The sequence below is a fragment of the Alishewanella sp. SMS8 genome (assembly GCF_030737935.1).
GTDB lineage: Bacteria > Pseudomonadota > Gammaproteobacteria > Enterobacterales > Alteromonadaceae > Alishewanella > Alishewanella maricola.
The window spans coordinates 1,477,355-1,535,025 of sequence record NZ_JAPJEA010000001.1 but is presented as its reverse complement, the minus strand read 5'-3'; the positions used below and the strand labels follow the sequence as shown (position 1 = coordinate 1,535,025).

Below are 57,671 nucleotides of genomic sequence, written 5' to 3'. Positions count from 1 at the left end.
CAATCTTATTGGTCACAAATGCGCTTTACGGGCCGAAGCCGGCCGCCGCTGGAGGTTGAGAACACCAAAGTCTTGACCGATTATCTGCTGAACAATAGTAATGCGATTGGTTATCTGGTAGTTGATGATAATACCCAATTACCAGACGGTTTAGTCGTCCTGCTGAAAATCGACTTTGAAAAATAACCGCTGACATTTTTACTGAAAGTGAACCCCTTCGTCAGTGCTCGCCATTAACGGTGGGGATGTTACGACGTGCCGGTTTTGGGGTATGTTTCTAGTAAGGTTTTAAGAGGTACAGGCCGGCAAAAGTAGTACCCTTGAAAATAATCACAGCCAATTTTTTTAAGGTAATCAAACTGAGCGAGCTGTTCAACACCCTCTGCGCAAACCGACATCGTTAAATTGTTCGCTAAACTAATAATGGTTTCGACAATATTTTTATCGGCCTTGCCATTTTCCATATTATTAATAAAAGACCGATCTATTTTTAGTAGGTCAATATCAAGTTTTGTTAGATAACTCAGAGACGAATAACCCGTACCAAAATCATCTAGCGACACTTTGCAGCCCGCGAGGTGCAAATTAATCACGAATTCGTTCACGGCGTCAAAATTATCTAAGTAAGCCGATTCGGTAATTTCAAATTCTAAGTTAGGGGCATGATTCGCATGCCTGACTAATAAAGCCAATGTTTGCTGTTTAAAGGTGTCACTTTTAAGATCCATAGCAGACAGGTTCACAGCAACAGAAACTTGGCTATGAAAATGGGCTTTTAATATGAACAGATCAGAAATAACGTTATCCAGCACAAAGCTGGTCATCGCGGTGATTTTTCCGGTTTTCTCGGCAATTTCTATAAACTCGACTGGCGATATCGTCCCCAATGTGGGATGTTCCCAACGTAGTAACGCTTCAAAGCCAGTGATCTCAGCCTGTTGGTTTAGTTTAGGTTGATAGGCTAAGTACAATTCTTTGGTTTGAATGGCTCGTAAAATGCTATTAGCGATCTCATGTCGGCGTTGAACCCTGGCATGCATAGCATGTTCAAATAAGGCAAAACCCCCTGTGCGTTGCAGTTTTGCTTGGTACATTGCGATGTCGGCATTGCGTAACAGTAATTCGGTATCAAAATTCGCTTGCTTAGCATAAGCAATACCAATACTCGCTGCGGTGCTCACTTCCCATTTATTGATATAAAAAATTTTCTTCAGGTTATCTGCAATACGTTGTGCCGTGATCATGGCCACTTCACTGGGAGGATAATAATCTTGTTCGTTGTTAATCAGCAGCACGATGAACTCGTCACCGCCTAGACGAGCCAGCAAATCGCCTTCGCGGATCAGGTGCGATACGCGCTCACCGACCTGAAATAGCAACTGATCCCCCACATCATGGCCAAGGGTGTCGTTGACATGCTTAAAATTATCTAAGTCAAAATACAAAATAGCCAGATCGGCGTTACGGCGCTGTTCCCGTGCCAGTGCAGAACGCAGTATGGCATGCAGCATCTGTCGATTCGGTAAGCCTGTTAATGAATCGTAATTGGCTATTTTTTCTAAGTTTTGTTTGTTTTCTTCTAAATCATTTAATTGTTTTTGAATTTTAAATTCATAATTATTTATCGTGTCTAAGTATTCATTAATTTGCTCGGCTAATAAGCCAATCTCGTCTTTATTTTCAATGGTTAAACGTTCCAGTTTATTGCCTGAATGTTTGATTTTCCGGACAAATGAGGTCACTAAATTCAGTTTTTGCAACACACGTTGTTGCATCGAAAAAGCTAAAAAGCCCACTAGCGAAGCGATAAACACTAATAATGGAATAACTTTTTTTAGGAAGGTATTTGCCGATTGCTTTAACGAAGACTCCGGATCTTGCACAATCAGTAAGCTGCCCACTGCATAGCTTTCATCGCCAATCATTTTGTTGGATACCAGCAGTTTATTTACCAGTTCAGTGCCAAAGCCCTTTTTAAGTTGTGTGTCTTGTAAGGTCGTGTCTGACCATTCGGTTTGCTTGGCGGGATTTACATAAAAAAACACTTGCTGGTCATTTTTATCAAATACTTGCGCAAATACGGTGGAGTCATGCCGATCTAGCTGTAATAAGGTGGTGGCGATACTAGGAATATCAACTTCGCTTACTAAAAACGGTAAGAGCGACTCTGATAAGTTTTCAGACAGTGCATCGAGGTTTTGCATCGATTTTTGCACATATAAATTGCGATATTCATTTAAACTCAGGGTGTTCACAGAGACGGCGGTTAAAAATACTGCCAACAGGGTAATACCGATAATGCGAACTGAGAATTGACTTACTCGCATAGCTGCATCTCGGCTAACAAAAGCATAAACCACAAAGTTTGCAGGGTGAGTTTACTAACCTGAAATTGAAGAATCTGTGCTGCTTTATCCATAAACGCTTGTTGGCAACTAGCCCTTAATTGCAGTTTATCCACATGCTAATTAACATAACACTAAATAATTTTTTCAGCGAAAAATTTGTTCGAATAAAACGCAACAAAGTGAATTGCGCATCAGCAAGGCTGAAGTAAAAGCCGAGGGGGAGGGAAAACACCGCTCCCACCATGTGGAAGCGGTAGGTATTTAGCGATTAATCAGGAAATCAGCGCTGTCGCGGCGTACTTTTTTCAAGTCAACTAACCAATCAGCACCGGCTTCACGGTAGCCCAATGGCAGTAATATCACCGATTTTAAACCCAGTTCACCTAATCCCAGAATGCGATCAACGTGCTCAGGTTCGAAACCTTCCATTGGCGTAGAATCCACCTCTTGTTCCGCTGCCGCGATCAGGGCGGAGCCTAAACCAATGTAAGCTTGACGTGCGGCATGCTCAAAGTTTTGCTCGGCCGGACGTTGTGGATAATAAGCCAAGAGTTTTTGCCGATAGGCTTCCCAACCTTCGTTTTTAAAACCGCGCTGTTCGTTAACCAAGTCAAACATCATATTAATGCGCTCAGGGGTGTAGTTATCCCAAGCAGCAAACACCAATAAATGCGAGCAATCAGTAACTTGTGACTGATCCCACGCTACTTTACGAATTTGTGCTTTTAAGGCGTCATCCGTTACCACTAATACCTGATAGGGCTGCAGGCCACTTGAGCTGGCGGATAAACGAATTGACTCCAGAATAATATCGAGCTTTTCAGTGGGCACTATCGCATCGGGTTTCATTTTTTTGGTGGCATATCGCCAGTTAAGTAATTCAAGCGTGTTGGACATGATCATCATTCCTATTTCTGTGTATAAGCAGTAGTGGTTTAGGAGTTAGGTACGGCAAGCCTGACTTTCAAGGTTTAGCGCAAACTGTTTTTTTACGAACGTCAGCTTGTTGTAGCGGTTTTATGGGCGTGTGCGCTGCGGTGCGTGAGGGCATTTACTGCTATCTACCGTCAGAAAAATGCAGTTGGGCGAATGCAGGCGCGTCTTTACCAAATCTTGACGGTTGTCGCGTTGAGTGCGGGCTGTCGGCACATTATAGTGTCAGCAATTTAAGATCCAGGGTGAAGGAAATACAAAATGGCTTGGCAGAAAAAAACAATGTTCATCGTTGCCTCGGTGTTGGTGGCAGCAGCAAGCGCTTATTGGTTTTGGCCAAAAACTGCAGAGGCTGGGCAACGACCCACTAGTCCTTGGGCAATGCCGGTGCCGGTGCGCGTTGTTGAAGCTGCATTAGCTGACTTACGTGTGCAAGTAAAAGCCATTGGTACTGTTACGCCGCTCAATACGGTGATTGTACAAAGTCGCGTAAGTGGGCCATTAACTCAACTGCATTTTAATGAAGGCGATAAAGTGACCGCCGGTCAGCTATTAGCGGAAATTGATACGGCCGATTATCAAATTCAATTTGCCCAAGCTCAAGGGCAGTTAGAGCAAAACACCGCGCAATTGAAAAATGCGAAGATGGATTTAGATCTGTATAGCAAATTACGCGAACAAAGCTCTATTTCTGCGCAGCAATATAATACGCAACAGGCATTGGTCGCACAGTTAGAAGGCAGCCGCAAGAGTATTCAAGCGCAGTTAGATGCGGCGAAGTTACAGTTATCCTATACCAAAATTCATGCTCCTATTACCGGGCGTTTAGGCTTACGCCGGGTTGATGTGGGTAACCTGGTGCAAGCGAATAGTGCCGAAGGGCTGGTTACTATTACCCAAAGCTCGCCAATTACGGTGGTATTCGCCATTCCTGAAAGCCAGCTGCAACAAGTTCGTAATGCCTTTCGCAGTGGGCAGGTGTTAACCGTAGAAGCTTGGGATCGCGCAGAGCAGCAGCTGCTGAGTCAAGGCGTGCTAACCACTTTAGATAACCAAATTGATGCGACAACGGGCACGCTACGCTTAAAAGCCGAGTTTAAAAATGAACAAGAAGAGCTGTTTCCAAATCAGTTTGTTAATGTGCGTTTAAATGTTTCGGTGCAACAAGGGGCTATCACTATTCCGCAAGATGCGGTGCAATATGGCTCGGCCGGAACCTATATTTACACCATTGAGCAAAATCGTGCACAAATTCGTCAAGTTACCCTAGGGGCGGTCGATAATGGCAAAGTGGCCATCACCGCAGGTTTACAGCCGGGTACGCCGGTGGTGCTGGAAGGCTTGGATCGTTTACGGCCAGGTCGTGCGGTTGAAGTGATAGAAAATGATGGCTCGGTTAAAGAAGCAAAACCCGTAACTGAGCAACCAAGAAGACGTCCGCAGAGGGCGCAATAATGAACCTTTCCAGCCCGTTTATTCTTAGACCGGTTGCTACCTCGCTGTTAATGCTAGCCATTTTAATTGCTGGCGTGCTCAGTTGGCGGCAGCTGCCGGTAGCAGCATTGCCTCAGGTTGATTATCCGATCATCCAAGTATTTAGTTTTAACCCGGGCGCTAGCCCAGACATTATGACACGAACCATTACCGCGCCGCTTGAGCGGCGCTTGGGGCAAATTCCTGGTTTAAAACAAATGTCGTCTAGCAGCTCGGCTGGCGCGTCGGTTATTACCCTGCAGTTTGCTTTAGTGGTGGATATGGGCGTTGCCGAGCAAGAAGTCCAGGCGGCGATTAATACTGCTTCCTCGTTATTGCCATCGGATATGCCGACACCGCCGATTTACCGCAAAGTGAATCCAGCTGATGCACCGATCTTAACCTTAGCCATTACCTCGGCAACCTTTCGTTTACCGCAAGTTTATGATTTAGTTGATACACGTATGGCACAAAAGTTAGCGCAATTACCGGGGGTCGGTATGGTTAGCCTCGCCGGCGGACAGCGCCCTGCCATCCGGGTTAAAGCCAATCCGGCGGCATTAGCCAATATGAACTTGAGCTTAGAAAATTTGCGCCAAGCCATTGCTGCCGCCAATACCAATCAACCCAAAGGCAGCTTTGACGGCCCGTTTCGTTCAACCTTATTAGATGCGAATGATCAAATACAAGACACGGCTGAATACGAGAATCTGATCATTGCCTGGCGCGATAATTCGCCGGTGCGTTTGCGTGATGTAGCCAGTATTGAGCAAGGCGCTGAAGATCGCTTTTTAGCCGCGTGGGCCAATGAGCAACCGGCGGTGTTACTGAATATTCAGCGTCAACCGGGGGCTAACGTCATTGAAGTCGCCGATCGTGTGCGGCAACTATTGCCGCAATTAACCGCGACCTTACCTGCCGCAGTTGATGTGATGGTGTTAACCGATCGGACACAAAGTATTCGAGCGTCGGTACGCGATGTGCAAAAAGAACTGGTTTTTGCTGTGTTTTTGGTGATTTTAGTGACCTTTGTGTTTCTGCGTACCATACCGGCAACCATCATTCCTAGCTTAGCTGTGCCGCTGTCGTTAATTGGTACTTTCGCGGTCATGTTGTGGTTAGATTTTTCAGTGAACAACCTGACGTTAATGGCACTGACCATTGCCACCGGCTTTGTGGTCGATGATGCCATCGTGATGCTGGAGAACATTGCGCGCCACCGTGAAGAAGGCGCTTCGCCGCTGGAAGCGGCACTAAAAGGCGCGAAAGAAATTGGTTTTACCCTGATTTCATTGACCTTCTCTCTAATAGCGGTGCTGATCCCTCTATTGTTTATGGCCGATGTAGTGGGGCGCTTATTCTTTGAATTTGCCGTGACCTTAGCGGTGGCCATTATGATTTCGCTAGTGGTGTCGCTCACTTTAACGCCGATGCTCTGTGCGCGTTTGCTAACCAAAATGCCAGCGCATGATAACCCGAATGATTTAATGCAGCGGGTGATCCAGCGTTATGGTCGTGGTTTGCAATGGGTGTTGCGCCATCAACGGCTGGCGCTGGCAAGTTTAGCCGCTACCGTGGCGTTAACCGTGGGCTTGTATATGGCGGTGCCCAAAGGGTTCTTCCCGGTGCAAGATAGTGGTGTCATTCAAGTGATCACCGAAGCGCCACAGGATGTTTCTTTTCAAGCGATGGCACTGCGCCAGCAAGCTTTAGCCGAAAATATGCTGCAACACCCAGATGTCGCTAGCTTATCGTCGTTTATTGGTGTCGATGGCAGTAATAGCAGTATTAACAGCGGTCGTATTTTACTGAACTTAACGTCGCACAATGAGCGCTCGCAATCTGCCGTAGAAATTATACGTGAGCTGGAGCAGCAAGTGTTAGATGTCCCCGGGATTAAAGGCTGGTTTCAGCCGGTGCAGGAACTGAGTATTGAAGATCGGGTTAGCCGCACGCAATATCAGTTTACGCTTAGTACACCTGATTACGAGACCCTTAGCCAGTGGCTTCCCGAGCTGGTTGAGGCTTTACAGCAACAACCTGAGCTCTCTGAGGTGGCGCACGATCTGCAGCAGCAAGGCTTACAAGCCTATATTGATATTGACCGCAATGCCGCTGCGCAATTGGGGTTAACGGTGTCACAAATTAGCTCAGTGTTGCAAAGTGCTTATAGTCAGCGGCAAATCGCCACCTTGTTTACGCAAAGTAATCAATATCGGGTGGTGTTAGAAGTTGACCCTGCACAGGTGCAAGGGGTGGACGCGCTTGATAAGTTGTATTTAACCAATAGCCGAGGCGACTCAGTACCCCTAGCGGCAGTAGCGAAGGTGAGTCAGCGACCTACCCGTTTGCTGATTAACCAGCAAGGGCAGTTCCCGGCCGTGACCTTATCTTTTAACTTAGCCCAAGGGTATTCACTCGGTCAGGCGGTAGCCGCGATCGAGCAAGTGCAGCAACAACTGCAACTGCCCGCTGAAGTTGAGCTGAGTTTCCAAGGTGCAGCAGAGGCCTTCCGTTCTTCTTTGGATAACACGCTATGGTTAATTCTTGCGGCTATTATCACCATGTATATCGTGCTGGGGATCTTGTATGAAAGCTTAATCCATCCCGTGACCATCTTATCAACCTTACCTTCTGCCACCGTCGGTGCCTTATTGGCGTTACTGTTAACAGGGCAGCCGCTCGATTTGATTGCCGTTATCGGTATCGTGTTGTTGATAGGTTTGGTTAAAAAGAACGGCATTATGATGGTCGATTTTGCGTTAGACGCGCAGCGTAATCGCGGCATGACTCCAGCCGAAGCCATTTATCAGGCTGCTTTACTGCGTTTTAGGCCGATCTTAATGACCACCTTGGCAGCCTTGTTTGGCGCCATCCCGCTGATGCTTGCCAGTGGTTCAGGTGCTGAGCTGCGCCAGCCGTTAGGTTTAGTGATGGTGGGGGGGTTATTGGTTAGTCAGGTATTAACCCTCTTTACCACGCCGGTAGTGTATTTATGGTTTGACCGTATGTTTGGTCAACGCCAAATTAAACCAAGTGCTGAGGTGGCACCGCTATGAATCTGGCGCAGCCTTTTATTCAGCGGCCGGTGGCCAGTGCGTTAATCGCGACGGCGATTTTGTTAATGGGCTTGTTGAGCTGGCGCTTGCTGCCAGTGTCTCCACTACCGGCTATCGATTTTCCGATGATCGTGGTCACGGCCAACTTACCTGGTGCCAGCCCCGACAGCATGGCGGCTACGGTTGCGACGCCGTTAGAGCGCGCATTAGGCAGCATTTCAGGTATTCGCCGCATCAGTTCGTCAAGTAGTCAGGGCGCTACGCAAATTCGTTTAGAATTTGAGTTAGATCGTAATGTGGATGCCGCAGCCCGTGAAGTACAGGCGGCCATTAACGCCTCGCGTGGCCAGTTACCCGCTGGGATGCCTGGCAATCCGGTTTATCGCAAGTTTAACCCATCGCAAGCGCCGATTATGGCGTTAGCTTTGAGCTCTAGTCATTTGGCGGGCAGCACGCTGTATGACAATGCTTCAACGGTGTTGGCGCAAAAGTTGGCGCAAATTACAGGGGTGGGTGAAGTCGAGGTCACGGGCTCGTCGCTACCGGCGGTGCGGGTGCAACTGAACCCCGGTATGCTGGCGCATTATGGAGTGGCGTTAGATGAAGTGCGCAGCGCCATTAATACGGTTAATGCCTCAGTACCCTTAGGTGTATTAGAAACGGATAGCCATCGCTGGCAATTGGCCACCAGTGAAACCTTGCGCCGTGCGGCGGATTATCAAGATTTAATTGTTAAATATACCGATGGCGCGCCGATCCGTTTATCTGACGTAGCCATTGTTAGTGACTCGACGGAAAACCGCTACAGTTCGGGCTTTCATAACGATAAAGACGCGGTGATTTTAATGGTCAGTCGGCGCAACGGTGCCAATATAGTCGAAACCGTTGATGCGATTTACAACGAACTGCCTTTACTGCAAGCCTTAACGCCAGCCGGTGCCGATTTAGCGGTGGTGATGGATCGCAGCCCGGTGATCCGTGCCACGCTTTTAGAAGCGCAATGGAGTTTAACACTGGCCGTTATTTTGGTGGTGTTGGTTGTTTGGGCTTTTTTAGGCAATTTTCGCAGCGCGTTAATTCCCAGTGTGGCGATCCCGGTGTCATTAATTGGCGCTTTTACCGCGATGTATTTGTTTGGGTTTTCATTGAATAACTTATCGGTGATGGCGCTAATCGTCGCTGCCGGTTTAGTGGTCGATGATGCCATTGTGGTCGTCGAGAATATTCGTCGCCATCTTGAACGCGGTTTAACGCCGCTACAAGCAGCACGGCAAGGCGTAGCTGAAGTGGGCTTTACCTTGTTAGCGATGAATTTGGCACTGATTGTGATTTTCCTGTCTATTTTGTTTATGGGGGGCTTAGTTGAGCGGTTATTCCGAGAGTTCTCTATTACGTTAGTGGCGGCGATGGTGATTTCATTGCTTATTTCGCTGACTTTAACGCCCAGTATGTCAGCATTATTGTTGCGTAAACCCACTAAGCAACAGGCCACCTCCGGTTTCTTTTGGCGTTTGCAGCAAGGATATCGGCACAGTATTGATGTGTGCTTACGGCATTATCGCTGGTTATTGCTGTTATTAGTGTTGTTATTTGCCGCCAGCGCTTGGTTATATGACAAGGTGCCATCGGGTTTATTACCAGAGCAAGATACTGGCCAATTGAATGGGTTTGTGCGCGGCGATGATGGCGCGTCGTATCAAATGATGCAGCCAAAAATCGAAGCTTTTCGCCAGTATGTCTTGCAAGATCCTGCCGTGGCTGACTTAATCGGCTCGGCGGGGGGGGATCGCGGTGTCAGTAATTCGCAAATGCGCGTACGGTTAAAGCCGCTTGCAGAGCGCCAAGTGTCTGCTCGCGCTGTGGTGGATCGGCTTCGAGCCAATGCGCCAAAAGTGCCTGGCGGCATTCTGTTTATGAATGTCGATCAAGATATTCGTTTATCCTCACCCTTTAGTCGCAGTGACTATGAAGTGCAGTTGTTATCAGATGATTTAGATTTGCTGCGAAAATGGGGCAAGGTTGTCGGCGAAAAACTGCAAGAAGTCCCTGGGTTAGTCGATGTTGATACCCCCGGCGGTGAAGATGCACAGCAAATTGAGTTAACCATTGATCGCGAAGCGGCGCAGCGGCTCGGCGTGGATATGCGCACGGTGGCCACGGTGCTGAATAACTCCTTTTCGCAACGACAAGTCGCGACCTTGTATGATCAACAAAACCAGTACCGCATCGTGATGGAGCTGTTACCCGGTTATACCGCTCAGCCCGAAGTGTTGCAGCAGTTACAGGTAATTACCAACGATGGTCGCCGTGTACCTTTAGCGGCTATCGCCAGCTATCAGTATGGTTTAGTTAATGACCGAGTGCAGCATGAAGGACAATTCGCTTCGGTAAATATTGGTTATGGTCTAGAAGAAGGCACCACTATGGAGCAAGCCTCTATAGCGATTGAGCAAGCTATGGCAGAAGTGATGTTGCCCGGGGCTATCGTGGTGGTCAGTGGTGAAAACCAGCGCAATGCTATTTTTAAAAGTAGCGATCAAACCTGGTTGGTGATTGCGGTGGTTGTGGCGGTGTATCTGTTGTTAGGCATTTTGTATGAGAGTTTGCTACAACCGATCACGATTTTGTCTACCTTGCCTTGTGCTGGCTTAGGTGCCCTGCTAGCGCTGTATTTAACTAATAGCGATTTTAGTTTAATTGCCCTGTTAGGGCTGTTTTTGCTGATCGGTATTGTAATGAAAAACGCCATTTTGCTTGTCGACTTTGCATTGGCCGCCGAGCGCAATCAAGGTTTGGCACCAATCGAGGCGATTGCGTTAGCGGCGCAGCAGCGGTTACGGCCAATCTTAATGACCAATTTCGCCGCTTTATTAGGTGCGGTGCCGTTATTATTAGGGGTTGGTGAGGGGTCTGAGTTGCGACAACCACTGGGCATCACCATCGTGGGCGGCTTATTAGTCAGTCAATTATTGACCTTGTACACCACGCCTGCGGTGTACTTGTTGTTGAGCAAGTTTCGCCGTGCACCGCGTGCTGAAAGCGTGACGCCATCTGCAGAGGTGTCGCTGAAATAACTTAGCAAGTTTCAACGTTAAAAAGACAACATAACTAGGGCTTGTTGACGTTTGCTGTTTAGATTTTGTTCGTTTGGCGATGTTTTGATCGCGAAACGAGGAGTGTAATTTAGTTATTCTAAATAAACGACGAGAGACAAAGAGCAAAGCATCGCCAGACGAACCCTTCGGGCAGCGTGTGGCTGGCATTTCTACTGCGTTATCGCTTGTTTATGTAGAATAACTACACGGCACAAGCTCTGCCTTGTATAAATACCAGCCACTCAGCTGCAAAAACAACCAGCAAACGTCAACAAGCCCTAGATCGCACTGTAGCATAAAGCGCGGCCATGACATGACGAGTGTTAGTTGGTTACCCGATAGCACTCGTCCAATTGGCTAAAACCAAAGCCGGTATTTTTCTTCACCCGCAGTTGGGTGGGAATACGCTCTTTCATCGCTTCTATATGGCTTATCACGCCAATCATTTTACCGGTAGCATTGAGGTTATCCAGCGCATCTAAGGCGATATCCAGCGTTTGTGCATCTAAGGTACCAAAGCCTTCGTCTAAAAATAACGAGTCGATGCTGGTTTTATGGCTGACCAGATCCGATAGCGCTAAGGCCAAGGCTAGGCTGACTAAAAAGCTTTCACCGCCCGACAGCGTTTTCGTATCGCGTTCGCTATCGCCTTGCCAGGTATCTTGCACGGTTAACGACAAGCCGGCTTGTTCTTTTCGTTTCAGTAAATAACGACCATGCAGTTGTCGCAGCTGATTATTCGCCAAATACACCAGATTATCCAGCGTCAGGCCTTGTGCAAAACGGCGGAATTTATCGCCACTGGCCGAACCAATCAGCGTATGCAGCTGGGTGATTTCATCATAGCGTTGTTGCTGCGTGTTAATGTCAACTAATAAACTTTGCTGCCGCTCTCGTAATTGTTGCTGCTGATTCAACTGCTCTTTTAGCTGGCCTAAGCGTGACAACAGTTCGGTTTGCTGTTGGCTAAGTTGTTGTCGAGTTGCAGCCACCTCGGTCGCACTGACTTTTTGCCACGCCGAGGCTTGCTCATGTTCGAGCAGTGCTTGTAATTGCTCGTTAGCTTTTTGCAATAAGGTATTAGCGCTTTGCCACGTTTCTTCAAGTTGCTGCTTTTTACTTTGTAAGTGGCTGCGCTCTGCTTCGGGTAATAAGGCGGCAAGAAAAGCGGCTTCATGAGCAAAAGGGCTAAGCTGCAGGCTATTTTGCCAAGCGGTACTTTGCTCTTTAAGCTGTTGTTGCAGCTGTTGCTGGCGCTGCTGTAAGTTGTTTAGCACACTGCTGAGTTCGGTATGGCGCTGTTCCACTTGGCGATATTGCTGTTGCTGTTGTTGCCATAACTGCTGAGCGTGCTGCAGTTGTTGCTGTAGCGTGTGCCGTGCTTGGCTGACGACTTGCTCGCCAAATAAGCTGTGGCGTTGCGCTTTTAGCGCTTGCAACTGCGTGGTTTGGCGCTGGGCAACGTGTTCAGTTTGTTGTAGTTCCGTGCTCAGTGTACTGATTTGCTGCTGAAGAGCCTGTTGTGCCGCTGTGCTGCTGGCTAAGTCTTGTTGTCTTTGCTGCTGTTGTTGTAGTGTCTGTTGATACCGCTTTGCATCTTGCTGTTTTTGCTCTAGCCAAGCAGGTAACTGCTGCAGCGTGCCCTGATAGCCTTGAACGCTAAGCTGATTTTGTAGCTGCTGTTTCTGCTGCTGTTGGTCGTGTTGTTGCGCCGTTTGCTGTTGTGTTAATTGGCCTTGACGCTGTTGCAGATTAAGGTGTTGTTGTTGCAGTAAATTGAGCTGGTGTGCTTTTTGGGCTTGCACTTGCTGCTGTTCGATCAGGCTTTGCTGTGCCTGAATGACCGCTTTTTCAGACTGGCGTAAAGCCGTTAATTGCGCATTGGTACGCGCTATTTGTTGCTGTAAGGTTTGGCTTAACTGTGGCAAGGCTTGCGAATCGTTTATATCTAACGTGACGTCCAGTGCCACGCAGTGCTGCTGCCATTGCTGCTGCGTTGCGCTAATGAGTTCGGCCAATTTACTGAGGCGAGGTGCTTGTGCAGCCAGCTCCGCCGTGCACTTATCTAAGGCTTCGCGGCTTTGTTGGCCCGCCGCTAAAGTATGCTCTGCTTGTTGCTGCGCCTGTTGCAACCGCGCTTGCGTATCGGGCAGATCTAATGGGATCGCTGCGGCAGGGTGTTCGCTGGCACCGCACAGTGGGCAGGCTTCGCCGGCAACAAGCTGTTGGCGATAGTGCGCTAACTGTTCTTCTTGACTAATCAGTTGCTGCAAATCGTCGACTTGTACTTTATGCCGTTGATATTCATCTAAGAGCTTGGCGCGCGCGGTAGTCAGCTGCTGTTGTTGAGTGTGTAATTGTTGCTGCGTTGCTTGTAACTGTTGCTGCTCTTGTTTGGCCTGCCAATACTGTTGCTGGCAATTTTCAGCTTGATGCAACTGCGGCCAGCGCAAAGTAAGCTGTTGCAGTTGTTGCTGTAAGGTGGCTTCATCAGCTTGCTGTAACAGGTGTTGCCATTCGTTTTGCCGTTGCAAGTGCTGCTGTTGCTGGGCTTGTAGGGCCTTATCATGTTGCTGCAAGGTGTGTTGTTGTGCTTGTAAGCTGCTTTGCAGTGCCGTGCTTTCTCGCTCAATTTGCTGCTTCTCAGTGGCTAATTGATTCAGCTGCACTTGGCTTTTTTCAAGCTGGCCAAGCGCCTGTTGCCAACTGCTAAGATAACGATTGATCTCGGCATCGGTCTGATGCTCTGTCAGGTAACGTGCGGTAGTGGTGAGTTGTTGTTGCAGCAGTTGCAGCTTTTGCTGCAGCTGGCGGTCATCCGCTTGCATTTGTTGTAATTTTTGCTGCAGACTATCTAAACGCTGTTGCTGGGCGCTTTGTTGTTGCGCTAGGCCGTCGATTTGATGATCTAACGGCACCACCTGCTCATTGAGCAAGGTTTCTTGCTGCTGATTTTGCTGTTTAGTGTGCTCTAAAGCCTGCTCGGCGTGTTCAAGCTGACTGCGCTGCTTAGCTAAATCTGCGATGGTAAGCTGTTGCTGCTGCTCTGTTTTAACCAGTTCACTAATTAATGCCTGTAAATCATCACGACTCTTTTGTAATAAGCTAAAGGGGGTGCGTAAGCGCTCAGCCGGTTCATTTTGGCTAAGCTTAGCCAGATCCGCTGCTGCATCGTGCAGTGCTTGTTGCGCCTGTTGGGCGCGGTTGGCTTCGAGTTGCTGCTGCTGTGTAGCCTGCTGCTGTTGCTCCCACCATTGTTGATGTTGCTGCCAAGCGCTCAGTTGCTCACTCAGTAAGACTTGCTGGGTGCTGACCTGTTGCTGTTCTTGCTCAATGGCCGTTAGCTCATCAGCGCTTAACAGCTGAAATCCCGCTAATTTGGCCTGTAATTCTCGTAAATCTTGTTTGGCTTGGGTGTAGTCATCATGCACACGCTTCGAGATCAAACCGTAGATTTCTGTGCCGGTAAGCTCTTCTAACAACTCGGCGCGCTCACTTTCATTGGCATTTAGAAAAGCGGCAAAATCGCCTTGTGATAACAGCATGGATTTGGTGAAACGCGCAAAATCTAAACCTGTGATGCGTTCAATTTCTTCGTTTTTAGGTCGCACCTGATTGGCTAACACTTTGCCGCTTTGCACTTCAGCCAGCTCGACATCGGCTGGCTGTAAATTGCCGTCGGCTTGGCCACGAGCACGGCGCATACTCCAAAAGGCGCGATAAGCAATGCCTTTTACTTCAAACTCCACTTCAGCAATCGATTCGGCACTGCCGCGCGTCATAATTTCATTGGAAGTTTGGCTAATCTGGCCTAAACGGGGTGTTTGATGGTAAAGGGCTAAACAAATCGCATCTAATAAGGTTGTTTTTCCGGCGCCGGTTGGCCCGGTGATCGCAAATAGCCCATTTTCGGCAAAAGGCGATTGGGTAAAATCGAGCTTCCATTCACCTTTTAATGAGTTGAGGTTTTTCAGCCGTAAAGTCAGAATTTTCATCGGCTCTGCTCCTGCTGCACGGCGGACAGTACCGCTAAAAAGCGTTGCTGCAGTTGCTGTTGTCGCTCAGTATCTTCAATAGATTCAATTGCTAAACGTTTAGCGAATACTTGCTCAGGTGTCAGCTCGGCCAAGGTTTCTTTTTGCTGCTGTATTAACGCTTGGCTAGGCGCAGCGCGTTGCCGGCGTACCAACAATACCTCGACAGGCAAGCCTTCGCACAGTTGTTGTACGCGCTGCTGTAAATCAGACAAATAATCTTGGGTGGCAACTTCCAAACAGAGCCAAACGGGCTTACTGTGCTGTTGTTGTGCAATGGCGGCCAGTTGCACGGCCAGAGTGTCAAGATCACCCTTGATCACCTGCATGGGTTGAAACAGCGGTACATCAATACAGCGAATCTGTTGGCGCTCGCGGCCGTTAAACTCCACCAGCACCACTTGTTTGGTTGTGCCCAGCTCGTCAAAGCTCAAGGGTAATGGCGAGCCGCTATAGCGAATATGTTCGGTTTTCGCCACGCGCTGCGGCCTGTGAATATGCCCCAGCGCAATGTAATCGGCCGGTGGGAAACCCTCTGCGGCAAAACCCTCTAAGGTGCCGATATAAATCTCGCGTACACTCTCGCTTTTACTGACGCCAAGCGCCGTTAAATGGCCCGTGGCAACAATGGGAATGTTTAGTTGCTGCTCTTGCCGTTGTTGTTCGGCGAGTTGAAATAGGTGTTGGTAATGCTCGGCAATGGCATTGGCGAGTGCTTGGCGCTTTTGCTGGCCGGTGTCGCCGGCTTGGCTTTGCAGCACATCTTTAGCTCGAATAAACGGCACCGCACACAGCAAAGCGCCCGGTTGACCTTGTTTATCGTTAAGTAGAATCACTTGTTGTTCAACAGACAATTCGGTACTGGCTACCACATAGGTATTTAAACAGGCGAGTAATTGTCGTGATTCATTAAGTACCGCAACGGAGTCATGATTCCCGCCTAACACCACCAGCGTACATTGACGTTGTTGCAGTTGCACAACAAACTCGTTGTAAAGCTCTCGCGCATAGCTGGCCGGAGTGGCAGTATCAAATACATCACCGGCGATAATCACCGCGTCAATCTGTTCGCGACTGATTAGGGCCAGTAGCCACTGGATAAAAGCGTGGTGCTCATCTTTACGGGTTTTAGTAAAAAAACTTTGGCCTAAATGCCAATCGGAGGTGTGCAGGATTTTCAACCAGGCGTCCTTTGCAAGTTAAACGTGTCGTCGAGTTGCTAGCATGTGTTTAAGCGTGCGGCGACTGATTCAGTAGCAGCTGTCGAAATTGCTCAGCGGGTACGGCTTGACTAAAATAATAGCCTTGATAGTAATCACAGGCCATCTCTTTTAGCAAGGCCAACTGCTCGGCTGTTTCAACGCCTTCAGCCAATACATCAAAATGTAGCGTATGCGCTAACTCAATGATCGCTTTACTGATTTGTCGGTCATCGTCATTGTCGGTGATATTATCAATAAAGCTGCGATCGACTTTAAGAATATCCAGCGGCAAGCGTTGTAAATAGGCTAAGGACGAATAGCCTGTGCCAAAGTCGTCAATGGCAAGGCGAATACCGGCAGCACGTAATTGTTGCATCGTGCGAATGGCGGCATCTTTGTTGTGCATTAACGCGGTTTCTGTGACTTCTAACTCAAGTAAATGGGCGGGGAAGCCAGTAGCGAGCAGGGTAGAGATCACTTGTTGCTCGAAGTCATCTTTACTAAATTGGTGCGCCGAGACATTCACCGCTAACTTCACTTGAGGTAAGCCTTCCTCTAACCATTGTTTGCCTAAGAGGCAGGCTTGCTCTAACACAAAATGGCCAATGGTATGAATTAACCCGCAGTTTTCCGCCATGGGAATAAAAAGCTCTGGTGAAATAAAGCCTTGCTCGGCATCTTGCCAGCGGATCAGTAATTCTGCGCCGATGATTTGACCGCTTTGAATAGCTACTTGCGGCTGAAAGTAACATTGTAATTGTTGCTGACTAATCGCCAGGCGCAACTTAGTTTCTAGCTGCAAGCGTTGCCGTGCTGTCGAAGTCAGTTGGCTGCTGAAAAAGCTGTATGTGCTGCGACCTTCCGCTTTGGCTTTGTACAGTGCCGCGTCAGCACCTTGCAATAATGATTCAGCGTTATTGTGATGCTCAGGGTACAAACTAATGCCAATAGACGCGGTTATAGTGACGTCAATTCGTTCAGTTAAATTTGCCGGTTGTTGTAAGGCTTGCAGCAGTTCTAAAGCAAAGCGGGCGGCATCTTCTGTGTGGGGTAAGTGCTCGATCAGAATCGCAAACTCGTCGCCCCCTAGACGCGCCAAGCTATCGGTGTCTCGACAGAAAATTTTAAGTTTTTCACTGACGTTTTTTAACAGTAAATTGCCGACACTGTGGCCATACGAATCGTTGATGGTTTTAAAATTGTCTAAGTCGATTATCAATACGGCTAATTGCAGCTTTTCGCGCCGGGCAACCTTAATGGCTTGTTCTAAACGACCCGTAAAAAATTGGCGATTGGGTAAGTGCGTAAGGGGATCGTACTCTGCTAAAAAAGCTAATTGCGCTTCTTGTTGCTTGCGTTCAGTCAAATCGATATCTATGCAGTAAATGCGCGGTTTATTATCCGGGTCGAAGATCACCGCGTGTGACGAGTATACGCTGACCAGACTGCCATCTTTGCGTTGTAGCTGTAACTCCTCTGCTGGCAGGGGGTGGCCAGAATGTGTCATTGCTTGAATAGCGGCTTTTACATCGTTATGCATTGGCTGGGGAATAATTAAATCCAGTAAGTTATGGCCAAGCGCTTCTTGCTTGCTATAGCCATACACTAACTCGCTGCCTTTATTCCAGTAAAGCGTTACGCCATGTTCGTCATATCCCTGTACCGAGATATTGGGCATGCTGTCGAGTAAGGTGCGAAAGCGTTGTTCGCTTTCTTGCAGTTGATGTTGTGCGTGTTTTATCGCAGAAATATCCTGCACGACCGAGATAAAATAAGCCGATAGATGCTGTTGTGGCGGTAATAAAGCGACAGATAAACGTACCCATAAAGTGTGGTTATTTTTAGTGATGTAGCGTTTTTCAATGGAAAATTGCTTGATGTCATTGGCTAAAATCTTTTCTCGCAAACCTTGGTCAAGTAATAAGTCATCAGGGTGCGTGATGTGTTGAAACGTCATGCTTCTTAATTCGTCAGCGCTGTATTCCAGCATACGGCACAGTTCTTTATTAACCTTAATGAATTGCCCATTAACGTCGACATAGGCAATACCGGTTGCAGCATAGTCAAACGCCATATGACTCAGGCGTTGTGATTCGGTCAGCGCCATTTCAAATTGCAGTCGCTGCTTTAACAATACCCAGGCGAGGATGGCGGTAAGCAGCACATAGACAAACCCTTTATAAGTTTGATAACGGGTGAGTAAAACCGGATCGCTAACGATGGACGCTAAAAATACATCGCTAAACTCGATCCAAAGCAAGCCCAATAGCAAATAAATCGCTGCCCCCAAGATAGGGTAGTAAGGCAGTTTGCTCAGTTTGGATGCCCTTGGATTCATGTTAATTCCATATTTTCAGCGATAAACAGCGTCTGTGTTATGACTAAGATAAGTGCTAAGCATAGTTGAACTTGTTGGTATTCGAAACGAGCAGGGGGGCAAATAGCGGTTTTTGTTGCGAATTAAGGTAAATAAAGCACACAGCGGCACGAAGCCGCTGTGTAATAGGTGTACTTAGAACGCGTAAACCAAGGTTAAAGAGGTTTGCGTGTCGGTACTCTTTTTATCGGCAGTGACATCAGAGTCATTTTGTACTAAAAAGGCGGCTTTCATCTGCATAGCACCATTCACTCTGGCACTGAGTGCGGTTTCAGCGATAGTCCGCGTATTTTCGTTACTGATTTCAACGCTGAGTGTTTGTGAAAAAGAGGCAGATTCACTGATGGTCCATTTAAATTCCGCAGCACCACGGGCCAGCAAGCCATTTTCTGTTTCGTCAGTAGATCGGCGGGCGTTGTAATAACCCGGACCGATTTCTACATCCAGCGTCTGGTTTTCCAGATCCATTAAACGGGTACCGTAACCGGCGGCGATGGTGGTGTATTTAGTGTAAGCACCAAATTTATCATCGGTATACGAACCTAAAACAAACAAATTATCGTGTTCATCACCGATTTTGTAAGCCCCTTTCGCAGATAACAGATAGCGTTGCGCTGACCGTTCTTTCTCTCTGTTACCATCAGCATCGACTTTTTCATCTTCTTTAAAGAACGCGCTGAAAATATACTGATTGCTCCATTCTTCCAGCTCTTGTCTGGCATCAATTTTACCGGTAATAGACGTACCTGCTGTATTACCTGTAGTGGTAATGGCGCCAAGCTCTGCTGAGGTTTGCCACACCTTTTGCTCTTTCTCTGGAGCTTGAGCTTGCGCGGAACCCGCAAATAAGACACTTAACGTTGCGGCTACAGTGAATAATTTCATGTTTACTCCTTTGTTTCTTGTTTAAGATGAACGTCCATTTGCGGGAAGGGAATACCAATACCGTGTTCATCAAAGGTCAATTTTACTTTTTCAAGCGTATCCCAATACACACCCCAGTAATCAGCACTATTCACCCAAGGGCGCACAATAATGTTAACTGAAGAGTCGGCTAATTCAGACACACGGATGTTGGGCGCAGGCTCAGCTAAAACACGCTCATCATTTTTGATGATGTCTTGTAGTAGGTTTTTCGCTTTTAATAAATCAGCGTCATAGCTGATACCGATCACTAAGTCGACACGGCGCGTGGCCTCAGCAGAAAAGTTCGTGATATGACTACCGGTGATTTTGGCATTAGGTACGATAACGCGTTTGTTATCTGGCGTTTTCATGGTGGTTTGGAAGATTTCAATTTTATCTACAGTACCGGAAATACCACCGGCATCAATAAAGTCACCCGATTTAAATGGGCGGAAAAGAATTATCAACACGCCAGAGGCAAAGTTAGCCAGAGAACCTTGTAATGCTAAACCAATCGCTAAACCGGCAGCACCTAAAATAGCGATAAACGAAGTCGTTTGCACGCCAACTTGCGACAGTGCCATCAAGGTTGTGGCAATAATTAAAACGGCATACACAATGCTGCTTAAGAAGGAAACAACGGCCTTATCAATACTGCGTGATAACAAGCCTTTTTCAATTAATCGTTTAATACCGCGAGCAATAATACGGCCTACATAAAAGATGAAGATAGCAGCAACAAGCTGTATGAAATATCCGAGTAAAACCTCATGGTTTTGTTGGAATAACTCGTTGATTTGTTCCATGTAACACTCCTTTGAATTTTTTAGCAGGGTGTGTGATGAGGTTTCTAAACTATGCGTGTTGCTGACGGTAAATCCGGAAACCTCAGCAAACGTTAGTGATCATACCATAAAGCCTTGTACCCTTAGATGACAAATTACAAAAAAGAGCTTGGAGCCATGCGAGGTTTTTGGTTAAAATAGCCACTTCGGCGGTGATTGTAGCTCAGTTGGTAGAGCCCCGGATTGTGATTCCGGTTGTCGTGGGTTCGAGCCCCATCAGTCACCCCACTTATTTTCCTGCCTTTGTGATTACCTTACTTTCTCAGTGTTGCCCAGCTATACTGCAGTTTAATTAGCACGCCAATGGTTCCTTGTGGTATGGATTTATCTCAATTACAACAGCAACTCAGCCAACCTAACTTAGCACCAGTTGAAAGCTGGGATCCGCCATTTTGTGGTGATTTGCCGTTGTTAATTACTGCCGATGGCCAGTGGTTATATCAAGATAGTCCTATTCAAAGACCGGCCTTAGTGCGTTTATTCGCGTCGGTTTTACTCAAGCAGGATAACGACTATTTTCTACAAACGCCTGCTGAAAAAGTCCGCATCCAGGTGGCAGACGTGCCTTTTTTAGTAACGCAAAGTCATTGGCAACAAGCTGTCTCAGGCCCAGAGTTATGGCTAACCACTAACATTGAAGATGCTGTGCCACTCAGTGCGGCTTATCCTTTACAGATCCAATATTATGCTGGGCAGCAATTACCTTACTTGCAGTTGTGGCGAGGGTTATCCGCCAGATTACATCGCAATTTATATTATCAATTATTGCAAGAAGCCAAGATGGTCACTCAGGGCAAGCACACCCGTTGGCTGATTAACAGTGGCGGTGTTGATTTTGTGTTAGCTGAACTGGCGAATAGCGACGAGTTGAGCGGTTAATCGCATATTCTGGCTAGATACCGCAAGCGCATTGCTTGGTTTGGCCCGGCAGCCCATAGTTTCAATAACAGGGCAACAATCTAATAATATTAAGAGGATAATAACCATGATAAGACTCTCTCTACTGGCACTGACGACACTTTGTGCTATGCCATCGGCCTTACAGGCGGCAACAACCTATATTCACGCTGGTAAATTGATTACTGCCGAAGATAAACAGCCTTTAACAACACAAACCATCATTGTCGTAGACGATAAAATTAGCGCCATCGTTGCCGGTTACCAACAGCCCGGTGCGGAAGCGACTGTGGTGGATTTACGCAATCACACGGTTATGCCGGGTTTGATGGATATGCATACACATTTTTCAACGCAATTAAGTGCAACCTCTTACAGCGATTGGAGCCGGTTGAATGAAGCCGATTTTGCGCTTCGCGGCGCGGCGTTTGCTGAAAAAACCTTAATGGCCGGGTTTACAACAGTACGTGAGTTGGGCGATAGCCATCAGGTAAGTATTGCGCTGCGCAAAGCAATTGCTCAAGGTTACGTTAAAGGGCCGCGTATTTTTGCTGCAGGTAAATCATTAGCCACCACCGGTGGACACGCTGATCCTACCAACGGTTTAGCCAATGCGTTATTGGGCAACCCAGGCCCTACTGATGGGGTGCTAAATGGCCCGGTTCAAGCCCAGCAAGCGGTTCGTCAGCGTTATAAAGAAGGCTCAGATCTGATTAAAATCACCGCAACCGGTGGGGTATTAAGTGTGGCAAAAAGTGGCATGAACCCTCAATTTACCGTTGAAGAGTTAGCTGCTGTGGTGCAAACCGCGAAAGATTACGGCATGAAAGTCGCTGTGCATGCTCATGGTAAAGAAGGGATGGAGCGAGCGATTATTGCTGGGGTGGATTCGATTGAGCATGGTACTTACATGGATAAAGACACCATTGCCCTGATGAAAAAACACGGTACCTATTATGTGCCGACGATCAGTGCCGGTAAATGGGTGCAAAATAAAGCGCAAATCGACGGTTTCTTCCCTGAAATTGTTCGGCCTAAAGCCGCCACCATCGGGCCACTCATTCAGCAAACTTTTGCTCGGGCCTATAAAGCTGGGGTGAATATTGCCTTTGGTACTGATGCGGGTGTCGGCGCGCATGGCGATAATTGGCTAGAGTTTGTTTATATGACCGAAGCTGGTATGCCGGCGTTAACGGCGATTCATAGTGCAACGATTGAAGGCGCAAAATTACTTGGCGTTGAGCAAGAGCTTGGCTCGATTAAAGCTGGTAAGATTGCCGATATCATTGCTGTTGCAGGCGATCCGCTGCAGGATATGAAGCTGATGCAAAACGTCAGTTTTGTGATGAAAGCAGGGCAAGTATATAAGCAGTAATCAGTAAATTGCAGCAGGCTTAGGCCTGCTGAAATCTTGCTAATAATTTGCTAACGTCAGCTTCAATCTCGCTTTTAAGGTCGATTTCTGCTTGTTGGCGAATTTTATCTTGTTGCTTCGTAAGCTTTTTATCTTGCTCTTTCCGAGCTTGATGTGTCGGCATATCACGAACCACTAAATACATCTTATGCAAAGCCGGATAGTGCACAACGGGATCCGGCTTATCTTCCTCGGGCCAATGATCGAGTAGCACCCAAAGGCGTAATGCGCCCTCGGAAAACTCGCATTGTTGCTCCAGCATTGCTCGGCTAATCAACACGATACTTTCATGCAGGTAGCGTTTTTTCTCTTGCTGTTTCTGCTCGAGTTGCTGTTGCTCGAGTTGTTGGCGCTGGGTTTGTAACTTGACCTGCCACAATAGCTTACCGGCATAAAAAGCCAGTACGGCAATAATGCCCACACCTAACACCAACATACTTGCCCATAATAACGTCACGCTTAATCCTCATCGCCTAGCAAAGTTTTACGCCAGTCGGTACGCTCAAAACGCGCTAATGGATCTTCTTCTTCGTCTGCACTATCGCTGCGCGTTGCTTCGTCATCAGCGTCATCTAAGCCTAATAACTGTAACAGCTCGCTTAAGCGTGCCGTTTTGCTATTAAAGTATTTTGCATCTTTGCCGGTTAATACTTCGTCTTGCTCAACGCGCTCTAATAGGGCTTGTAGGCGCTCATCGGCTTCGATACTGGCCAACTCTTGCTCTGGTGTCAGTGTTTCAGCTTTAACCGCTTTTAACTGTGCTTTGGGTATGGCACTGACCACGTTGGGCATCTGCTCAACCAAAGTAGGCTCAGCGATTAACGCGATAGGTTTTTTGCTACCAATTCGCGGATCTTTTTTGGCTTTGTTCGCTTCAGCTTGCGCATCTTTACTTTGTTGCATGCTGTTACGAGTACCCGATTTCAGGCCTGAGCCTTTCTTCTTAGTCTCTTCTTTGGTTTCTCGGGTTTTGCGGATCTCACTGGCAGGTAAATGGCGTTGGCCATTGTTGCCAGCATTGCGGGATTTTTTTTGACGCGTCATAGTATTTTGCTACCTGTAAAAAGACCGATCATTTTACCCAGCTTTGCTGAAGATCACCACATCATTCGCTGGAAATGCCACCTTAAGCTGATATTGTGCTGCTAACCAACGAAATGTGGCCTGACTGAAGAAACTAATATGTGTTGGATCTCGTCGATAATACCAATTGCTGAACGCCTCTGCTGTTGGATAACATTTGGTCATAATCGCAAGCACCCCTGCCGGCTTTAACAGTTGTAGCCATAATTGCCACTCGTTAAGCGGATCGACAAAGTGCTCAATCGCTTCGGTGCAGCTGATAAAATCGTATTGCTGCTCTAACGGGGCGGGGTCATTGGCAAAGAAGGGATCCCAAACCTGCATCTGATGACCGGCTTCCTGTAACATATTGGCTAGCAACGGGCCTGGACCGCATCCAAAGTCTAAGCCACTTTTCGTGGTATTGCCCAAAGTTTGCAGTAAGGGCGCTGCCAATTTATTCAGAAATAGCCGATAACCCGCATCGTTCAGATCATTGTTGTGTAGCAAATAGTGTTGTTTTTCTTGCTCGGCAGAGAGTAGGTGGTGTCGGTCTAAAAACACCAAAGCGCATCGCTGACATTGCCAGTAAGGGGGATGCAGTTGGGCGTTATAGCGAAGGGTATCTGCATGGCCGCATAATGGGCAGATTGATTGTTGCATATTACATCCAAAACAAAGGGCGATAAGATAACCTTATCGCCCTGTTTATTCGTGCCTAGAGATGGACACATCTTCTGAATAATGCAATTCATCCTGATGCGCAGTCAACACCGTGTTGCAAATTATCCCTATATTATTGTTTGCTGTCCGTGCAAAAGTTTTTTTATTTATGATCTTCCTAATGCTTTCGTAATCTTCCTTGCGCGTGGTTCACGCGTAACACCATCTGAGCAACTTCAAACACAGCGCACATAATGTGCATGCGGCTTCCTTAACCTAAATTCCCTGTTGTTTTACCGCTAACGGCGATAAAGTTAATTTACTCCGATCTAATCAGATAACAAGCGCTTGAGTATAAAAAACCTGAAGAAAATTAGACTTTAGTCTATATCGTATTATTTTTCAGTGATTTAAGTTAAGTATAGAAAGTTGAAATAGTTCAATTAAAATTCAACTATAGGTGATGTCTTACATGCTTTGTAAGATATTTCTCACAAAGCGGCATAAAAAAACCGGCTTCTTCGCCGGTTTTTTCTAATAACTAAGTATTAGTGTAAGCCGCCTAAGTATTGCGACAGAATTTTAATATCATCGTCAGTCAGCTTTTTGGCCACGTCACGCATCATGCCGTTCATGTCATTGGCACGAGTACCAGCACGAAATTCTTCTAGAGTGGCTTTAACATAGTCTGCGTTCTGGAAGCCGATTCTTGGGAAACCCGCTAAGCTAGTACCTGCGCCACGTGGACCATGACAGGCGATACAAGCTGGAATACCGCGATCGGCATCACCGCCACGATACAGCTTTTGACCTACTTCGATTACTTCTTCTGGTGTTGTGCCAGATGTAATGCGCTGAGAAGAGAAGTAAGCGGCTAAATCTTGCATATCTTGATCAGACAATGCAGCAACCATACCGTACATGATGGCATTAGCACGACCTTCTTTCCCACCAGTGGTCATACCTAGCTTATAGTCGGTTAATTGTTTATATAAATATTCAGCGTGTTGACCTGCTAATTTAGGATAAATAGTTACAACGCTGTTACCGTCAGGACCATGACAAGCAGCACAAGTGGCAGATTTTGCTTTGCCTGCTTCGGCGTCACCGTCAAAAGCATGAGCTGTACCGACTAAACCGAATAACAGCGCCAGAGGAAGTATGATTTTTTTCATGTTTGATCCGTCTCAGTCCGCATTCAAAAGCCAGCTTGCTGGCAGCAATGAATAACATTAAGGTGAATTTTTAGCTATTTTACACGAAACTGCCCAAAGTAAAATCCCATACTATGGTCAAAAGCACGGCAAATGCTTCTTACTGCTCCTTTGATCCGCTACAATAGCCATAAATTAACCGCCGGAGCAGGCTGTGTCGTCTATTAAATTAAATTATCAACAAACAAGTTTTCTTACCAGCGCCCCGGATATTAAGGCATTACCCGCAGATAACGGCATCGAAGTCGCTTTTGCCGGACGTTCAAATGCCGGTAAATCCAGCGCATTAAATACTTTAACTCGCCAAAATGCTTTGGCCAGAACCAGTAAAACGCCAGGTCGTACTCAGCTGATTAATACCTTTACGTTGGCCGAGAATAAAAGATTAATCGACTTACCCGGTTATGGTTTTGCGAAAGTGCCTTTAGCTGTAAAAGAAAAATGGCAGAAGTCACTGTCTGAGTATCTAGAAAAACGGCAAAGTCTAAAAGGCTTAGTGGTATTAATGGATATTCGTCATCCGTTAAAAGATTTGGATCAGCAGCTTATTCATTGGGCGGTGCAAAGCCAATTGCCGGTGCTGATATTACTGACTAAGGCCGATAAACTGGGGCCTGGTGCTCGGAATAAAATTGTGCTGGAAGTACGTGATGCGGCCATGGCCTTTATGGGTGATGTTAAGGTGCAGGCTTTTAGCTCGTTAAATAAGTTTGGTTTACCCGAGTTAGAACAAACGTTAGATCAGTGGTTTAACGACGATAACGCGGCATAAAAAAACCGACCCAAGAGGGTCGGTTATAGCAAGCAGGGGAGAAGCTATATAATTTAATCAACAGGATGTCTTACTGTTAAGACGTGTTGATCATAACACCCAACTTATGCGGTTTAAAGTATTTACTCTAAAAATTTAACGCCTGACTCGCCTGATAGCAAAGATAAGCGTGATCTTACCGCTACACGCCAAGCGAATAAGCCTCGCGCAATCATCATTCTGACTTTTGCAGCAAAAAAAACGCCCCGCTGCAAGCAGCGGGGCGGCTAATAAAGCCTACTTTCTGAACTTCAATAGTAAAAACATACCGAAGCGAAAGATAGAATATCTTACCTCTGTACCCTACAGCGCAAATTTTAGCTAATTTTTGCACTATTGCAAGCAAAAACTGTAATTAAACTACAAAACTGAAAATGTAAGCGCTTGCTTTCGGGTTTGTGTAATTAAATTACCTTTATTAACAACGAAATTTAATGTGCTTCATCCCAGTTTTTACCATAACCGGCTTCTGCTAAAAGTGGCACATCTAATGATGCGGCACTGGCTAGCAAGGTTTTTAACTCGGCAGCAACGCGCTCAACCTCTTGCTCTGCCACTTCAAATACCAATTCATCGTGCACCTGCATAATCATTTGCACAGCGTTGTTATCTTGCTGTTCCAACCATGCCGCCACCTTGATCATGGCTAATTTGATAATGTCGGCTGCGGTGCCTTGCATTGGGGCATTAATGGCCGCACGTTCGGCGCCTTTTTGCCTGCCCATATTGCGGGCATTAATGTCAGGCAAATATAAGCGGCGACCAAACAGTGTTTCAACATAGCCTTGGTCATGCGCTTGCTTTCTCGTGCGCTCCATATAATCCAGTACACCTGGGAAACGCTCAAAATAGCGGTCAACATAATGCTGTGCTTCATGGCGAGCAATACCCAGTTGTTTGGCTAAACCAAACGCAGACATGCCATAAATTAGCCCAAAGTTGACCGCCTTCGCGCGGCGGCGCTGCTCGCTAGTCACTTCATCTAAGCTAATGGCAAACACTTCAGCAGCGGTGGCTCTATGTACATCAAGACCATTAGCAAAGGCATCCAGTAAGGCTTTATCTTGCGATAGATGCGCCATAATACGTAATTCGATTTGTGAGTAATCGATGGCCAGGATGCATTTACCGGCAGGCGCAATAAAGGCTTGGCGGATGCGTCGGCCTTCTTCGGTACGGATCGGAATATTCTGTAAATTCGGTTCTGTTGAGCTCAAGCGACCGGTGGCGGCTACCGCCTGATGATAGGAAGTGTGAACGCGCCCCGTAGCGGGATTCACCATCTTCGGCAGTTTATCGGTATAAGTAGAGCGTAACTTACTTAAACCACGATGCTCAGTGATCAGTTTTGGAAAGTCATATTCTAAAGCGAGCTCAGCGAGCACTTCTTCGGCGGTCGACGGGGTGCCACTCGGTGTCTTTTTCAATATCGGTAACTTCATCTGCTCGAACAGGATCTCTTGCAGTTGTTTTGGCGAGGCCAGATTAAATTCTTTGCCTGCTGCATCGTAAGCCAAGTGTTCTAGCTCTTTAATACGGGCAGTTAACTGTTCACTTTGCTTGGCCAACAAGTTGCTATCAATCAGCACGCCGTGGCGCTCTATTGTCGACAAAATGTTCACTAAAGGCAGCTCGATCTCAGTAAACACCTTGACCAGCTCACGACTTTGTTGCAATTGTGGCCATAGCGTTTGATGCAGTTGCAGCGTCACATCGGCATCTTCAGCGGCATATTCTGCGGCTTGGGCAAGTTCAATTTGATTAAACGTCAGCTGCTTAGCCCCTTTACCGGCTAAATCAGTAAAGCTAATAGTGTTATGACCTAAATACTTCAGCGCAAGCGAATCCATATCGTGACGGCCCGCTACCGAGTTCAGCACATAAGATTCCAACATGGTATCAAAGCGGATACCCCGTAAGGTTAATTGATAACGCGCTAACACGCTTTGATCGTATTTTAAGTTTTGGCCAACCTTGGCTTTGTTGTCATCTTCCAGCCAAGGTTGCAGTTGTGTCAAAGCCCACTGGCGATCGAGTTGCGCTGGCGCGCCTAAATAATCATGCGCTAGAGGCAGATACCATGCTTTTCCTGCTGCTGTGGCAAAAGATAAACCAACCAATTCCGCCTGCATATAATCTAAGCTGGTGGTTTCCGTATCAAAAGCGGTTAATTCTGCTTGGTTTATTTCTTGAAGCAATGCAGTAAATTGTTGTTCGTTCAGCACCGTTTGGTACTGACTGCGATCAATCACTTGCCTGACGGGCTCATCGGCGGTGTGTTCTGTCGCTGTGTGAGTAGTAGTGGCATTTTCGAGTTGCTGCGACGTGCCCGCGGTGTTCGTGTCACTGTCACTGAGGATCTCGGCTAACCAGCGTTTAAATTCGCATTGTCGATACAGCTCGCTTAGCTGTTGCTTGTCTGTGGGACGGATCTGTAAATCGGTGAGTTGATAGGGTAATTCGACATCACATTTAATCGTGGCCAGTTGGTAAGACAACGCCAGTTGTGCTTTATGTTCTGCCAACTTGGCAGCCATATTTTTGGCACCACGAAAGGTCAGTGTGGCGACTTGATCAAGCTGTTGATAAATGTGTTCAATTGAGCCCAGCCCTTGCAATAAGGCCGCGGCTGTTTTTTCACCGACACCAGGCAAGCCAGGAATGTTATCCACTTTGTCGCCCATCAGCGCGAGATAATCGATAATCAACTCCGGCCCGACGCCAAATTTCTCTTTAACCGAGATCGGGTCGAGCAATGTATTATTCATCGTGTTAATTAAGGTGACATGTTCGTCTACCAGCTGCGCCATATCTTTGTCACCGGTTGAAATCAACGTATGACGCCCCGCAGCGCTAGCTTGACGGGCAATAGTACCGATAACATCATCAGCTTCAACGCCGCTAATACAAAGTAAAGGCAGACCCATAGCTTCGATGATCAGATGTAACGGGGCAATTTGGCTGCGTAGGTCATCAGGCATCGGCGGGCGATGTGCTTTGTACTCTTGATACATTTCATTACGAAACGTTGGGCCTTTCGCATCAAACACCACGGCCATTTCGCTGGGCTGATATTGTTTTAACAAGCTTTTAAGCATGTTCACCACACCATAAATAGCACCAGTGGCTTCACCTTTTGAATTGGTTAAGTGCGGTGGTGAATGATAAGCCCGAAATAAATAGGAGGATCCGTCAACCAAAATTAACGGGTTTTTGGGGATATAGACCATGATAATAATTCCTGCAACGCTGATGCGTAGTAGCATGCCACAGCCATCCCCCTACCACCAGCTGAACCGGTTGACTTTGCTGCGTTAAAAAGAGAGTAAGCTGTGGATAACTTTGTGCAAAACCCATAGAAAGATGTCATCCTGCTTGAGACAGAATGTTAATGGTGGTGATTTAAGTGGTTGTTTTTATTTAACTAAACGGGGAAACTGCAAGTGCCGTTATTCTTATTTTTTTGCATTGCGTAATGTGGAAAACGATTTACTGCTTGGCCCGCAATCTTCCTAGGTGCCAAATATCCTCATCAAGCAGGTCGAACAGACTATCACAATAACCGGGTTTGCCTAGCCTCTTTTTTAAAAAATTTCGCTTTAAAAAAACCGTTTTGCTGCGCCTTTTGGCATAAAGCAATAAGCATAAGCCTTTGCGGCGGTGTCGCGGCTAAAAGTTTACACATGGCAATGCAATGCGCTGCACTAACAATCTGCCTAAGCTCTTCCGTTTCGGTTGAGATGCAGGCTATAATGCGACCAATTACTTATGGCTTTCAGTATGGGATCAACACTATGAATAAATTGACAGTTGCAGTAAGTTTGCTGCTGATTACCATCGGCGTCCACGCGAGCGCAACCTCTGATGCCGACGCTATTGCAAAACGCATTGCGCCAGTAGGTCAGGTTTATGTTGCTGGTGCTACCCCAGCTGTGGCTGCCGCGGCAACAGGTCCACGCAGTGGCGAGCAAGTTTATCAATCTGCCTGTTTTGCCTGTCATGGCACGGGTGCACTTGATGCGCCAAAACATCAATCTGCTGATTGGAAGCCGCGTTTAGAGCAAGGTTTTGATGTGTTATTAAAGCACTCTATTGAAGGCATTCGTAACATGCCCGCTAAAGGCACCTGTACCACTTGTTCTGATGATGAAATTGCTGCCGCCATTCGTTTTATGACGGATGGTGTATAAACAGAACCAGCATTTTCGTTTTAATAAAACCGCGCCAGTCGCGGTTTTTTTGTGCCGATTGGGCTATGCTTGTTTAACAGCACCCTGGTTATTTAATTAAACGAATTTGCTCTGTAGCCCTTCCATGTGTTTAAACTTTGTGCATAATAGCCCATTGTTATTATACATCTGACCAGTTTGTAATCGTTTCAGGATCGGAAGCTTGACTAAACAACGAACGCTCCAATATCAATTAAAACAAGCGGGCAATAAAATCAGACGGCTGTTGCTGTTAATCGCTCGGCAAAAAGAAGCCTATACCATTCAGGGGGCTTTGTTGCAGCTGTCAGAATTGGCCAGCCATATTAGTGATATGGCCGATTTTTATCCGGCGATCCACAAAATGGTCTCTGAGCAGTTACACGCCGAAAACTTTTATGTGGTGCTTTATGATGCTGATACTGAGCATTACCAACTGCAGTACTTCTCTGACGAAAAAGATCAGCAACTCATTACTTCTATTCCAGACAACGCTTTCTCTCGTGGCTTAACCGGTTATGTGGCTCGTTACCAGCGGCCATTGTTATGTGACGAAGAGGAATTTGACGAATTAGTGAGAAGCGGCGAGATCGAAGCACAAGGTTCACCCTCAGCACATTGGATGGGTATCCCTTTATGTCGTGGTGAAAAAATTATCGGTGTTATGGCGATCCAGTCTTATGACAGTCAGTATCGTTATAACGAGCAAGATTTAAAATTGTTTAGCAGTATTGGTTCTCACACTGTTATTGCTTTAGATCGAGTAAAGAGTCGTGAACTATTAGAAAGCACGGTGAAGGAACGTACCTTGCAATTGCAAGAAACCAACGACTTTTTACAAAAAGAAATTAGAGAACGTATCCACGGTGAAAAGCTACAGGCGGCGTTATATAAAATATCTGAGCTAACGGCCAGTAGCCAAGACATGCAAACGTTTTACCAAGCGATCCATAAAGTGCTCTGTAATTTTATGGCTGCGGAAAACTGTTACATTGCCTTACTCAACACCGATGGGACGAAATTAACCTTTCCGTTTTATGTTGACCAATTTAGCCCTGCAGCCTTTGATCGGCCACTAAGCCGAGGTTTTACCGAATATGTTATCCGCTGTGCTGAAGCGCGACTCATTAACCCTGAGCAAGCATCATTACTGGTTGAGCAAGGTGAGATCCGCCGAGGTATGAGTGGTACCACTGAGCTAGAGAAAGCAGCTCGACATTCAAAAAGCTGGCTCGGTGCTCCGCTGAAGATTGACCAAAAAGTCATTGGGGTGGTTGCGGTTCAGTCTTATGTTGATGGTTATCATTATAGCGAGCAAGAGCTCACTATTTTACGTTTCGTTTCACAGCATATCGCGGTAGCGATCCAGCGTAAGCTTGCTGCGGAGAAGCAAAAACAACATCAAGAAGAACTGGAACGTAAAGTCTTTGAAAGTACCCGTGAGTTGCGTCAAACCAACTTATTTTTACGCCTGCAAGTTGAAGAGCGTAAAAAAGCGGAGCAAAAATTGTTCTATGATGCGAATCATGATGTATTAACCGGGCTTGCCAATCGGCAGATGTTTCTGCAGCAATTAAAACAACAATTTTTATTAAATAAACGCCAACCGCAAACCGGAATGGCATTGCTGTTTTTAGATCTCGACCGTTTCAAATTGATCAACGACACCTTAGGCCATCATATTGGCGATGCGTTTTTAATTGAAAGTAGCAAACGTTTACTCAGTGCGATCCGCGAGCATGATGTGGCCGCACGCTTCGGCGGTGATGAGTTCGTGATTATGTTATTAAACTTGCAATCTGAGCAAGATGCCGAAGAAATTGCCCAGCGCATTATCGACAAATTCCGCCAGCCCTTTGTGTTAGAGAATAACAGTGTCAATTCGGGCATCAGTATTGGTATTGCGCCATTCAGCACAGACTATCACCATGCCGATGCGATGTTACGCGACGCTGATGCCGCCATGTATCACGCCAAAGCATTAGGGCGTGGTCGCTATGTGACGTTTGAATCAGGTATGCGCGATCAAATGTTAAAAGCGCTAGGTGCTAATTAGCGCTAACTGAGCGGTGTGTTTATAAGGCTAATCTTTATTCAGCATTTGCCGCAAACGTGCGATATTCGATGCCGCAGTTTGCTGGCGTTGCTCTGCAGTTTTAGGTTGATTAGGCTGTTGCCATTCCAAATCGTCTTGTGGTAACTCGGTTAAAAAGCGGCTGGGTTCTGGCCGAATCACTTCTCCATATTGCCGACGCTCTCGCGCATAAGTAAAAATGAGCTCGCGCTGTGCCCGAGTGATACCCACATAGGCTAAACGGCGTTCTTCTTCGACATTATCTTCATCAATACAGCTTTGATGCGGCAAAATGCCTTCTTCCATGCCCACCATAAACACATAAGGGAACTCTAAGCCTTTCGAAGCGTGCAACGTCAGTAATTGCACCTGATCGGCGTTATCTTCTTGTTCTTGCCGTTCAAGCATGTCGCGTAAACATAATTTGCTAACGACTTCACTCAAGGGCATCGGCGGTTCATCATCTTTGCCGTTGAGCATTTCGACAATCCAGCGGTACAGTTCATTGACGTTTTTCAGGGCCATTTCAGCTGCTTTAGGGCTGTTACTGCTTTCAAACAACCAGGCTTCATAGTGACTTTGCCGGATCAAATCACGGATGGCTTCGGCAGGCTCTGCTCGCACGGCATTATCGGCTAATTGATTAATCCAATCGGCAAATTGTTTCACGGCCTGAAAACTGCGTACCGGTAAAGTATGACTTAGCCCCGGGTGGCAGCACGCTGCAAATAAACTGATGTGTTCTTGATTGGCCAGGTTACCAATTTTCTCCAAGGTGGCATGGCCAATTTCGCGGCGCGGCACATTGATGATCCGCAGCAAGGCATTATCATCATCTTGATTCACCAACAAACGCAGATAGGCCATTACATCTTTAATTTCACTGCGTGAGAAAAAAGACGTACCACCGGAAATTCGATAGGGAATACGGTTGGTCATTAGCGCTTTTTCAAACACGCGTGCTTGATGATTGCCACGGTACAGCAGCGCATAGTCGCGATAATGGCTGCGATGGGTAAAGCGATGCGAGATAATTTCGGCAATCACTTTTTCGGCTTCGTCTTCTTCATGCTTACAAGGTAAGACTTTTAGTGGCACACCATAGCCATTCACGCTAAACAGTTTTTTCTCAAACTCGTGCGGGTTATTGGCAATTAAGATATTGGCCGCTTTTAAAATGCGTTCTGCTGAGCGGTAGTTTTGCTCAAGTTTGATCACGTTTAATTCAGGAAAGTCTTTTTTCAATAACACCAAGTTTTGCGGCCGCGCACCGCGCCAAGAATAAATAGACTGGTCATCATCACCGACCACGGTAAAGCGGCGACGCTCGCCCACTAACCAGCGGACTAACTCATATTGGCTGGTATTGGTATCTTGATATTCATCTACTAACAGATAGCGAATTTTCTGTTGCCAGCGCTCACGTGTTGCTACATCGTGTTGAAACAGCAAGGTTGGCAGCATAATTAAATCATCGAAATCACAGGCATTACAGGCCTTGAGCATGGTGCTGTATTGCTGATAATAATTGGCTAAACTGATGCTAGCGGCATCTTGCGCTTGTTGCACAGCCAACGCAGGTAAGGTTAAGTCGTTTTTCCAGTTAGAAATTTTGCTTTGCAGCGCTTTAATCTGCTCTTTATCGCCATTGTATTCGTTGGCGGTTAACTCTTTGAGTAGCGCAAAGCTGTCTTGATCATCAAACAGGCTGAAATTAGCTTTATAACCCAGCTGTCGATATTCTTTTTTAATAATATCTAAGCCAAGGGTGTGAAAGGTGGAAATAGTTAGGCCACGGGTAGCGCTTTTCGGCAATTGGGTGTTAATTCGCTCACGCATTTCTCGTGCGGCCTTATTGGTAAAGGTCACGGCGGCAATATGACGAGCGGGTAATTCGCACTGCTGGATCAGATAGGCTATTTTATTAATAATAACGCGTGTTTTACCACTACCCGCACCGGCTAATACTAAGCAGGGCCCGGAGATAAATTTTACTGCTGCGTCTTGCTGTGGATTTAACTTCATAGTGTTTGCCTGAACTGAGGAGCTGCATTGTAACCAATTTTTGCGGTAAATTTCATTCGCGTTCTGGTCAGAAGACCGTAGAATGGTTAGATACTATCACAGTGCAGCCTGAACCCTGGCTGCTTAGCGTAACGGAGAATCTGATGTTAGATCCGAAAAAAGTTGAAGATATTGCACGACAAATTGGCAGTATTATCCCGCCACAATTAAAACAGTTTGCCGATGAATTAGAAGGCAAAGTTAAGCAAGTGCTGCAGGCAAAGCTGTCAGAGTTAGACTTTGTTAGCCGCGAAGAATTTGATGTGCAGCGTCAAGTGCTGTTGCGAACGCGCGAAAAAGTGGAAGCTATGGAACAGCAACTGGCCGCGTTATTAGCTGAGAAAACCCAAGATTTCAGTAAAAACGCCTTACCCAGTTCTGATCAGGAATAAATGATGAGCGGGCAGTTCACTGCCCGCCATGGTTATTTTTGGACGGTTTTTAAAATTTCAGTTAAACCCGCCACTGCACCACCAATGTTCGCCAGTTCTACCGGCACGATCATGCTGTTGTTGGTTTTAGCCAGGTTGCCGAACTCTTTTACATACTGCTCGGCCACGCGTAAATTTACCGCGTTTTGACCACCCGGTTGATTGATGGCTTCAGCAATTTGTCGAATACCCTCAGCGGTAGCAATAGCGATTAATTCAATTTCTTTTGCTCGACCTTCGGCCTCGTTGATTTGTCGAGTTTTATCGGCTTCCGACAGGTTGATCACTTCCTGCTTTTGACCTTCAGACACGTTAATCATCGCTTGGCGTTCACCTTCAGACTTGGCAATTGCAGCACGGCGTTCACGCTCGGCGCGCATTTGTTGCTCTAGCGCGTCTTTAATGCTGACTGGCAATTCAATATCGGCTATTTCATAACGCAACACTTTAACACCCCAAGGTGCTGCGGCATCATCCAGGGCACGTACTACTTCTTCGTTAATTTTGGCACGCTCTTCAAAGGTTTTATCTAGGTCGGTTTGGCCGATCACAGAGCGCATGGTGGTTTGAGCCAGTTGCGAGGCGGCATAACGATAATTGTTAATGCCGTAACTGGCTTTGTGCGGATCGATCACCTGAATGTACAAGATACCGTCGATGCCGACCTGAATGTTATCTTTGGTCACGCAGGTTTGACGAGGAACATCGATCACTTCTTCTTTTAACGTGTGGGTGTAAGCAACTTTATCGATAAAGGGGATCAAAATATGAAAGCCCGAGTCTAGTGTGCGTGAGTATTTACCTAAACGCTCTACTACAACGTTACTACGCTGTGGCACAACCCGTGCTGATTTAAGGATGGTAATCACCACCGCGACAGCAAAGCCTAGGGTTAATACCGTTTGAATATCCAGTTGTTCCATAACACTCTCCTACAATTAATACGTGCTGTAAAGTTAAGACGATTGTGGCTTATTGGCCGCGACTTCGAGGTGGATGCCTTTATTGGCAATTACCCAAGCCACATCCCCGGCTTTTAATATGTCGTTAGAATGCGCATCCCATTGCACGCCATTTAACACCACACGACCTTGGCCTTGTTGAAAATCCAATAAAACCGTAACGCGATCGCCGATATCTTGGCTCAGCGAGCTGGGTTGCGTCTCACTATCAGCGGTAAAGCCGACAAACCAGCTTTTAAAGCGGCCTCGTGCGGTGAAGAGCAACAGCAGGCTGACCAGACCAAACACGCTGTATTGCATGCTGGCTGATTCAATGAGCCCAAAGTGCAATAAAATACCGACGACGATAGCGGCTAAGCCGAGGAATACCGCCACAATGCTGGTTGCCATTAACTCTGTTAAAATCAGTACCACACCAATAATGATCCAAATCATTGCTGTACTCATTTTTTCCTCCTATTTTTACGGCCATTACGTAATGACATGGCTGCCCGAAAACGTTGTAGTAACTGTATATTTACATTTTATTATTAGCAAGTATTTACTCGATTTGCACTGTTAATTGTTGATCAAGGATTAATAAAAAATGCAGCACGGTTTCAACGACTTGATGATAAAACGCCAAATCTACTTTGTCGGCGGTGTCGCGCGGGCTGTGGTAATCGGGATGGTCGGCTACCCCAAAGTACATAAACGGCACCTGTTGCTGATGAAACACGCCGTGATCAGAGCTAAGAGTCCAATCTGCCGTGTTACCTGCCAGATACCAAGGGCGATCATGGGCGGGCAGTAATTTCACTGCGCTGCGAGTTTGTAACTGTTCAATTAGCGGTAATAGCCAAGGGTGATGATAAGTGCCAACGGCATACAATAATTGGTGGGTATCACGGCTTAACATATCAATATTAATGTTAAAGGCCAGATCGGCAGGTTGTAACAAGCCGGTTCGGAACAGCGCCACCGCACCTTGTAAGCCTTTTTCTTCACTGTCTAACGCAATAAACAACACCGGATGACGCAAAGGATGAGCCGTTAAATAGCGTGCCAGCTCAAGCATGGCGGCTACACCCGAGGCATTGTCATCGGCGCCAAAGTAAATATCGTCGCCGTGCATACCTAAGTGATCATAATGTGCGGTGATCACCAGTGGCTTAAGGTTAGCTTCGGTGCCGGGTAATAAACCGATAACATTTGCCGCATTATCTACGCCGGGGATAGTGGAAGACGCACCACGCAGCCAACGACGCCAAGAAAAATGTTCTGCCACGCTGTAAGGGTGCAAATAACCGTCGGTTCCAGCAGCGGTTAAACCGATTTCGGCAAATTGCTCGGCAATCCATAAACGGGCAGCAATACCACCTGGTGTGCCCGGTGCTCGACCTTGACGCTCAGCAGCGGCTAACCAGCTCAGGTCGGCCAGTAAACGATCGGGGTCTAAACGGTTTAAAGTGGGTTCAGCAACAAAGGTCGGTGTGATAACACGGATCCGTTCGGCTTCGCGTTCTGTGAGTTGATTAAGCCAAAAGGGCCAAGCCCATTGATACAATGCCCAGCCGAACAAGATGAAAATAGCGGGCAACCACAGTCGTTTTTTGTTTAGCAACGTCTTTACAGCCATGTGTCAATCGATCCTTAATACATTACAGCAGCGCAGTTTGCTGAGTGCAACAAGCCTGCTGCTCAGCGGTTAACTTCAGATTATTGTGCAGCGGTGATTTTAATTTCTATTTTCCAATGCGGATCCGCTAATTTTGCCGCTACCGTTGCCCGTGCTGGTGCACAGCCTGGGCTGAGCCATTGCTCCCATACTGCATTCATTGCCGCATAATCCGCAAAGTCAGTTAAATAAATAGTGGTATCAACCAGTTTATCCTTGCTGCTTTGACAGCGCGTTAACAAGGCATCAACTTGGCTTAATACGTTTTGGGTTTGCAGCGTAATATCATTACTGTCGGTGTCAGGCACCATGCCAGCACAAAATACTAAACCATTCACAATTACCGCTTCAGAATAACGACTAGCAGGATCAATACGTTGTATGCTCATAATCACTCCAAAAAAATAGTGCAGCAGGCATTGCTGCTTATTAAAGCTGAATTATGCAGGCTATTGTGCGGGATGGCAAAAAGGGCGTATGGCAACAGAGTTGCGTACGCCAAGCTCGCGGTTAGGATGGGGGTTATTCTGCTTTTGTGTTATGCAATGTCACCAGCGTAAAGGGCTGCATTGCCGGTAACTGTTGCTGTAATTGGCGCTCTAATTGCTGTAACTGTTCAAGCTCAGCACACAAGGTTGCGGCTTGCTCTTCTAGCGCTAGGGCTTTGCCTTGCATGTTTTGCTCGAGTTGCTCACCCATGGTTTCCATACGCTCGCCAAAAGCATTCATACGATCTTCAAATGAGCCACTACCACTTAACATGCTCTTGCCAACATGCATCAACATATTGCCCATCAGTTGCTGCACCATGTCTTCCATGGCCGCATCAAACTCTGGCCCAAAGGCTTGGTCTAGTTGCTCTAGCTTGCTGCCATTCAATAGCAAGGTATCGCCTTGTTGTCTTACCACTAAGTCTAAGCTTTGGCGAAGGTGTGCAAAAGCCGGTTGCAGTGCGCTTTGTTCCATGTCTGATTGGCCAGTTAACCCTGCAAACGTTTGCTCTAAGGCGGTGGTGGCTAACTGCAAAGCGTTGTTAACTAAATTCAGCGTACTGAAAGCTTGCTGGCGAACACTTTGCTGGTATTGCTGTAATAGCGCCGCAGTACTGGCATCGGTAGGGTGTAATTGCTCGGCAAGCCACAATTGGCCTGAGTTTGAAATACGCCACAGCGGCTGCTCTTCAGCTTGCAGGCTGACATCTTGCGCTGTAATGCGTAAATCATGCTTTAACGTTAAATGACAGTTTTCTGCTGCACTGAGTTGCCCAACAAAAAAGACACAGCAAATAAGTAATAAGGTTCTCATGATCAGTCCTTGGTTGTATTTCAATCACGCTGAGTAGTTTGCAAAGCCAATGCCAACTGCACATTATTGAATTTAATAGCTTTAATTTTTAAGGTGGCAGTTGTGACTGCTTAGTGTTGGCATGAAATACTATTTTTTGGCGAATTAGACCACATTGTTTCAAGGGGTTTTGGTCAGCATGAGTGGTTTTTAATTACTAATTGGCATAAAGAAGAGAGATCCATTCTTTTACCTGAATGACTTTAGCTGGCTAAAATAATCATCTAGATTTTTTGCAGGATATTTTATGCTTTTATCGTCTCTTGTTGCCCAAGCTAGCCCGTTGTCTGAGCAGCAAATTATTGAGTTGCAAGCTTTGCTGGTGAAATTGAATCCGATCCAACAAGCGTGGGTGAGTGGTTATTTAGCGGCCAGTGCCCAGTTAGCGGGGCAGACGTTAGCCGCACCCAGCGCCGCCACCAGTGCTGCCGCGCCAAGCTTAACGGTGTTGTTTGGCTCGCAAACGGGTAATGCCAAACATGTTGCAGAGGATATTGCAGCCGCAGCAACGGCCAAGGGGTTCGCGGTAAAAGTACAAGACTTGGCCGAGTATAAAAATACCAGCTTGAAAAATGAACGCTTGTTGGTGATGGTCACCTCAACTTATGGTGAGGGCGAACCGCCCGAAAATGCCATCAGTTTTTATAATTTTCTCTTTAGCAAGAAAGCGCCTGCGCTGCCTGAATTACGCTATGCCGTATTAGGCTTAGGCGATACCAGCTATGAATTCTTTTGTAAAACGGCGCAAGACTTTGATGAGCGTTTCGCGGCATTAGGCGCAAAAGCGCTGATTGCCCGTGCCGATTTAGATGTCGATTACGCTGAGCAAGCCGAGGAATGGCAACAGCAGCTGATAAAAGCACTGGAGCCCGAATTGGCTCAGGTAAGCAGTGCGGTAGCGGTGGATTTGACGAGTGTAGCTGCGCCAGCGGCAGTCAGTAGCTATAACAAGCAGCAACCCTTTAGTGCGGAATTGTATACCAACCAAAAAATCACAGGTCGAGACTCGACTAAAGATGTGCGGCATATCGAAATTTCTTTAGCCGGTTCAGGTTTAACTTATCAACCGGGTGATGCCTTAGGGGTCTATTTCCGTAATGATCCGTTGTTAGTGCGCGAGTTGTTATTGCTCACCGGCATTGCCAGTAATACGCCGGTGCAGTTATCCGAGTTGCAGCTACCGATAGCCGAGGCCTTGATTGAGCATCTAGAGCTAACGCAATCGTATCCGGGGTTTGTTAGTCGTTATGCCACGGCTATCGGCCATGCCGAATTACAAACCTTGGCGGCTGACAAAGTGGCGTTGCGACAGTATTTAGCCGATCGGCAAATTATCGACATCGTGCGTGATTACCCAGGTTTATTAAATGCCCAGCAATTGGTGGATGCGTTACGTAAGCAGCAGCCACGTTTGTATTCGATTGCCTCGTCTCAAGCTGAAGTGGAAGACGAAGTACATCTTACGGTGGGAGTGGTGCGTTATAACGCCTTTAACCTGCTGCATCTCGGTGGCGCATCAGGCTTTTTGGCTGAGCGCCTAGCGGAAGGTGAGCAGATTAAGGTATTTGTAGAGCAAAACAACAATTTCCGCTTACCCGAAAATGACGACACCCCGATCATCATGATTGGCCCCGGTACCGGTATAGCGCCGTTTCGCGCCTTTTTACAAGAGCGAGATGCCCGCGGTGCCAGCGGTAAAAACTGGTTGTTCTTTGGTAATCCGCATTTTACCCAAGATTTTCTCTATCAGGTTGAACTGCAAAACTATTTGAAACAAGGTTTGCTAAATAAATTAGACGTGGCCTTTAGCCGCGATACGGCTGAAAAAATTTATGTACAACATAAGTTAATGCAGCAAGCTGCGACAGTATGGCAGTGGTTAGAGCAGGGGGCGCATCTGTATATTTGTGGTGATGGCAATCGCATGGCGAAAGACGTACACCAAGCTTTGCTGAGCATCATTCAGCAACAGGGCGGCAAAGATGAAAAAGCGGCCCAACACTATTTAGACCAATTACGGGTTGCTAAGCGTTATCAGAAGGATGTGTATTAATGAGCCAATATCCAATCAAGCCAGAATTTGTCGCCCAGGGTAAGCTGTCTGACAACGAACGCTTAAAAGCCGAAAGTGAGCATTTACGCGGCACCATTACCACTGACTTAAAAGATGAAATCACCGGCGGTTTTACCGGCGATAACTTTATGCTGATCCGTTTTCATGGCATGTATCAGCAGGATGACCGCGATATCCGCGCTGAACGCGCGGCACAAAAATTAGAACCGCTGCACAATGTGATGCTGCGTGCGCGCATGCCAGGTGGCATTATTACGCCAACGCAGTGGCTGGCCATCGATAAGTTTGCAGCGGATAAAACGCTGTACGGCAGTATTCGTTTAACCACTCGGCAAACCTTTCAATTTCATGGTGTATTAAAGCCACACGTGAAACCGATGCACCAATTTTTAAGCAGTATCGGTATTGATTCCATTGCCACGGCCGGCGATGTAAACCGTAACGTGCTGTGTACCTCTAATCCGGTAGAAAGTGAGCTACATCAACAGGCCTATCAATGGGCGGTGCAGATCAGTGAGCATTTATTACCGAAAACTCGCGCGTATGCCGAAATTTGGTTAGATGAAGAAAAAGTCGAAACCACTGAAACCGAGCCGGTGTTAGGTGAACATTATTTACCGCGTAAATTTAAAACCACCGTGGTGATCCCACCGCATAACGACGTGGATTTACACGCCAATGATCTTAACTTTGTGGCCATTGCCGAGCAGGGCAAATTAATTGGTTTTAACGTGCTGGTTGGCGGTGGTTTAGCCATGACCTTTGGTGACACGGCAACCTATCCACGCCAAGCAGAGGAGCTGGGTTTTATTGGCCTTGAGCACGTATTAAAAGTGGCCGAGCATGTGGTTACGGTGCAGCGTGATTATGGTGATCGGGTGAACCGCAAAACAGCCAAAACCAAGTACACCATTGACCGCATCGGCTTAGATAACTTCCGCGCTGAAGTAGAGCAGCGCGTAGGTGTCCGTTTTGCGCCGGTGAAGCCTTATCAGTTTACCACCCGTGGTGATCGTTTCGGTTGGGTAGAAGGCATAGATGGTCAACATCACTTAACGCTGTTTATTGAAAATGGCCGGATCTTAGATTTTCCGAACAAACCGTTAAAAACCGGTTTAGCCAAAATTGCCCAGATCCATCAGGGCGATTTTCGGATGACCGCTAATCAAAACTTAATTGTTGCAGGGGTGCCGGCCAGTCAAAAAGCGCAAATTGAGCAGTTAGCCCGTGAGCACGGTTTAATTGACGATAACCACAGTGAGCAACGCAAAAACTCCATGGCGTGTGTGTCTTTTCCAACCTGCCCGTTAGCCATGGCAGAGGCCGAGCGCTACTTACCTGAATTAGTGACTAAGGTCGAGGGCTTATTAACTAAGCATCAAATCAGCGACGATCATATTGTCTTGCGGGTAACCGGCTGTCCGAATGGCTGTGGTCGGGCCATGCTGGCCGAAGTGGGGCTGGTAGGCCGCGCGCCAGGTAAATATAACCTGTATCTGGGAGGCAACCGCATTGGTACGCGTATTCCAAAACTGTTATTAGATAACGTCGCTGAAGCCGAGATCCTCGATACGCTGGATCAACTGATTGGCCGCTGGAGTCAAGAGCGGCAAAGCGGTGAGTGCTTTGGTGATTTTGTGATCCGCGTTGGTGTGGTCGCAGCAGTCAAAGTATCAAAAACGGATTTTCACGCGTAAAAGGTAACAATAATGAATGCTATCGCCCAAGACTATCACGCCATTTTGCGGCAATCAGCCGCAACTCAGCAAGCGTGGTTGCAACAGATCAATGCGCAGCTCGCTCCCATGAGTGCCGCACAGCGGGTGCAGTGGGCGTTAGCTAATCTACCGCTCAATCCGATGCTTAGTTCCAGTTTTGGGATCCAGGCGGCGGTGATGCTGCATTTAGTCAGCAGTCAGCAGCAGGATATTCCGGTAGTGTTAACCGATACCGGTTATTTATTTCCTGAAACCTACCAATTTATTGATCAGCTGACAGAGCGGCTACAACTGAATTTAAAAGTGTATCGCGCCACATTAAGCCCCGCCTGGCAAGAAGCTCGCTTCGGTCAGTTATGGCAAACAGCGGAGGGGTTAAAACACTATAATCAGTTAAACAAGGTAGAGCCGATGCAGCGTGCGCTGCAACAACTCGAAGTAGGCTGTTGGTTTACCGGCTTACGCCGCAGTCAAAGCAGTACCCGTGCCGATAAAGCTATTGTTGAAATTAGCCGTGGTGTGGTGAAGGTGCAACCGATTATCGACTGGTCTAATAAAGACGTGTTTTATTATTTAAAAGAGCACAACTTGCCATATCACCCGTTGTGGGAAAAAGGTTATCTCTCTGTCGGCGATACGCATTCCACCGTTAAATTTGAACCCGGGATGCGCGAAGAAGACACCCGTTTTAACGGCCTTGGCCGTGAGTGCGGTTTGCATATGGATGGTGATGGTATTTAGGTTTTTTAGCGTTGCACTTTCACTTCGCTGAAATTTCAGCCATAGTAACGATATACTTTTTACCAACATAATCGTATTGCAATGAAATGGTTTGTCATCTTGTGTTTAGGCTTGCTGTTTCAGCAAAGTCAGGCGGAGCCGCTGGTGATGTATACCGAGCATTTCCCTCCTTATAGCTATGAACAAGATCAGCATGTTACTGGCTTAAATGCGGAAATTGTGCGGCGCACTTGTGAAGTGGCGTTACTAAAGTGTGACTTTCAACTGATGCCGTGGCTGCGGGCACTGGAAACAGCACAGCGCACACCGAATAGCGGCTTATTTTCGACCGCTCGTAACGCCTTACGTGAAAAAAAATTTCAATGGGTTGGGCCTATCGTGCATGCTTCAGCCAATATGTATTGGTTGGCTTCGCGCTCGGATACACCGCCTCAAAATCTTGAAGAAGCCAAAAAATATGTTGTTGCGGTTGCCCGTGGCGACGTTTACGAAATATATTTGTTAAGCCAAGGTTTTGAAGTTGGCGTCAATTTAATTCAATTCAACAGTAAAGCTGATGCGGTATTGCCCTTTTTACATGGCAAAGTCGACTTACTGATCGCTTCTGATTTGATTTTACCGGTCTGGTTAGAGCAACATCAACAAACCCCATCAGCGGTAACTGCGATAATCGATTTATCTACGATTGGCAATAATTATCTCGCCTTGCACCCACAAATGCCCATCGCCACGGTTGAGCGTTTGCAAGTAGCGCTTGATCAGCTTAAGGCGAATGGTGAATTTGATGCCCTCTCAAAACAGTTTTTGGTGAAACCTTCACCAAGCTCTCGTTAATTAAGTACCAATGTCGTTAAACAGCGCAAACCATACTGCTGAGTGACGGTGCACTACGTATCGATAAAAATAGGCTATTGAAATTCCGTTCAGCCGCCCTAATTACCTTAGCACTATTGAGGTTGCGATTATTTTTGACCTGATAGCCGCTGTGCAACATATATAACGGATGAAGCAAACCATCTTCATCGATTAAAGTGATTAGGATGATTTGTTTTATTCGTTTTAAAAGTCTGGTCGAGTTAGATAGACTAGTCGGCGTTGAAACAAGAAACTGTTTTTATTAACCCAAAGGAGCAAGACAATGTCTTCATTAATTAACACTAAAATCAAACCTTTCAAAGCGACTGCCTTTCATCAAGGTAAATTCGTACCAGTAACTGAGCAAGACTTACTGGGCAAATGGTCTGTTGTTTGCTTCTACCCAGCTGACTTTACTTTTGTTTGCCCAACTGAATTAGGCGACTTGGCTGATTTCTACGCTAAGTTCCAAGAAATGGGCGTTGAAGTTTACTCAGTATCGACTGACACGCACTTCACGCACAAAGCATGGCATGACGCGTCAGAAACCATCAAGAAAATTCAATACCCAATGATCGGTGACCCAACAGGTGCCATCACACGCAACTTCGGCGTAATGATTGAAGAAGATGGTTTAGCGTTACGTGGTACTTTCGTGATCAACCCTGAAGGCGTGATCAAAGTATGTGAAATCCACGACTTAGGTATCGGCCGTAGCGCTGCTGAATTGTTCCGTAAAGTGCAAGCTGCACAATACGTAGCAGATCATGACGGTGAAGTGTGCCCAGCTAAGTGGACGCCAGGTGAAAAGACCTTAGCGCCTTCTTTAGACCTAGTTGGTAAGATCTAAATTTGATGCAAACTGCAGGCAACTGCAGTGTGACACGCTAGATACAGTACTCCCCGTGAGGCTGTAATCTAGCCTCACACTGCCAAACTCAAGTTTGGTGTCAGGCCAGCGGCTTCGCTGGCCTCGCTCTCCCTTGCCCTGCTGCGCCGCAATCTCCATATTTTTTAAGGATTTATGAGTTATGTTAGATACTAACCTGAAGCAACAATTACAAACTTATCTGCAGAACCTGAAAACTCAGGTAGAGCTGGTGGTATCTTTGGATGATAGCGCCAAGGCAGCTGAGGTAAATGAACTAGCAACGGAAATTGCTGAATTATCAGATTTAGTCAGTGTGTCGCGTGATGACAGCGCAGCTGACCGCAAACCGTCGATGCTGGTTCGCTCTGCTGCGAAAAATACGCAAATCACTTTTGCTGGTGTGCCGCTAGGACATGAGTTTACCTCATTAGTACTGGCCTTATTACACTCGGGCGGCCACCCTATCAAAGTTGAAGCCGATTTGATTGAACAAATCAAAAATATTCCAGGCGAGTTTAAGTTTGAAACTTATATCTCCTTAAGCTGCCAAACCTGTCCAGAAGTGGTGCAGGCACTCAATATTATGTCTGCCATTAACCCGAATATCACTAACGTGATGATTGATGGTGCCATGTTCCAAGACGAAGTATCGGCTAAAAATGTCATGGCTGTACCGTCGGTATTTTTAAATGGCGAATTATTCTCGCAAGGTGCGATTACCCTAGAGAAAATCTTACAGAAAATCGATGTAAATGCTGAAAAGCGTCAAGCTGAAGCGTTGAAGAATAAACCAGACTTTGACGTGCTCGTGGTCGGTGGTGGTCCAGCCGGTGCTGCAGCGTCTATTTATACTGCACGTAAAGGTTTAAATACCGGTATTATTGCAGAGCGCTTTGGTGGTCAGGTGGCGGATACCGTAGGTATTGAAAACTTTATCTCGGTGAAATATACCGAGGGCCCAAAACTGGTGGCCGGTTTAGAAGCACACGTGCGTGAGTATGACGTTGATGTTATGAATAACCAACGCGCGGTGAAGTTACGTAAAACTGATAAAGTTGAGCTAGAACTGGCGAACGGCGCGGTACTGAAAAGTAAGACCATTATCCTAAGCCCCGGTGCCCGCTGGAGAGAAATGAATGTGCCTGGCGAGCAAGAATATCGTGGTAAAGGCGTAGCGTACTGCCCACACTGCGACGGCCCGCTATTTAAGGGTAAAAAGGTTGCTGTGATTGGTGGTGGTAACTCGGGTATTGAAGCGGCCATCGACTTAGCCGGTATTGTTGAACATGTGACTGTACTGGAATTTGCTGCGGAGCTTCGCGCCGATGCGGTATTAGTGAAAAAAGCCAACTCAATGGGCAATATCACCATTATCACCGAAGCGCAGACTACCGAAGTGACCGGTGATGGTAACCGAGTAAATGGTTTAAGTTACATCGATCGTCCAAGTGGTGAAGCTAAACATGTTGAGTTAGCCGGTATTTTCGTGCAAATCGGTTTAGTGCCGAACACGGAATGGTTACGTGGTGCTGTGGAATTATCACCACGCGGTGAAATTATTATTGATGAACGCGGTCAAACTTCTATCCCAGGCGTGTTTGCCGCCGGTGATGCCACCACAGCGCCGTTTAAGCAAATCATTATTGCTTTAGGGGCTGGCGCAACAGCGGCTTTAGGCGCGTTTGATTATTTAATTCGCCAGTAGGTTCTGGTTCCACTGAGTTTTGTTATTGCTATTCTCATCCCTGCTTGCGGCAACTTCGGTTGCCGCTTTTTTTTGCTGTCATTTTGTTAAAAACGACAACACCCACACGCGTTGCACCTTCGCCGTAAGCTGATCTTAGCTCAGCCGTTTGGTATTGCAATATTAATAAGCCGCTATCGTTTTAATGCCTTTTGGTTATAACAGAGCGCGAATATCTATTTCCGTTCAGTTAGGCTGAGCGCTATGATTCATCATTAAGATGGCCTGTATCCGCTAACTGTAGGAGCCTTTGTGCAGTATCTGCCTTTGTTTGTAAAACTTACCGATAAACCGGTACTGATTGTCGGTGGTGGCTCGGTTGCCTTACGCAAAGCCGGCACGCTGCTTACGGCGGGTGCCAAGCTGACGGTGATCTCTCCCGAGTTTGCCGCAGAATTTATCGAGTGGCAGCATCAAGGTAAGGCAGAGCTGATTACCGGCTATTTTTCTCCAGAGCTACTGGACGGTAAATTATTAGTCATCGCCGCCACCGATAACGATAGCGTTAATGCTGCTGTATTTGCCGCCGCCACCGCCCGCAATATGTTGGCCAATACGGTAGATGATCAGCCTAAATGCAGTTTTATTTTCCCTTCGATTATAGACCGTAGCCCGATTATTATTGCGATCTCCAGTTTTGGTACGGCACCGGTGTTAGCGCGCCGTTTACGCGAAAAGCTCGAAACCTTATTACCCCAGCATCTTGGGCCTCTAGCACAGTTAGTGGGGCGATTTCGCGATAAAGTTAAAGCTAAATTTCAAGGTTTTGCTGCGCGTCGGCAGTTTTGGGAAAAAGTGTTTGATTCTGATGTGGTGCGCGATCTTGAGCAAAACTTACCCGCGCAAGCGGAGCAGCGTTTAGATGCGATGCTGCAAGATCAGGTGCCTGCGCGGCAAGGCGAAGTGTGGATTGTCGGCGCCGGCCCAGGCGATCCAGAGTTATTAACCTTAAAAGCGCTACAATTAATGCAACAAGCTGATGTTGTTGTGTATGACTATCTGGTTTCGCCAGAAATTTTAGAACTGGTACGGCGTGACGCCGAACGGCTGTGTGTGGGTAAAAAAGCGGGGGCGCATTCGGTCGCGCAGCAAGAAACCAATGCCTTACTGATCGAACTAGCCTTAGCGGGTAAAAAAGTGTGTCGTTTAAAAGGCGGCGACCCCTTTATTTTTGGTCGTGGCGGCGAAGAAATTGAGGCGTTATTGCCGCACCTTATTCCGTTTCAAGTGGTACCGGGCGTGACGGCTGCCGCAGGCTGTGCCGCTTATGCGGGGATCCCATTAACGCATCGTGAGCATGCACAAAGCGTACAGTTTGTTACTGGCCATTGTCGTAAAGACGGTGATCAGCCCGACTGGCATAGTATGAGTCGCTCGCAGCAAACCTTAGTGATTTATATGGGTATTTTAAAAGCGGCAGATATTCAAGCCCAGTTAATCGCGGCAGGGCGGCATGCCAACACCCCCTTAGCCATTGTTGAAAACGGTACTCGGCGCGAGCAGCGTGTGATCACCGGTACTTTGGCTGAACTGGGCAGCTTGGTGCAACAACATCAGGTGGTATCGCCGGCGTTAGTGATTATAGGTGAAGTGGTTGCGTTACAATCGCAGTTACATTGGTTTGGGCAGCGGCCCAGTGCCGCAGTGTTTGCACAGCCGCTAACCCAACTGCAGTAACCGCCAGCGCAGGGTATACTCTGCCTAAGCGTACTAACAGAGAGTGAATAATGGCGAATAATGCGCATATTAAATGGCAAGACTATCAAGTGGATGCCACAACCCGAGCTGAACTTAATGGTCATCAAAGTGCGGTAGTCTGGTTTACGGGGCTCAGTGGTTCAGGTAAATCGACGGTGGCCAATGCCTTAGAGCAAGCGCTGCTGGCGCGAGGTACCCATACTTATTTGCTCGATGGTGATAATGTACGGCATGGTTTGTGTGCTGACTTAGGCTTTAGCGCCGCCGATCGTACCGAGAATTTACGCCGCGTCGGTGCGGTGGCGGGCTTAATGGTCGATGCTGGTTTATTGGTATTAAGTGCTTTTATCTCGCCTTATCGCAGTCAACGTGAATTAGTGAAAAGCTTAGTGCCAGCAGGTAAATTTATTGAAGTGCATATCGCCACGCCTTTGGCTGTTTGTGAGCAGCGCGATGTCAAAGGCTTATACAAAAAAGCCCGTGCCGGAGAAATTAGCCACTTTACGGGCATCTCTGATCCTTATGAGCCGCCTATCGCTGCTGATTTAGTGCTTAATACCGCTGAGCTTACTATTGAGCAAAGTGTTGAGCAATTGCTGGCGCTTTTACAGCGCCGGCACATTATTATTTAACGTGAGTTGGCGTGGCCTTATCGGCTAAATGAGCTTATTCATGGCATGACAGCCTTATTTAATCTGGAATTCAACATGCAACTTTTACAGAATATTATTCAGATCGCCGAACAAGCCGGTGCGGCTATTTTAACGGTATATCAAAAAGACAGCAGTGATTTTAATATCACCGATAAAGCCGATACTTCACCTCTAACCGCTGCCGATTTGGCGGCACATCAGTTAATTGTGCAAGCGTTAACGGCACTGACCCCCGAGATTCCCATTTTGTCTGAAGAAGCCGCCGATATTAGCTGGGATATTCGCCAGAAATGGTCGCGTTATTGGTTGGTCGACCCCTTGGATGGCACGAAAGAATTTATCAAACGGAATGGCGAATTTACCGTTAATATTGCACTGATTGAACAGGGTGAGCCGGTGCTTGGCGTGATCCATGCGCCTGTGCTGGAAAGAACGTACTCTGCGGCAAAAGGCATCGGCAGTTTTGTAAAAAACGCCAGTGGTAGCCTGCCTATTCAGGTGAGTAAACCGGGTGAAGTTATTCGTGTGGTCGGCAGTCGCAGTCATCCAAGCCCCGATTTAGCCGGTTATCTCGCACAGTTTCCGCAGCATGAAATGGTCGCGGTGGGCAGCTCACTCAAGTTCTGCTTAGTGGCTGAGGGCAGTGCCGATGTCTATCCTCGTTTTGGCCCAACCATGCAATGGGATACCGGCGCTGGCCATATTATTGCACTAGAGGCCGGGGCAAAAGTGAGTTTTAGCGGCATCGATGCGCAGGTTTATCATCGTGAAAACCTCCTGAATCCACACTTTATGGTGTCAGCACTTAACGACTAACCGCAAAAATTTGGTTACACTAAGCGCAGCTAATAAAGGTGACTTATGCGTTTAGATAAATTTATATGTGATTGTACTGGTTTGACGCGTTCGCAAGCCGGTAAAAATATTCGTCAAGGCCTTGTGACGGTCAATGGCGAAGTGGTGAAACAAGCCGCGCGCCAAGTGTTAGCGGCTGACAGCGTAACCTTGGATGATCAACCGCTGCAGCTGATTGGTTTACGCTACTTTATGTTGCATAAGCCTGCCGGTTACATCTGCGCTAATGACGATCCAGAACATCCTACCGTGTTTACCTTACTCGACGAGCCACTTGTTGAGCGCCTGCACAGTGTAGGGCGGCTGGATCTGGATACTACCGGCCTCTTACTGTTAACCGACGACGGGCAGTGGTCACATCGATTAACGGCGCCAAAGCATCATGTTCCGAAAACCTACCGTGTCTGGACTGCCGATCCAATCCCTACAGAGGCCATCGCGCAATTTGCCGAAGGCATCATGCTGCGCAACGAAAAAGACGCCACTAAACCCGCAGAGTTGGTGATTGTTGATGAATGCGAAGCCCTGCTGACCATTCATGAGGGGCGTTATCATCAAGTAAAACGCATGTTCGCCGCGCTTGGCAATAAAGTTGAGCAGTTACATCGCGAGCAAATTGGTGGGTTGAAATTACCAATAGATTTAGTTGTAGGTGAATACAAAGAGCTTGATGAAAAAGAGTTGAGCCTGTTAAACAGCTGATGTCATTACCAGTATAGACCGAGAGAGAATCCTATCTCGGTTGATTCGCTGTCCTGTGATAAATTCAAGCGTACTTCTGTATTGGTACTTAATGCGTATCTGGTGGCAAACTTTATATGATGAGTGTCGGCGCCAGATTTGAAGTGCCTTACTTCAGCATCTAAATTTGTAGCTAAACTGTCGCTAATATACCAAGTTGTTAGTAGGCGAGTGGCGATAAAAGAATTATCGACATTCGCATCACGGCCCGAGTAGCCAGCGCCAATAAAGCCACTGATGTTAAAATGTGGCGAGCTTTGAAATGCATAGCCAATACCAGAACTTACTTTCACAGCGTTGCAAGTGGTGCAACCAAGTTGTGTTTGTGTTGAGCCAATGTCGATATACCAAGAATGATTTTGATCTCCTGGTAGCCCCGTTAAGTTTGCTCTAACGCTTTCAATTTTTAACAGCGACAGATCTTTGATAAAAACTCTTTGAGATGTAAAACCTAGACTGAATTCACCCATACTCAATGCAGAATATTTGACATGACCTTCTTGCGCATCTAGAGCATCATAATATGCGGGTCGAATTTGTAACTTAGCAAAGTTTTCTGCATTACTGGCATGCACAAGTTGAATGGCAGCAAGGCTAGGTTTACGACCTAAATGCGGACGTCTGTTTGAGATAAAGGCTGTCTTTAATCTACCAGGTGGTAATTGATAGCGTAATAATAGAGAATTTTTATAATAGATCTTGTTTAGATCGGCATCTCCTTTATCCGCTTTGAGCATAAACTGAAAATAGTCTATCAAGGTATCGACAATTTGTTGTTGTTGCTCGATGTTAAAATCGGCCAATTGCGCAATACTAATCTTCTCAGGTGTATGCACCATATTGCTAAGTTGTAACTTCTGTTCATTACTCAACATAGCAAAACGTTGGTAAAGTCTGCTTTGCCTGGAAGGGTGGTATTTAATGTGCTTAATGATAGGTTTTTGGTTGGTGTTATCCTTGGCCAAGTTTTGCATTATAGCTTGGGGAGTTGCCCATAACCGTGAGGCATCGGTAATGTTATTTTGTAATACCAATTCCAATAACTGTCCCATATGAAATGCACAGTTACGATTAAAGAAAAAGTATTGATAGTCTATTTCTAGCAGTTCCCAAATATGCCCGAGAAGTAGTCTTAGTGCCGTTTTATCAAGGTCTAGCTCGTATTCCCATAGATCACGCAGTTCAGACTCGCCATAATTTCCAGCATGCAGAAAATATTGTTGCTGGGTGAAAGCTGAGTCATAACCGCCAATAATGCCTTTGATAATATATGCTGCCATATTTTCATTAACGGGTACATCAGCACCGAAGTTAATAGCGGTGTTTTGTAAATCCGAAAGTTCGCTATTAGCACTATTAAGTTTAATCAATAAATGCCCATAGTAAGATGCTGGGTTACCCAGAAAGCCAGTAGCAAACACTATGCTTACGGATTCAATTTCCTGTTCTTGGCTAAAGGCCTGAAAAGCAGGGCAGGACATCTCAGTAATGCCAAGCGTGGTAAAATCAAGTTGTGTTTTCAGCCAAGCATAACGACCAGCAAATCGACATTGCGGATGATTATCTGGGTTCATTTCCTGTTGTGGTTCAGCAAAAGCTTTTAGCGTTGATATAAGCTCTGCTTTAGGATTAATCTGACCCTGACCATCTAAGAAAAACCGGCTAGAGGTGACAAAACTGCGACCATTGTCATAAACAAGGAGTTTGAGCCATGTAGGTGAATTTGCTAACCTTGAGATAGACTCTTGGTTTTCGAATGAGTAGGCACTAGCCAATTTGCCAAATAGGCAAAGACAGATTGCGAGAAAGAAACGAGTCATTGAAATGTTCAGAATAGGATAGAAAGAAAAAACTTTCTATCCTTGTTTTCCTTATTAAGCTTCGTTTACAGCGTTAACAACAGCTGAGAAGAACATTTGAGATTTTTCGATTTTGCTTGCGGTATTATATTCGTCAGCAATAACGTGTTGTGCAACTTGCGCGCGTAGTGCGTTAACAACATCTTGCTTCGCGGTTTGCTCAACTTCGAGGATATTCATTAACGCTACTAAGTGTTCACCTTCACCACGAGCTGTGTCTTCGATCAGGTTGTCATAAGTATTAAGAATAAACGTTGCCGCAGTGACGTTTTTGCCTGAACAAGTTTCTGGACTTGCAGTAGCAGAAGTAACAGCGGTGGTACCGATGTCCCAAATTACGTTTGAGGTTACGGCAAGGGTTTTGTTTTCTGAAAATAATGCTGCACCAATACCACAATCAGAAAAAGGGTTTGGACCTGAGCCAACTTCTTTTGATTTATCTTGCGCATTAGCTGAGCCTACAACTGTGAATGCCATCAATACTGTTGCAAAAACACTGTACTTCATATCAAATCCTTTAGTTTATTGTTATTAAATACACTATAAATAGTGCGGCAATATTTATATCTTTTCTAAGTTTTAAAATCTAGTGGCATTAATAAAAAATAATTGTTTTGTGGTTATTGTGAAATTTTGAGGTTGTGACTAAATAACTTTCCTAGAAACAACAGGTTACTCAGGGAAGAGAACTTAATGCTGTTTGCGCGTTCAGAACGGTCGCCAAACTAACTCGCTAATAAGCATAGAAACAGCATTAAGTATGAACAGAAAAGCTTTTTTATATAGCGCGGAAACTCGCCGATTAAAGATGATTATTTATAAAACACGAGATAGAGCTCCATACAGTCCTGGTGGTGTTAACGCAAGGACGCTTGGATATTAGCGTTCACCTTGGCGTGTAGAGTTGTTTGCGCTGTAACTGAGCAAGTTATGCTACATTCAGATCCTTAGCTCTACTATCAGATGCTGGTTGCACAAACACAGGAAGTGACTGGCGTAGATCTGAGCCAACCCTCTAAAATCCAAAACTTGGATAAAGAGGAGAAACTGGAGTCTACCTAGGAAGCGCTAGCAGTTCACATTATTGACCACTCGGTGTTTTGCAAAGATTAATTGGATATCCATCTGAATCTTAAAATCGGTGTAGATTTGGAGCATCGTAGCAAGCAGAGTAGGGTAGCAACGTCTGGCCAGAAAATAAACATTATCTGGCGGGAGCATTGCAAGGCCAGACTGGGCAAATCGTTTATGTGGGAGATGGCCGCAAGGCCAGTGACTTATTTATTAAATTGCTAGAAAGGCTTAAAGGACAATATCGTCGGGCGAAAAGAATTGAATTAATCATCGAACAGATCATTCGGAATCATTATTGTAAAAACATGGATGATTTGTTGAAGCACGTTTATTATTTAATGAATACCGCTAAACAGTTTCTGGGTAGCAAGCATGGACTAAAGTAGGTTTATCACAATTAGGACCACTTATTTAGTCTTAATATTAAATTAACACTAGAGCAAAGGGAATGTTATGAACTTTATCGCTTTTTTAATTTTAGGCGCCTTGGCGGGTTGGATAGCGGGCAATATTATGAAAGGCCGCGGTTTTGGTTTGCTAGGTAATATTGTGGTGGGGATTGTCGGTTCTATGCTGGGCGGTTTTTTATTTAGTGCGTTGGGCTTAAAAGCCTTTGGTTTTGTTGGTTCGTTAATCACGGCAACGGTAGGTGCTGTGGTGTTATTGTATTTAATCAGTTTAGTCAAACGTAGCTAGAGCTTAAAAACCCTAATCATATTTACCTTAAAATAAATCTAACGAGCCAGCGGCTATAACCTCTGGCTCGGTACTTAGCGCTTTCACTTTTAGCCGGGCACGCCGCTGCGCTAACAGCCGTAAAATTCGCGAACGTTCACTGGCCGGTTTTTGTGGCCAATTAAAACGTTCGTCTCGCGAGCGCAAACACCCTAAGCAATAACCTCTATTATTACTTTGGCAAACCCCAATACAGGGGTTCGGTATGTCAAACAGCTCAAGTTGATCCATACATTTGTTTGCCTGTTAGCTTTGAACTAAGTCGCTAGCGCGTGATTAAGCAAGATAGCGTTAGTCTTTTTTGTGCTGCGTCGCGTTTAGTTCTAATTGCTTCATGGTTTTTAAATGCTGCAAATAAACAATAAACATACAAAAACCTACACCAAAAATCACACAAACACTTAAGAAAAACCAGAGATTGGCATTCATTATTAACTCCAAGTCAGTAAAGCCGCACTGTTTAAAACATCAGCGAAACGATGAGTGGTATTACCTCTACTGTAATAGCAGACTGGCCAAGGTACAAATTTTAATTTATTTGTACAAAAAGTGTCTTTTTTTTAGAAATCGGTTGACTCCAGACAGATAGACGTCTATTAATAGACACATTGTGATTAGGTGAACTGATCCTCAACAATTAACCGATTAGAGTTAGTGAGTAAATAATATGCGTTTAGCTTCCATTCTAAACATTCTTGTCCTCGTAAGCGTGGTGATTATTAATCTCCGCGGGGGCGGTGTTTTCGGAAGATAAGATGCAAATCGATTTCCAGCAAAACCCCCGCTCTGCAAAGACCGGGGGTTTTGTCGTTTCAGGGCAGAGTAAATTTTCATCGGCCACATCAGTAAAAGGTTGAGGTTACACATGAATGGCGCAGAGTTGGTATTAAAGGTGTTACAGCAGCAAGGGGTCGATACCATTTTTGGTTACCCAGGCGGCGCTATTATGCCCATTTATGATGCGATCTATCACAGTACGGTAAAGCACTATTTGTGTCGGCATGAACAAGGCGGCGCTTTTTCGGCGATTGGCTATGCGCGTTCTTCCGGCAAAGTTGGGGTGTGTTTAGCCACCTCTGGCCCGGGTGCGACCAACCTGATCACGTCGTTGGCCGATGCTTTATTAGATTCTGTGCCCTTGGTAGCGATCACCGGTCAGGTATCTCAAGCCGTGATGGGCTCGGATGCCTTTCAGGAAATTGATGTGTTAGGTTTAAGCTTAAGTGTCACCAAACACAGCTTTATGGTGCGTAATGTCAACGAACTGGCTTCGATCTTACAACAAGCCTTTACCTTAGCTCGCAGTGGTCGGCCAGGCCCTGTGCTAGTCGATATCCCAAAAGATGTGCAATTAGCGGCTGTTGCTGAACCAGAGTGGATTAGCCCGCCAAGTCAACGTGTTAACACCTCTTTAGCGAATACCGCAGCCGCCCGTCAATTGATCAGTGCCGCAAGCAAGCCGATGGCTTATATCGGCGGGGGTGTGCATATGGCTGATGCTTTAGCGCATTTACAGGCCTTTTTAGCCGAAAGCGTGATGCCATCCGTGACCACGCTAAAAGGCATGGGCTCGGTGGCTCGCGATAATGTGCACTATTTAGGCATGCTGGGCATGCATGGTACGCAAGCGGCCAATTTAGCGGTGCAGCAATGCGATTTATTAGTGTGTTTAGGCGCACGTTTTGATGACCGCGTAACCGGCAACTTAGAAAAATTTGCGCCCGATGCCAAAGTGATCCATTTGGATATCGATCCGGCAGAAATTAACAAAGTACGTTTTGCCGATTGCGCCTTGCTGGGTGATATGAAGCAAATCTTACCGGCGATCACTACGCCGACACAGTGCGATGCGTGGTTGGCTCACTGCCAACAATTAAAGCAGCAGCATGGCTGGCGTTATGATCATCCCGGCGAAAAAATCTATGCGCCCTTGCTGTTAAAACAGTTAAGCGAGCGCATGCCCGATAACAGCGTGGTGTGTTGTGATGTTGGCCAGCACCAAATGTGGGTGGCGCAACATATGCGCTTTAACAGCCCGCGCAATCATCTTTCTAGTGGTGGCTTAGGGACTATGGGGTTTGGTTTGCCGGCCGCCATTGGTGCCAAGTTAGCCCGCCCCCAAGATACGGTGTTAGCGGTCAGTGGCGACGGCTCTTTTATGATGAATGTGCAAGAGCTGGGCACCATTAAGCGTTTTCGTTTACCGGTGAAAATTGTCTTAATTGATAATCAACGCTTGGGCATGGTTAAGCAATGGCAGCAATTGTTTTTTAATGAGCGTTATAGCGAAACCGACTTATCCGATAACCCTGACTTTGTGGCTTTAGCCGCTGCATTTGCTATCCCTGGCCATACGATCACCCGCAAAGACGAAGTCGCCGATGCGCTAGAGGCAATGTTCACCTGGCCAGGTCCTTATTTACTGCACGTACGCATTGATGAAACAGAGAATGTCTGGCCATTAGTTCCGCCAGGTGCCGCTAACCAAGATATGATGACGGAGACTAACTAATGCAACATACCCTAACTATCACCACCAGCAATGAGGCAACGGTTGTTGAGCGCTTATTGCAGGTTACCCGTTATCGTGGTTACAAATTGGCAGGTTTAGAATTAAAACCGCTAACCGATCGCGCAGGTATGCGCATTACCTTACAAGTACAAAGTGATAAGCCTATCGCTTTACTCACCAGTCAATTAGTTAAACTTTATGATGTGCAGCAGTTGGAACTAGCGTCTGCTGCTGTGGCCGCGCTTCGCGCCTAACGTTTATTTTTAGGAAAGACAACAATGCCAAAGTTAAGATCTGCAACCGTTACCGAAGGACGTAATATGGCTGGCGCCAGAGCATTATGGCGCGCTACAGGTGTGAAAGACACCGATTTTGGTAAGCCCATCGTCGCGGTAGTGAACTCTTTTGTCGAATTTGTACCAGGCCATGTGCATTTACGCGATTTAGGTAAATTGGTTGCCAGCAGCA

At 46.5% G+C, this 57,671-nt stretch carries 46 protein-coding genes and 1 tRNA gene (2 of these 47 running past the window's edge); 25 read left to right on the top strand and 22 right to left on the bottom strand.

Annotation, left to right across the window (positions count from 1 at the left end):
- Window positions 1–186 carry the end of a hypothetical protein gene (locus ORJ01_RS06975; protein WP_306177420.1) on the top strand. 255 nt of this gene lie to the left of the window's left edge, so only the last 186 of its 441 coding nucleotides appear in the window; its start codon lies off the left edge, out of view; it ends in the stop codon at window positions 184–186.
- Window positions 187–248: 62 nt separating this feature from the next.
- On the opposite strand, the gene ORJ01_RS06970 is transcribed toward ORJ01_RS06975, so the two are convergent.
- Entirely contained in the window at window positions 249–2,327 is a 2,079-nt protein-coding gene (locus tag ORJ01_RS06970; RefSeq protein WP_306177419.1) for an EAL domain-containing protein, read from the bottom strand.
- Between the two features lie 282 nt (window positions 2,328–2,609).
- On the bottom strand, window positions 2,610–3,245 hold the full coding sequence (locus ORJ01_RS06965) for an NAD(P)H-dependent oxidoreductase (protein WP_306177418.1): 636 nt from the start codon (window positions 3,243–3,245) through the stop codon (window positions 2,610–2,612).
- Between the two features lie 297 nt (window positions 3,246–3,542).
- On the opposite strand from ORJ01_RS06965, the gene ORJ01_RS06960 reads away from it, so the two are divergent.
- Genes ORJ01_RS06960 through ORJ01_RS06950 form a run of 3 tightly spaced genes read left to right on the top strand, consistent with a single transcriptional unit; the run spans window position 3,543 to window position 10,887 of the window.
- Complete coding sequence (locus tag ORJ01_RS06960; RefSeq protein ID WP_306177417.1) at window positions 3,543–4,736, top strand: efflux RND transporter periplasmic adaptor subunit; 1,194 nt, start codon at window positions 3,543–3,545, stop codon at window positions 4,734–4,736.
- On the top strand, window positions 4,736–7,813 hold the full coding sequence (locus ORJ01_RS06955; protein ID WP_306177416.1) for a multidrug efflux RND transporter permease subunit: 3,078 nt from the start codon (window positions 4,736–4,738) through the stop codon (window positions 7,811–7,813). Before ORJ01_RS06960 ends, ORJ01_RS06955 begins: the two co-directional genes overlap by 1 nt.
- Complete coding sequence (locus ORJ01_RS06950; protein WP_306177415.1) at window positions 7,810–10,887, top strand: efflux RND transporter permease subunit; 3,078 nt, start codon at window positions 7,810–7,812, stop codon at window positions 10,885–10,887. Before ORJ01_RS06955 ends, ORJ01_RS06950 begins: the two co-directional genes overlap by 4 nt.
- 344 nt (window positions 10,888–11,231) lie before the next feature.
- On the opposite strand, the gene ORJ01_RS06945 is transcribed toward ORJ01_RS06950, so the two are convergent.
- The 5 genes from ORJ01_RS06945 to ORJ01_RS06925 all read right to left on the bottom strand — a co-directional run bounded on the left by ORJ01_RS06945 (window position 11,232) and on the right by ORJ01_RS06925 (window position 20,233).
- Window positions 11,232–14,903, bottom strand: coding sequence for an SbcC/MukB-like Walker B domain-containing protein (locus ORJ01_RS06945; protein WP_306177414.1), 3,672 nt, complete (start codon window positions 14,901–14,903; stop codon window positions 11,232–11,234).
- Complete coding sequence (gene sbcD / locus ORJ01_RS06940; protein WP_306177413.1) at window positions 14,900–16,123, bottom strand: exonuclease subunit SbcD; 1,224 nt, start codon at window positions 16,121–16,123, stop codon at window positions 14,900–14,902. Before sbcD ends, ORJ01_RS06945 begins: the two co-directional genes overlap by 4 nt.
- A gap of 49 nt (window positions 16,124–16,172) precedes the next feature.
- Window positions 16,173–18,482 (bottom strand): bifunctional diguanylate cyclase/phosphodiesterase, encoded by a 2,310-nt coding sequence (locus ORJ01_RS06935; RefSeq protein WP_306177412.1) that lies wholly within the window; start codon window positions 18,480–18,482, stop codon window positions 16,173–16,175.
- 174 nt (window positions 18,483–18,656) lie between these two features.
- A complete protein-coding gene (locus ORJ01_RS06930; protein ID WP_306177411.1) occupies window positions 18,657–19,406 on the bottom strand; it encodes a YdiY family protein in 750 nt (249 codons plus the stop codon).
- A gap of 2 nt (window positions 19,407–19,408) precedes the next feature.
- The gene (locus ORJ01_RS06925; protein WP_226750559.1) at window positions 19,409–20,233 is read right to left on the bottom strand and encodes a mechanosensitive ion channel domain-containing protein; all 825 of its coding nucleotides are present in this window, start codon (window positions 20,231–20,233) and stop codon (window positions 19,409–19,411) included.
- 191 nt (window positions 20,234–20,424) lie between these two features.
- Here ORJ01_RS06925 and ORJ01_RS06920 point away from each other — a divergent pair.
- The 3 genes from ORJ01_RS06920 (at window position 20,425) to ORJ01_RS06910 (ending at window position 22,544) form a co-directional block, all read left to right on the top strand.
- Window positions 20,425–20,500 (top strand) — tRNA-His (locus ORJ01_RS06920).
- 90 nt (window positions 20,501–20,590) lie between these two features.
- Window positions 20,591–21,151: a DUF1285 domain-containing protein gene (locus tag ORJ01_RS06915; RefSeq protein WP_226750558.1), complete on the top strand. Its 561-nt coding sequence runs from the start codon at window positions 20,591–20,593 to the stop codon at window positions 21,149–21,151.
- Between the two features lie 106 nt (window positions 21,152–21,257).
- Window positions 21,258–22,544, top strand: coding sequence for an amidohydrolase family protein (locus ORJ01_RS06910; protein WP_306177410.1), 1,287 nt, complete (start codon window positions 21,258–21,260; stop codon window positions 22,542–22,544).
- 19 nt (window positions 22,545–22,563) lie between these two features.
- On the opposite strand, the gene ORJ01_RS06905 is transcribed toward ORJ01_RS06910, so the two are convergent.
- The 4 genes from ORJ01_RS06905 to ORJ01_RS06890 form a co-directional block, all read right to left on the bottom strand.
- Window positions 22,564–23,040 carry a DUF2489 domain-containing protein gene (locus ORJ01_RS06905; RefSeq protein ID WP_226750556.1) on the bottom strand — a complete coding sequence of 159 codons (477 nt, stop codon included), beginning with the start codon at window positions 23,038–23,040 and terminating at the stop codon, window positions 22,564–22,566.
- Window positions 23,041–23,042: 2 nt separating this feature from the next.
- Window positions 23,043–23,627 carry a Der GTPase-activating protein YihI gene (yihI, locus tag ORJ01_RS06900; RefSeq protein WP_306177409.1) on the bottom strand — a complete coding sequence of 195 codons (585 nt, stop codon included), beginning with the start codon at window positions 23,625–23,627 and terminating at the stop codon, window positions 23,043–23,045.
- A gap of 33 nt (window positions 23,628–23,660) precedes the next feature.
- A complete protein-coding gene (locus ORJ01_RS06895; protein WP_226750554.1) occupies window positions 23,661–24,308 on the bottom strand; it encodes a class I SAM-dependent methyltransferase in 648 nt (215 codons plus the stop codon).
- 548 nt (window positions 24,309–24,856) lie between these two features.
- Window positions 24,857–25,483 (bottom strand): cytochrome c, encoded by a 627-nt coding sequence (locus ORJ01_RS06890; RefSeq protein WP_306177408.1) that lies wholly within the window; start codon window positions 25,481–25,483, stop codon window positions 24,857–24,859.
- Between the two features lie 193 nt (window positions 25,484–25,676).
- Here ORJ01_RS06890 and yihA point away from each other — a divergent pair, with 193 nt between their 5' ends.
- Window positions 25,677–26,294 (top strand): ribosome biogenesis GTP-binding protein YihA/YsxC, encoded by a 618-nt coding sequence (gene yihA, locus ORJ01_RS06885; RefSeq protein WP_226750552.1) that lies wholly within the window; start codon window positions 25,677–25,679, stop codon window positions 26,292–26,294.
- A 470-nt stretch (window positions 26,295–26,764) separates the two neighbouring features.
- Here yihA and polA read toward each other — a convergent pair whose 3' ends face one another.
- Window positions 26,765–29,563 carry a DNA polymerase I gene (gene polA, locus ORJ01_RS06880; RefSeq protein WP_306177407.1) on the bottom strand — a complete coding sequence of 933 codons (2,799 nt, stop codon included), beginning with the start codon at window positions 29,561–29,563 and terminating at the stop codon, window positions 26,765–26,767.
- Between the two features lie 564 nt (window positions 29,564–30,127).
- On the opposite strand from polA, the gene ORJ01_RS06875 reads away from it, so the two are divergent.
- Both ORJ01_RS06875 and ORJ01_RS06870 read left to right on the top strand, forming a co-directional pair.
- Entirely contained in the window at window positions 30,128–30,523 is a 396-nt protein-coding gene (locus ORJ01_RS06875) for a cytochrome c5 family protein (RefSeq protein WP_226750550.1), read from the top strand.
- Between the two features lie 202 nt (window positions 30,524–30,725).
- Window positions 30,726–32,597: a diguanylate cyclase domain-containing protein gene (locus ORJ01_RS06870; RefSeq protein WP_306177406.1), complete on the top strand. Its 1,872-nt coding sequence runs from the start codon at window positions 30,726–30,728 to the stop codon at window positions 32,595–32,597.
- Between the two features lie 27 nt (window positions 32,598–32,624).
- Here the strand turns inward: ORJ01_RS06870 and rep are convergent, their stop codons facing one another.
- Window positions 32,625–34,640: a DNA helicase Rep gene (gene rep, locus ORJ01_RS06865; protein ID WP_306177405.1), complete on the bottom strand. Its 2,016-nt coding sequence runs from the start codon at window positions 34,638–34,640 to the stop codon at window positions 32,625–32,627.
- Between the two features lie 143 nt (window positions 34,641–34,783).
- Here rep and ORJ01_RS06860 point away from each other — a divergent pair, with 143 nt between their 5' ends.
- Complete coding sequence (locus tag ORJ01_RS06860) at window positions 34,784–35,071, top strand: accessory factor UbiK family protein (protein ID WP_226750547.1); 288 nt, start codon at window positions 34,784–34,786, stop codon at window positions 35,069–35,071.
- Between the two features lie 32 nt (window positions 35,072–35,103).
- Here the strand turns inward: ORJ01_RS06860 and ORJ01_RS06855 are convergent, their stop codons facing one another.
- The 5 genes from ORJ01_RS06855 to ORJ01_RS06835 form a co-directional block, all read right to left on the bottom strand.
- The gene (locus tag ORJ01_RS06855; protein WP_226750546.1) at window positions 35,104–36,033 is read right to left on the bottom strand and encodes an SPFH domain-containing protein; all 930 of its coding nucleotides are present in this window, start codon (window positions 36,031–36,033) and stop codon (window positions 35,104–35,106) included.
- 33 nt (window positions 36,034–36,066) lie between these two features.
- On the bottom strand, window positions 36,067–36,519 hold the full coding sequence (locus ORJ01_RS06850; protein ID WP_226750545.1) for an NfeD family protein: 453 nt from the start codon (window positions 36,517–36,519) through the stop codon (window positions 36,067–36,069).
- A gap of 94 nt (window positions 36,520–36,613) precedes the next feature.
- Complete coding sequence (locus ORJ01_RS06845) at window positions 36,614–37,690, bottom strand: M20/M25/M40 family metallo-hydrolase (protein WP_306177404.1); 1,077 nt, start codon at window positions 37,688–37,690, stop codon at window positions 36,614–36,616.
- A gap of 80 nt (window positions 37,691–37,770) precedes the next feature.
- Entirely contained in the window at window positions 37,771–38,118 is a 348-nt protein-coding gene (locus tag ORJ01_RS06840) for a RidA family protein (protein ID WP_306177403.1), read from the bottom strand.
- Window positions 38,119–38,251: 133 nt separating this feature from the next.
- Window positions 38,252–39,034 (bottom strand): DUF2884 family protein, encoded by a 783-nt coding sequence (locus ORJ01_RS06835; RefSeq protein WP_306177402.1) that lies wholly within the window; start codon window positions 39,032–39,034, stop codon window positions 38,252–38,254.
- Between the two features lie 286 nt (window positions 39,035–39,320).
- Between ORJ01_RS06835 and ORJ01_RS06830 the strand changes: the two genes are divergently transcribed.
- The 10 genes from ORJ01_RS06830 (at window position 39,321) to rsuA (ending at window position 50,984) form a co-directional block, all read left to right on the top strand.
- Window positions 39,321–41,126 carry an assimilatory sulfite reductase (NADPH) flavoprotein subunit gene (locus ORJ01_RS06830; protein WP_306177401.1) on the top strand — a complete coding sequence of 602 codons (1,806 nt, stop codon included), beginning with the start codon at window positions 39,321–39,323 and terminating at the stop codon, window positions 41,124–41,126.
- Window positions 41,126–42,844 carry an assimilatory sulfite reductase (NADPH) hemoprotein subunit gene (cysI, locus tag ORJ01_RS06825; protein ID WP_306177400.1) on the top strand — a complete coding sequence of 573 codons (1,719 nt, stop codon included), beginning with the start codon at window positions 41,126–41,128 and terminating at the stop codon, window positions 42,842–42,844. Before ORJ01_RS06830 ends, cysI begins: the two co-directional genes overlap by 1 nt.
- A 12-nt stretch (window positions 42,845–42,856) precedes the next feature.
- The gene (locus tag ORJ01_RS06820) at window positions 42,857–43,606 is read left to right on the top strand and encodes a phosphoadenylyl-sulfate reductase (protein WP_306177399.1); all 750 of its coding nucleotides are present in this window, start codon (window positions 42,857–42,859) and stop codon (window positions 43,604–43,606) included.
- An 81-nt stretch (window positions 43,607–43,687) separates the two neighbouring features.
- A complete protein-coding gene (locus ORJ01_RS06815; RefSeq protein WP_306177398.1) occupies window positions 43,688–44,440 on the top strand; it encodes an ABC transporter substrate-binding protein in 753 nt (250 codons plus the stop codon).
- A gap of 304 nt (window positions 44,441–44,744) precedes the next feature.
- Window positions 44,745–45,311, top strand: a complete 567-nt coding sequence (gene ahpC, locus ORJ01_RS06810) for an alkyl hydroperoxide reductase subunit C (RefSeq protein WP_226750538.1) — start codon at window positions 44,745–44,747, stop codon at window positions 45,309–45,311.
- 181 nt (window positions 45,312–45,492) lie between these two features.
- Window positions 45,493–47,037 carry an alkyl hydroperoxide reductase subunit F gene (gene ahpF / locus ORJ01_RS06805; RefSeq protein ID WP_306177397.1) on the top strand — a complete coding sequence of 515 codons (1,545 nt, stop codon included), beginning with the start codon at window positions 45,493–45,495 and terminating at the stop codon, window positions 47,035–47,037.
- Between the two features lie 291 nt (window positions 47,038–47,328).
- Window positions 47,329–48,753 (top strand): siroheme synthase CysG, encoded by a 1,425-nt coding sequence (cysG, locus tag ORJ01_RS06800; RefSeq protein ID WP_306177396.1) that lies wholly within the window; start codon window positions 47,329–47,331, stop codon window positions 48,751–48,753.
- A 50-nt stretch (window positions 48,754–48,803) separates the two neighbouring features.
- Window positions 48,804–49,406 carry an adenylyl-sulfate kinase gene (gene cysC / locus ORJ01_RS06795; protein ID WP_306177395.1) on the top strand — a complete coding sequence of 201 codons (603 nt, stop codon included), beginning with the start codon at window positions 48,804–48,806 and terminating at the stop codon, window positions 49,404–49,406.
- Between the two features lie 75 nt (window positions 49,407–49,481).
- A complete protein-coding gene (gene cysQ / locus ORJ01_RS06790; protein ID WP_306177394.1) occupies window positions 49,482–50,243 on the top strand; it encodes a 3'(2'),5'-bisphosphate nucleotidase CysQ in 762 nt (253 codons plus the stop codon).
- 45 nt (window positions 50,244–50,288) lie between these two features.
- Window positions 50,289–50,984 (top strand): 16S rRNA pseudouridine(516) synthase RsuA, encoded by a 696-nt coding sequence (gene rsuA, locus ORJ01_RS06785; RefSeq protein ID WP_306177393.1) that lies wholly within the window; start codon window positions 50,289–50,291, stop codon window positions 50,982–50,984.
- A 5-nt stretch (window positions 50,985–50,989) separates the two neighbouring features.
- On the opposite strand, the gene ORJ01_RS06780 is transcribed toward rsuA, so the two are convergent.
- Complete coding sequence (locus ORJ01_RS06780; protein WP_306021895.1) at window positions 50,990–52,843, bottom strand: DUF4105 domain-containing protein; 1,854 nt, start codon at window positions 52,841–52,843, stop codon at window positions 50,990–50,992.
- A 54-nt stretch (window positions 52,844–52,897) separates the two neighbouring features.
- Window positions 52,898–53,389, bottom strand: a complete 492-nt coding sequence (locus ORJ01_RS06775; RefSeq protein ID WP_306021894.1) for a DUF3015 family protein — start codon at window positions 53,387–53,389, stop codon at window positions 52,898–52,900.
- Between the two features lie 1,020 nt (window positions 53,390–54,409).
- Between ORJ01_RS06775 and ORJ01_RS06770 the strand changes: the two genes are divergently transcribed.
- A complete protein-coding gene (locus tag ORJ01_RS06770) occupies window positions 54,410–54,652 on the top strand; it encodes a GlsB/YeaQ/YmgE family stress response membrane protein (protein WP_226750527.1) in 243 nt (80 codons plus the stop codon).
- 27 nt (window positions 54,653–54,679) lie between these two features.
- Here the strand turns inward: ORJ01_RS06770 and ORJ01_RS06765 are convergent, their stop codons facing one another.
- Window positions 54,680–54,922 (bottom strand): DUF1289 domain-containing protein, encoded by a 243-nt coding sequence (locus ORJ01_RS06765; protein WP_306177392.1) that lies wholly within the window; start codon window positions 54,920–54,922, stop codon window positions 54,680–54,682.
- Window positions 54,923–54,982: 60 nt separating this feature from the next.
- Window positions 54,983–55,120: a hypothetical protein gene (locus tag ORJ01_RS06760; RefSeq protein ID WP_226750525.1), complete on the bottom strand. Its 138-nt coding sequence runs from the start codon at window positions 55,118–55,120 to the stop codon at window positions 54,983–54,985.
- Window positions 55,121–55,556: 436 nt separating this feature from the next.
- Here ORJ01_RS06760 and ilvG point away from each other — a divergent pair, with 436 nt between their 5' ends.
- The 3 genes in view from ilvG to ilvD are tightly spaced (at most 24 nt apart) and all read left to right on the top strand, a layout consistent with a single transcriptional unit that may run on beyond the window.
- Window positions 55,557–57,203, top strand: coding sequence for an acetolactate synthase 2 catalytic subunit (gene ilvG, locus ORJ01_RS06755; protein ID WP_306177391.1), 1,647 nt, complete (start codon window positions 55,557–55,559; stop codon window positions 57,201–57,203).
- Window positions 57,203–57,457, top strand: coding sequence for an acetolactate synthase 2 small subunit (gene ilvM / locus ORJ01_RS06750; RefSeq protein ID WP_226750523.1), 255 nt, complete (start codon window positions 57,203–57,205; stop codon window positions 57,455–57,457). Before ilvG ends, ilvM begins: the two co-directional genes overlap by 1 nt.
- A gap of 24 nt (window positions 57,458–57,481) precedes the next feature.
- Window positions 57,482–57,671, top strand: partial view of a dihydroxy-acid dehydratase gene (gene ilvD / locus ORJ01_RS06745; protein ID WP_306177390.1) — the 5' portion only. Its footprint extends 1,661 nt past the window's final position; 190 of the gene's 1,851 nt are visible here — the first part of the coding sequence; it begins with the start codon at window positions 57,482–57,484; the stop codon falls past the right edge of the window.

Bases quoted from the DNA above. Each gene is read 5' to 3' on its own strand.
- ORJ01_RS06970 (WP_306177419.1), bottom strand. From the start codon at position 2,327: ATGCGAGTAAGTCAATTCTCAGTTCGCATTATCGGTATTACCCTGTTG.
- ORJ01_RS06965 (WP_306177418.1), bottom strand. From the start codon at position 3,245: ATGTCCAACACGCTTGAATTACTTAACTGGCGATATGCCACCAAAAAA.
- ORJ01_RS06960 (WP_306177417.1), top strand. From the start codon at position 3,543: ATGGCTTGGCAGAAAAAAACAATGTTCATCGTTGCCTCGGTGTTGGTG.
- ORJ01_RS06955 (WP_306177416.1), top strand. From the start codon at position 4,736: ATGAACCTTTCCAGCCCGTTTATTCTTAGACCGGTTGCTACCTCGCTG.
- ORJ01_RS06950 (WP_306177415.1), top strand. From the start codon at position 7,810: ATGAATCTGGCGCAGCCTTTTATTCAGCGGCCGGTGGCCAGTGCGTTA.
- ORJ01_RS06945 (WP_306177414.1), bottom strand. From the start codon at position 14,903: ATGAAAATTCTGACTTTACGGCTGAAAAACCTCAACTCATTAAAAGGT.
- ORJ01_RS06935 (WP_306177412.1), bottom strand. From the start codon at position 18,482: ATGAATCCAAGGGCATCCAAACTGAGCAAACTGCCTTACTACCCTATC.
- ORJ01_RS06930 (WP_306177411.1), bottom strand. From the start codon at position 19,406: ATGAAATTATTCACTGTAGCCGCAACGTTAAGTGTCTTATTTGCGGGT.
- ORJ01_RS06925 (WP_226750559.1), bottom strand. From the start codon at position 20,233: ATGGAACAAATCAACGAGTTATTCCAACAAAACCATGAGGTTTTACTC.
- ORJ01_RS06915 (WP_226750558.1), top strand. From the start codon at position 20,591: ATGGATTTATCTCAATTACAACAGCAACTCAGCCAACCTAACTTAGCA.
- ORJ01_RS06910 (WP_306177410.1), top strand. From the start codon at position 21,258: ATGATAAGACTCTCTCTACTGGCACTGACGACACTTTGTGCTATGCCA.
- yihI (WP_306177409.1), bottom strand. From the start codon at position 23,627: ATGACGCGTCAAAAAAAATCCCGCAATGCTGGCAACAATGGCCAACGC.
- ORJ01_RS06895 (WP_226750554.1), bottom strand. From the start codon at position 24,308: ATGCAACAATCAATCTGCCCATTATGCGGCCATGCAGATACCCTTCGC.
- ORJ01_RS06890 (WP_306177408.1), bottom strand. From the start codon at position 25,483: ATGAAAAAAATCATACTTCCTCTGGCGCTGTTATTCGGTTTAGTCGGT.
- polA (WP_306177407.1), bottom strand. From the start codon at position 29,563: ATGGTCTATATCCCCAAAAACCCGTTAATTTTGGTTGACGGATCCTCC.
- ORJ01_RS06875 (WP_226750550.1), top strand. From the start codon at position 30,128: ATGAATAAATTGACAGTTGCAGTAAGTTTGCTGCTGATTACCATCGGC.
- rep (WP_306177405.1), bottom strand. From the start codon at position 34,640: ATGAAGTTAAATCCACAGCAAGACGCAGCAGTAAAATTTATCTCCGGG.
- ORJ01_RS06860 (WP_226750547.1), top strand. From the start codon at position 34,784: ATGTTAGATCCGAAAAAAGTTGAAGATATTGCACGACAAATTGGCAGT.
- ORJ01_RS06855 (WP_226750546.1), bottom strand. From the start codon at position 36,033: ATGGAACAACTGGATATTCAAACGGTATTAACCCTAGGCTTTGCTGTC.
- ORJ01_RS06850 (WP_226750545.1), bottom strand. From the start codon at position 36,519: ATGAGTACAGCAATGATTTGGATCATTATTGGTGTGGTACTGATTTTA.
- ORJ01_RS06845 (WP_306177404.1), bottom strand. From the start codon at position 37,690: ATGGCTGTAAAGACGTTGCTAAACAAAAAACGACTGTGGTTGCCCGCT.
- ORJ01_RS06840 (WP_306177403.1), bottom strand. From the start codon at position 38,118: ATGAGCATACAACGTATTGATCCTGCTAGTCGTTATTCTGAAGCGGTA.
- ORJ01_RS06835 (WP_306177402.1), bottom strand. From the start codon at position 39,034: ATGAGAACCTTATTACTTATTTGCTGTGTCTTTTTTGTTGGGCAACTC.
- ORJ01_RS06830 (WP_306177401.1), top strand. From the start codon at position 39,321: ATGCTTTTATCGTCTCTTGTTGCCCAAGCTAGCCCGTTGTCTGAGCAG.
- cysI (WP_306177400.1), top strand. From the start codon at position 41,126: ATGAGCCAATATCCAATCAAGCCAGAATTTGTCGCCCAGGGTAAGCTG.
- ORJ01_RS06820 (WP_306177399.1), top strand. From the start codon at position 42,857: ATGAATGCTATCGCCCAAGACTATCACGCCATTTTGCGGCAATCAGCC.
- ORJ01_RS06815 (WP_306177398.1), top strand. From the start codon at position 43,688: ATGAAATGGTTTGTCATCTTGTGTTTAGGCTTGCTGTTTCAGCAAAGT.
- ahpC (WP_226750538.1), top strand. From the start codon at position 44,745: ATGTCTTCATTAATTAACACTAAAATCAAACCTTTCAAAGCGACTGCC.
- ahpF (WP_306177397.1), top strand. From the start codon at position 45,493: ATGTTAGATACTAACCTGAAGCAACAATTACAAACTTATCTGCAGAAC.
- cysC (WP_306177395.1), top strand. From the start codon at position 48,804: ATGGCGAATAATGCGCATATTAAATGGCAAGACTATCAAGTGGATGCC.
- cysQ (WP_306177394.1), top strand. From the start codon at position 49,482: ATGCAACTTTTACAGAATATTATTCAGATCGCCGAACAAGCCGGTGCG.
- rsuA (WP_306177393.1), top strand. From the start codon at position 50,289: ATGCGTTTAGATAAATTTATATGTGATTGTACTGGTTTGACGCGTTCG.
- ORJ01_RS06780 (WP_306021895.1), bottom strand. From the start codon at position 52,843: ATGACTCGTTTCTTTCTCGCAATCTGTCTTTGCCTATTTGGCAAATTG.
- ORJ01_RS06775 (WP_306021894.1), bottom strand. From the start codon at position 53,389: ATGAAGTACAGTGTTTTTGCAACAGTATTGATGGCATTCACAGTTGTA.
- ORJ01_RS06770 (WP_226750527.1), top strand. From the start codon at position 54,410: ATGAACTTTATCGCTTTTTTAATTTTAGGCGCCTTGGCGGGTTGGATA.
- ORJ01_RS06765 (WP_306177392.1), bottom strand. From the start codon at position 54,922: ATGGATCAACTTGAGCTGTTTGACATACCGAACCCCTGTATTGGGGTT.
- ORJ01_RS06760 (WP_226750525.1), bottom strand. From the start codon at position 55,120: ATGAATGCCAATCTCTGGTTTTTCTTAAGTGTTTGTGTGATTTTTGGT.
- ilvG (WP_306177391.1), top strand. From the start codon at position 55,557: ATGAATGGCGCAGAGTTGGTATTAAAGGTGTTACAGCAGCAAGGGGTC.
- ilvM (WP_226750523.1), top strand. From the start codon at position 57,203: ATGCAACATACCCTAACTATCACCACCAGCAATGAGGCAACGGTTGTT.